The following is a 57,671-nucleotide window of genomic DNA, read 5'->3' as shown; positions in this document are numbered from 1 at the left end:
AATTAGTTTTGTGGCATGGATTATAATAGGTGTTTTCATATATTTTGTATATGCTAAAAAACATAGTAATGTTAGAAATAGAAATAGAAATAGAAATAGAAATAGAAATAAAGTATAGTCCATTGAAATAATACTTGTAATGGAAATGAAAACACGCTACTTATTCATATAAGAACAAGTAGCGTGTTTTTTCTATTTAATAATCCCATTTTCTAAAATTTTAATAGTTGGTGCCACTTTCACATTAGCTTTTGAAAAGGCACTCGGCCAATCATCTTCGACTTGTTTCCATTCTTTATATTGAAACGCTCTCGCATAATCACCAAATCCGAATGGATCAAGTTGCTGTTTTTGAATGTTGTGGATTAAATCGTTCAAATCTTTGTTTAGTTGTTTTGTAATAAGAGAAGTTAATTTCTTTCTATCTTTGTCTATATCCATATTGAATGTAAGTTCAGAGACAGCAATTTTCAAATCCATTTTAACATGAAATTTGAAGTGGTTATCGCTATAATCTGTATGGATATCACGATTCATGCTAAGAACATTTATTGTTACGAAATCGCCGCCATCGGTATCTTTTAAATCACTATTACTTTCAACTGAAGTAGAAGGGATTTTCAATGTAAGCGAAACCGGTGTATTCGCTTTCTTTTGTAACAAAAGAAGAAGGGCGCTTTCATAACGATTTAATGACATTTTATAAATTCCGCGAGAAGTTAATAGCGCGGAACCAGTAACGATAACATCCTTTTTACCTTTTTTTATTTCTGAAATAGCAGGTGTTATACCTTTATTAAACGTTTGCCTATGAAATTCATGAAATGGTGTGAAAACTGTCCGATTGTATAATTTATTTGTATTAATTAAATCTGTTAAATACTCGGGAAGGGCAGGTTTATCTTTAAAGTTATTATATATAACTGAAGAAACTGGACCGTCTACTGCAACCATGCGCATGTTTCCAGTGTTTTTAGGATCACGATACCAAACATCAAGGTAAGGCATAGCCCCTTCTTGTTTTAAAAAATTTGTGCTAAATAAAATGAGCTGTAACTTTTCTGTAGATACTAAACCGCCACTTGAGCTATTAAACGTTGCTTTTGCTTCTCGAGGTGTACGTACTTTCGCTTCATGTGTTTCGTACTTTTTTTCTACGTCTTCATTAAAAATAGGATTCACGTGGTACACAATTAATTTTCCTTTTGCTTTTGCGTCAAAGCCGTAAATTAATGAAATCGATTGTTTTTCTAAGTCTAGCCGGTCTCCACAGCCTGTTAATAAGGTTATGAGAAAGCAAAGTATAGTGAAATGAATAAAGCGCCTCATTTAAATTTTGCTCCTTTTCCAATGCTGATAAAGTGTCATGTATAAGAGAAATACGACTGGGAATAGAAAAACGATAAAATAACTGGCAGTTCCCCAAAATTCTCGCAACGCACTTATTTGGTAAGAGGAAGGGATATAAAAGAATAGAACGAAAATGCACCCGAATAATAAAATCCAAACAGGTAATGGACTCCCTTTTTTGTTAAGTAATTGATTGATTCCATCTGAAGCAGTGAAAATATAAGGAATACAAGAATCGAAAATAATGAAGAGATAAAATGATAAAAAGATAATTTCAAATCGTTCCAGAAATGAAAAGTGAAATGGTGTAACAAGAGAAAGAGTCGGCCATAAAAATTTCGTTATACCATCCGGGCTAAAATAAACGAAAGAAACGAACGTAACTTGTAGGTAAACAAATAAAGTAATCATATTTGCAATAACGATTCCTTTTTTTGCAGCTGATTTGTTAGTTAGATAGGGATAAAGGACGAATGCAAACTCGAATCCGAGAAACGCAATGATAGTTGATTTCACTGTGGTTACAACTGGTATCCATCCTTCCTTTAGAAAGGGAAGAAGATATATCCAATGACCATCTTTAAGAGGAATAAACAATAGTAATGGCATCCAAAGGGTAAAAATCACAGTGAAAACGGCAAAGCGACTAATAATAAGTACACCTTTACTTGCAAGCATAAGCATTGGAATAGAGAGCAAAATCATAATTAAAAACATAGGAGATCTAGGTAAAATCCAAATGTGAATAACATAAAGGAGGGAAAAAACTAAGGAGACTGCTGCAAGTACAGCATATAAAATCCAAAAAATCATTCCTATTCTTCCTAGCCACTTCCCAAGATAACGAGTCAGCACATGAAGTAAAGTATATCCAGGATGCTTTTCCATAATTTTTACAATACATAAACTGACTAAAGTAGTGATAGCGCATCCGATAATAATAGACATCCAGCCATCTGTATTCGCACCTTGTGCAACTTCACGCGGAAGTGTAAGGACACCGAATCCTACTTGAACACCACTAATCGTTAAAATGTATTGAAATAAACTAATCTCCCTCTTTGCACGCTTTGTCACTTATCTTCCTCCATTTCTTCCATATCACTTTGTCGATTTTCTTGTTTTAAGTTAAGAGATAGTGGGCGTTTCTTCATTATTTTCCATGGTAAACGTACAAGAATATCTTTTAAATCCGAAGCAAATAACGGAGAAAAAGGACTACCATAAGGAACACCGAGAGATTCCATAGAAAGTATATGAATAATAATGATCGCCATCCCAACCATAATTCCAATGACGCCAAATAAAGAGGCAATTATCATCATCGGAAAGCGAAGAATTCGAATTCCTGCTGACATTTCCAGGTTAGGAATGATAAAAGAAGCGACTGCAGTAATTGATACGACGATAACCATAACGTTACTAACAATACCAGCTTGAACGGCAGCTTGTCCAATTACAATTCCTCCTACGACGCCGATTGTTTGTCCAACAGGCCCAGGAAGCCGAATCGCTGCTTCTCGGAGCATTTCGAGAACTAATTCCATTAATAAAGCTTCTAATATGGGAGGAAAAGGAATTTTGGCTCGAGATTCTCCAATCGTTAACAACAATTTGAGCGGAATCACTTCATAATGGAAGGAAATCATAGCAATATAAAGAGCAGGAGCAAATATTGCAATAAATAGCCCAGTGAAACGAAGAAGTCGTATAAAAGATGGAATCATAGGTCTGAAGCTGTAATCATCTATCGTCTGAAAAAAGGATGAAAAGGTCATAGGTCCTATTAATACGCCTGGTGAGCGATCTACAACAACGGCAATTCGCCCATCAAGAATATGATGTGCTGTTGTGTCAGGGCGTTCAGTTATTGATAATTGCGGAAAGAGAGTAAAGGAATTATCTTCAACAAACCCCTCTAATTCACCAGTAGTAAGAATCGCATCAACTTTTACTGACTCGATACGGGATGCCATTTCTTTTACGACATTTTCGTTCGCAACATCTGCTAGATAAAGCAAAAAAACCTTTGAAGTAGCTCGTTCACCAACAGTGAATTCCTTTACTTTCAATTCGCGATTTGGAATATATCGACGAATAAGTGCAAGGCTGTCGCTCGCTACTTCATTAAATCCTTCGTGTGAGCTTTTTATGGAGCTCTCTGTTGTAGGTTCTTCAATGCTCCTTTTTGGTGCCGCTTGCGTATCAAGCTCTAAAGCGGATAGTTGTCCGTTTATAAATAAAATACTTTTGCCGTGTAAAAGAGATTGTTCAATGTCTGTCCACTGTTGAACTTTTTTAATATTTCCGATAGAAACAGAGGCTTCCCAAAAATCGTCTTCATTCCACTCTTTAAATAAGAGAGGACGAAGAATGTTTACGTTAATAACAGTTTTGTCTACAAGTCCTTCCATATATATAAGTGCAGCTTCCTGTCCGTTTTTTAATGGAAAAGTGCGTGTTATTAATTCTGGAATACCGCTAAACATTTTGGACAAGTGCTTTAAATTAAGGGAAAGGGAAGAAGAGATAGATTTATTTAATGCGTAATCAGCTTGCTCTTGGGTAGAAAAAGATTTTTCACCACGAATCCATTTATTAAAAGACCCCATTTGTTCGCTTACTCCTTGTTATGTTTTATCCCGATTGGTGAGGGCTGATAATCAGTGGGGGATGAAGAAAACCCCCCACTGATTAAAGTTTCACTTTATATGGGTTATTATGGATAGTTACAAGCTGACATATGCGTAGTTTAAATTTTATATTGTATATTTTTAACTTTAACGCTATAATTATAGTGTTAAAGATGGAATCGTGATATGACCTGTTATGACTCTATCGTTTTATTTATGAATAAATGGATTGGTATTTTAGCAAGATGTGCTAATAAACTACTCCACCATGATAATAACGTGCCGAAATGTGGTGCGTATATTTTCGTGGTGGAGTTTTTTTATTCTCAAAAAGGGGGAAAGACCATGAATAACAACATGGTTCATATTACAATTGACGGAAAAAAGTATACAGCGGAGCCCGGTTCAACGATATTGGGTGTTATTAATGAGAACGGGATTGAACATCCGCAAATTTGTTACGTGCCAGAAGTAGATCCTATTCAAACATGTGACACTTGTATTGTAGAAGTTGACGGAAAGTTAATGCGTTCTTGTTCGACGATAGCAACGGAAGGTATGAACATTGAACGTGCTTCTGTTCGCGCAAAAGAAGCACAAACAGAGGCGATGGATCGGTTACTAGAAAATCATTTATTATACTGTACAGTATGTGACAACAACAATGGGAACTGTAAACTGCATAATACAGCAGAATTAATGGAAATTGAACATCAAAAATATCCGTATGAACCGAAAGTAGATGTAAGTGAAGTTGATATGACGCATCCGTTTTATCGCTATGATCCTAATCAATGTATTGCATGCGGTCAATGCGTTGAGGTGTGTCAAAACTTACAAGTAAATGAAACGTTATCGATAGACTGGGAAGCGGAACGCCCACGAGTTATTTGGGATGAAGGAGTAAATATTAATGATTCTTCATGCGTTAGCTGTGGTCAATGTGTAACGATTTGTCCTTGTAACGCTTTAATGGAGAAAACGATGCTCGGTGAAGCTGGATTTATGACGGGATTAAAACCAGATATTCTTGAACCGATGGTAGATTTAATTAAAGAAGTTGAGCCTGGATATAGCGGTATTTTTGCGGTATCAGAAGTGGAAGCGGCCATGCGTGATACTCGTACGAAGAAAACGAAAACAGTATGTACATTTTGTGGTGTAGGTTGTTCGTTTGAAGTGTGGACGAAGGGGCGTAAAATTCTTAAAGTACAGCCATCTTCAGATGCACCAGTTAACGCAATTTCCACTTGTGTAAAAGGGAAATTTGGTTGGGATTTCGTAAATTCTAAAGAACGAATAACAAAACCTTTAATTCGTAAAAATGGAACGTTTGTTGAATCTACATGGGAAGAAGCACTGAATGTAGTTGCAAATAAATTAGGCGCTATTAAAGTAGAGTACGGTAAAGGTTCTATCGGATTTATTTCTTCCTCTAAAATTACAAATGAAGACAATTATGTAATTCAAAAATTAGCTCGACAAGTATTTGGAACGAATAATATTGATAACTGCTCACGTTATTGCCAATCACCAGCAACGGATGGTTTGTTCCGTACAATTGGTATGGGTGGTGATGCCGGAACGATTAAAGATATTGCACAATCTGGTCTTGTTATTATTGTAGGATGTAATCCGACAGAAGGTCATCCTGTTCTAGCTACACGTATTAAACGTGCACATAAATTACACGGACAAAAGTTAATTGTAGCTGATCTTCGTAAAACCGAAATGGCAGAGCGATCAGATGTCTTTATTAGTCCAAAACAAGGAACAGATCAAGTTTGGTTAATGGCTGTTACGAAATATATGATTGATCAAGGTTGGCATGATCAGGAATTCATTAATGAGAATGTAAACTTCTTTGAAGATTTCAAAGAAAGCCTAGAGGAATATACACTTGAATATGCAGAAGAAGTAACAGGCATTTCAAAAGAAACGCTTATTCAAATGGCTGAAATGATTCGTGATGCAGATGGTACATGTATCCTTTGGGGTATGGGGGTAACGCAAAATACAGGTGGTTCTGATACTTCCGCTGCAATTTCAAACTTACTTCTTGCAACAGGGAACTACCGTCGTCCAGGAGCAGGCGCATACCCACTTCGAGGCCACAATAACGTACAAGGTGCTTGTGATATGGGTACTTTACCAGGATGGCTTCCAGGATATCAGCACGTTACTAACGAAATGGAACGTGCGAAATTTGAAACTGCTTACGGAGTAAAAATTGATAGTGAACCAGGTCTTAATAATATCGAAATGCTTCACGCAATTGACGAAGGAAAAATGAAAGCAATGTATCTTGTCGGAGAAGATATGGCTCTTGTAGATTCTAATGCAAATCATGTACATGAAGTGTTATCGAGCCTTGATTTCTTCGTTGTGCAAGATGTTTTCCTTTCTAAAACTGCTCAATATGCAGATGTTGTATTACCAGCAGCGCCATCTCTTGAGAAAGAAGGTACTTTCACAAATACAGAGCGCCGTGTCCAAAGATTATATCAAGTTCTTCCTACGCTAGGAGATGCGAAACCAGACTGGTGGATCGTCCAGGAAGTTGCGAATAAACTAGGTGCAAACTGGAATTATAGCCACCCAAGTGAAATCTTTGCTGAGATGGCAAGTTTATCACCATTGTTCTCGCAAGCGAACTATGAAGTGCTTGAAGGATGGAACAGTTTCCATTGGGGAAGTTTTGATGGAACGAATACACCACTTCTGTTCCAAGACGGATTTAACTTCCCAGATAAAAAGGCTCGTTTTGCGATTGCTGACTGGGTACGTCCAGCTGAATTTCCAGCTGAGTTTGACCTTCACATTAACAACGGTCGTATGCTTGAGCATTTCCATGAAGGGAATATGACAAATAAATCAACAGGTATTCAAACGAAAGTACCTGGTGTTTTCGTTGAAATCTCTCCAGACCTTGCAAAAGAACGTGGCGTAAAAACAGGTTCGTTAGTTCGTCTTGTCTCTCCTTTTGGAGCATTAAAATTACGTGCACTCGTTACAGATCGTGTAAAAGCGAATGAGTTATATTTACCGATGAACTCTACAGATAACGAAACGGCAATTAATTTCTTAACAGGTCCTGCTGTGGATGTACGTACGAATACACCTGCGTATAAACAAACAAAAGTACGTATGGAAGTATTAGAAGTTGATGGCGAAAATCCGATGCCAAAAGCGAACCCACGCAATAAAAAACGTCACCCTCAAGCTGGAATTGAGGTACATCGTAAGTGGGCACGTCCAGGGTATGTGCATTTAACGGATAAGTAGGAGGAGAAAACTATGGCTGCACCTATAAAAATGATTCAAAAACAAGAATTAACTGAGGAAGAAATAAAACAGCAAAAGTTAGATGATTTAAAAGAGCTTCTAACTAATAATGAAGAAGCTCTAAATCAGATGTTTAATATAGTAGGGGAATTAAATGACATTGGAATGCTAGAAGCTGCAAATTCAATGCTAAAAGCGAAAGAACCAATTGCGAAAATTGTTCTAGGTCAAGTAACTCGTGAGCCTGTTACAAATTTAATTAATAATATGATGGGCGCTGCAGGTGCGTTAACTGAACTTGACCCAGAACTTACGAAAAAGCTTATAGGTAGTTTATTAGTCGGGCTAGAAGAAGGTAATGAACATCTAGAAAGTAATAAAAAAGTAGGGGTATTCGATCTTATGAAAGTATTGAAAGACCCAGATATTAACCGTGCTATCGGGTTTGGGCTTCATTTCTTAAAAGGTATGGGGAAAGGGTTAAAAGACGAATAAACTTCATGAAGTGAACCTTTCCGCCCAAATATTTGTAGGAAATAGTTTGGGCGGAAGGCTCATTTTGGTAAAATATATAATAGAGTAAAATGAGGCTTTTGGGAGGTATAATTGTATGTCAAAAAAAGTACATGAATTTAATGATATGATACGAAAACTTCGAAAGGAACTTTTCGGAAAAGGACCAGAACGAATTCATACTGTTTTTGCGGAAAATATGGCTATAGCGACTCTTTATGGAAACTTAACACCTACTGAAAAATTTATTTCAAGTACGATGGACGGTGCGGAAATGGTTCATATGGCTAGAACGAAAATGATTCAAGAAGTGTATGCTGCGAATTCACGTGAACATTTGGAGGAACTTGTTGGAGCGAAATTAGTGAATTTGTTTTCAGATATGAAAGTAGAAGAAGATATTGCAGTTTCTGTATTTGTTTTTGATAAAAATATAACGTGAGAGAAGGATACTGATCGTGAAACCGATACAGGTAGAAAGAGAAATCTTTCGTTATGAACAAGGAGCATTTAAACATATAGAGGACAGCATTGTAACAGAGTTTCCTGTCACCATTAAAATGAACGGACAGGAGTTTGTTACAATGGTTAGTACTCCAGAATATATAGAAGATATGGTAATAGGCTTCTTAGCGTCTGAAGGAATCATTCGGAAGTATGAAGACATTGATAGTGTATGGGTGCAGGAGAAAGAAGGATTTGTGCATGTAACAACGACAAAAGTAAATCCGTATTATGAACAAATGCAAAATAAACGCTATATTACGTCTTGTTGTGGTATGAGTAGGCAAGGGTTTGTTTTTGCAAATGATGCACTAAGTGCAAAAAAAATGAAGGGTGTCCATGTACAGGTTGCTGCCGATGATTGTTTTCGGTTAATGAAAGAAATGCAGCAATCTGCGGATACGTTTCATCATACTGGTGGGGTTCATAATGCAGCTTTATGTGATGTTAATGGTATTATTTTAAGCCGAATGGATATTGGTAGGCATAATGCACTAGACAAAATTTACGGTTATTGTTTAAGAAACGATATTTCTATAAAAGATAAAATCATTGTTTTTAGTGGTCGTATTTCTTCGGAAATATTATTGAAAGTTGCAAAAATCGGTTGTGAAATTATACTATCAAAATCAGCTCCAACTGAGTTAGCTTTGCAACTAGCGGAAGATTTAGGTATTACGACAATAGGATTTATTCGTAATCACTCCTTAAATGTATATACCCATCCAGAACGTGTTTTAAATATAAAATAAAAGTGAGGCAATGAAGATGAAATCAGTTACATTAGACAAGTTGCAACGTCCGTTAAAGGATTTACGTATTTCAGTTACTGATCGCTGTAATTTTCGCTGCCGATATTGTATGCCAGAAGAAATATTTGGTCCTGATTACTCGTTTTTGTCTAATGATAAAATTTTATCTTTTGATGAAATTGAAAGGATAACACGTATTTTCGTTTCTTTAGGTGTGAGAAAATTACGGATTACAGGCGGAGAACCGTTACTTCGAAGAGGGCTTCCAAAGCTTATTGAGCGCCTTAATAAAATTGATGGTGTAGAAGATATCGGTTTAACAACCAATGGATCGTTACTTAAAAAGTTTGCTCCTGATTTATATAAGGCGGGACTATCACGTGTAACAGTTAGCTTAGATTCCTTAGAAGAAGAGCGGTTTTTCTATTTAAATGGTAATAGGAGCAAAGTGCAAAGGGTTCTGGAAGGAATACAGGCTGCAGCTGAAGTTGGAATGAAAATTAAAATAAACATGGTCGTTCAAAAGGGAAAAAACGAACAGGACATTTTGCAGATGGCGCAATATTTTAAGGAAAATAAGCATATTCTTCGTTTTATTGAGTATATGGATGTTGGAAATTATAATGGTTGGGATTTAAAAGAGGTCGTCTCTAAACAAGAAATAGTAGATACGATTCATCAAGTTATGCCGTTAGAACGGATAGAAGCAAATTATTCTGGTGAAGTGGCTACTAGGTATCGTTATATAGGAAGCGATGAGGAAATAGGTATTATTTCATCAGTAACAGATTCTTTTTGCTCATCATGTACGAGAGCTCGTATTTCTGCAGAAGGAAAATTATATACTTGCTTATTTGCTTCTAAAGGAAATGATTTAAGAGAATTGCTTCGTTCTGAACATACAGATGAGGACATTACAGATGTAGTACGCGATATATGGAATAATAGGGAAGATCGTTATTCAGATGAACGCTTAAATCATACAAATAAGAAAACAATACCTAAAATTGAAATGTCACATATCGGTGGTTAATATATAAAGCTAGCGTCATAGTGAAAAATGGAAAATTTACAAGAGTTGTGGATTTTCTATTTTATAGTAAAAGTGATGATTGATATCTCTGTAAAAGATGTGCAGAGAAATTAAGCAGCATTCAAAAACCTTTATTTTGAGGAGGTTTTTTGAAGCTGCTTTTTTATTTGGAGAAAATGGAGGAATGGGTAATGGCATTTCATAAGCCGGAACAAATTGCTGAGCTTGTCATTGAGGCCGGTGTTCAAAAAGTAAGACAGACATTGCCAGCGATGCTTATTCTCGGTTTTTTAGGAGGAGCGTTTATTGCGATAGGTTTTTTACTTAACATTCGAGTTTTAGGGAATTTACCTGAGCGCTGGGGAAGTCTAGTGAATGTTTTAGGAGGAGCAGTATTTCCTGTTGGACTCATGCTCGTAGTATTAGCAGGAGGAGAATTAATTACGGGAAATATGATGTCACTGTCTATGGCGCTTTATGCAAAGAAAATTACATTGATAAGTGTACTGAATAACTGGGTTTGGATTACTCTCATGAACTTTATTGGGGCAATTTTCGTTGCGTATTGCTTTGGACATCTTGGCGGATTAACAGAGGGAGAGTATTTAAATAAAACGGTAGCGATAGCGGAAGGGAAGTTACATGAATCATTTGGGAGAACTTTGATTTTAGCAATTGGTTGTAATTGGCTCGTTTGTCTTGCTCTTTGGCTCGCTTACGGGACGAGTGATTTTGTCGGGAAAATCATCGGAATTTGGATTCCAATTATGGCATTTGTAGTGATTGGATTTCAGCAAGTAGTAGCAAATATGTTTGTCATTTCCGCTGTTATTTTTGCTGGTCATCTAACGTGGATGGATCTGGCTAAAAATTTTGTTCCTGTTTTTATCGGAAATGTAATTGGAGGAGCTGGGTTTGTTGGTTTTGCTTACTTTGCTTGTTATCAGAAACAACATTCTAATATGAAATAGAGTTCTTGAGAGGAAGGGGTATGTAATGGCTGATCGGTATTCACGACAACAGTTGTTCAAACCAATTGGGAATAAAGGACAAGAAAAAATTCGAAATAAACATGTGTTAATTGTAGGGGCAGGCGCATTAGGAAGTGCAAGTGCCGAAAGTTTCGTACGTGCAGGTGTTGGCAAGTTGACGATTATTGATCGTGACTACGTTGAATGGAGTAATTTACAAAGGCAACAATTGTACTCTGAACAAGATGCGAGAGAGAAAATACCGAAAGCAATTGCTGCAAAAAATCGGCTAGAACAGATTAATTCGGAAGTGCAAATACATGCTTTCGTAATGGATGCAACTTCAGAAAATATGGAAGGTCTATTAAAAAATGTAGATGTAATCATTGATGCAACAGATAATTTTGATATTCGATTTGTAATAAATGATTTATCACAAAAACATAATATTCCGTGGGTATATGGTTCTTGCGTTGGATCGTATGGTATGAGTTATATAATTATTCCGCAAGAGACACCGTGTTTACATTGTATGCTGAAAAATATCCCTGTTACAGGTGTGACGTGTGATACTGCTGGGATTATTAGCCCGACTGTTCAAATCGTCGCAGCATATCAAGTGGCAGAAGCGCTCAAAATTTTAGTGGAAAATTTCTCAGCAATTAGAAAAACATTTTTCATGTTTGATATATGGAGTAATCAAAATCATTTTATAAAATTAGGGAAAATAAAAACAGACGCTTGTCTCTCATGCGGTTTGAATCGAACTTATCCTTATTTATCATACGAAAATCAAACGAAGGTAGCTGTTTTGTGCGGAAGAAATACAGTTCAAATTAGACCAGTAGAAAATAGACAGTACAACTTTGATGATATAGAAAAAGTATTAAATAAACTAGGGAAAGTAGATCGGAATCCGTATTTACTATCTTGCCAACTAGATGAGTACCGCGTCGTTATTTTTCAAGATGGTCGTGTTTTCATTCATGGTACAAATGATATTTCGAAAGCGAAACAACTATATTATCGCGTATTCGGTTAATAGAGAGGGTGTCAACAATGGAAAGAAGAGTGCCAATTACGGTTGAAGAAGCTGTTCGTAAAGTGATGGGATTTGCTGATAAAGGCTTAAAGGAGCTATTACCAATTGAATTAGCTTATGGACGTATATTAGCAGAGGATTTAGTAGCTGACCATGATGTACCGTCATTTAATCGTTCGCCGTATGACGGATTTGCTATTCGAGCAGAAGATACTAATTTAGCAAGTTATGAAACGCCAATTGTATTTGAAGTAGTGGGTGAAATTGGTGCAGGATCGCTATTCCATGAGAAAGTAGGTCCATTTCAAGCAGTTCGAATTATGACAGGAGCACAAATTCCGAATGGGTGTGATGCGGTTGTTATGTTAGAGCTGACTCGTCAATATGAGAAGAATGGCAACAATTATATGGAAGTGAAGCGATCATTCAAAACGGGCGACAATATTTCTTTTCAAGGTGAAGATGCTCGTAAAGGAACAGTTCTTGCAAAGAAGGGATTGTACATTAATCCAGGTATTTCAGCTCTTCTTGCTACATTCGGTTATAGTGAAGTACCAGTTGCGAGAAAGCCTGTAATTGGACTGTTAGCGACTGGGAGTGAATTACTGGATGTCAATGATTCATTACAGCCAGGGAAAATTCGAAACAGTAATACGTACATGATATTGTCTCAAATTCGAAGAGCGGGCGGAAGAGTAAAATATTTTGGGAAGTTTAGTGATGATTTTAATACGTGTTTTACAGCTGTGAAAGAAGCGCTTGGCCAAGTAGATATGTTAATTACAACGGGCGGTGTATCAGTAGGAGATTATGATTATTTACCAGCTATTTACGAAAAGTTAGGTGCATCTGTTCTTTTTAATAAAGTTGCAATGCGACCAGGAAGTGTTACGACTGTAGCACAATTAAATGGCAAGTTATTATTTGGTTTATCAGGGAATCCATCAGCTTGTTACGTAGGGTTTGAATTATTCGTAAGACCGTGTATTCGGACGTATATGTTTAGTGAAAAAGTACATTTAAAAAGAGAAAAAGCGTTATTAGGAGAAGATTTTCTAAAACCGAATCCATTTACAAGATTTGTACGAGCAAAATTGCAATATGATGAGGGGAAATTAATCGCTTATCCATCAGGGTTTGATAAATCTAGCTCAGTTTCTTCATTGGCAGAATCCAACGCGTTTATCGTATTGCCGGGCGGGACAAGAGGATATAAAAAAGATATGTTTGTCGATGTTCTTTTATTAGAAGATAACGAAGGTAGTGAATGGCCTTGGACATTTCATAAAGTGAGAGGTGGTTTTAATGGGACAAGTGCTATTTGAGATTGTAGATAAACCGATTTTAGTTGAAGAAGTAACGAATAAAGTCGCAAGAAGGGAAGCAGGTGCGATTACAACATTTATTGGTACGGTGAGAGAATTAACAAAAGGAAAACGAACGCTACATTTAGAGTATGAAGCATATAAACCGATGGCAGTAAAACAACTTATGAGAATTGGTGAAGAAATTAGTGAAAGATGGCTGGATGCAAAAGTAGCAATTACGCACCGTGTAGGGCGGCTAGAAATAATGGATATTGCGGTAGTCATTGCAGTTTCATCACCGCATCGTAAAGTAGCTTATGAAGCGAATGAGTACGCGATTGAACGTATAAAACGAATCGTTCCAATTTGGAAAAAAGAATTTTGGGAAGATGGAACGATGTGGGTTGGAGATCAACTTGAAAACACACCTTATCCAGAAGGAAAACCAAAGAAGGAAGAATGAGAAAATGATTACAATTTTACTGTTTGCAAATTTGCGTGAGGAAGTTGGATTGGATCGATTAGTAATTTCAGAAAAGCAAGAAATGACAGTGCAGCAATTAAAAGAATGGCTCAAAGCCAGCTATTGTTTACAATCGCTGGATAAAGTGATGGTGGCTGTTAATGAAGAGTTTGTAATGAATGAAGAGATGATAAAAGCCGGAGATATAGTCGCATTAATCCCACCCGTTAGCGGGGGATAATAAGCTTTTTCACCAGATGAAGTGCCAAGAAAATGTTGTATATAAATTAGAATAAGAGAAGGGATGAGTTCTATGCTTACTCAAGAACAAATAATGAATGCATTAAAACATGTAGAGGATCCAGAGTTACACAAAAGTGTTGTAGAATTAAATATGGTTAGAAATATACAAATGAACAGAACAGAGGTTAAACTTGAAGTAGTACTAACAATCCAAGGTTGTCCGTTAAAAGCAAAAATTCAACAAGATATTGAAGAATCGCTTCACGCAATTGGTGCCTCTAAAGTGGAGGTAACATTTGGTTCTATGACACAAGAAGAACGTGCAGCTTTAACAGAGAAGTTAAAGCGAAATACTAGAACAGAAACTGGTATGCCGAGCATACTTCGCCCGGATTCAGGAGTACGTTTTATTACGGTAACGAGCGGAAAAGGCGGAGTTGGAAAATCAACGGTGACAATTAATCTTGCAACTGCACTAGCTCGTATGGGCAAAAAAGTGGGGATATTAGATGCAGATATATATGGTTTTAGTATTCCAGCTATGATGGAAACGAATAAGAAACCAACGATGATTGATCAAACGGCAATTCCAGTCATTAGTCACGGTGTTAAAATCATGTCGATGGGATTCTTTACAGAAGGAAATAACCCAGTGATGTGGCGCGGACCGATGCTAAATAAATGGATTCAAAATTTCCTTGCGAATACGCACTGGGGAGAATTAGATTATTTATTACTTGATTTACCACCAGGTACAGGAGATGTTGCGATTGATGTTGCAGCGATGATTCCGCAAGCGAAAGAAATAATTGTTACAACTCCGCACAATATAGCTTCATTCGTTGCTTCAAGAGTTGGTGTAATGGCAAAACATACGAAGCATGAGATTTTAGGTATTGTGGAAAATATGGCTTATTATGAAGAACAAGATGGATCGAAAAATTATCTCTTCGGAAAAGGTGGCGGCGAAATGCTTGCAGAACAATTGCAAACAGAAGTAATTGCCAAAATACCTTTTGCGAAACGTGAAGAAAATAATGGTTCATCTGTATATGATGAAGATTCTCTTGTTGGAGAAGTGTTTACATCGTTAGCTGAGGATATTATTTATAGAGGATAGAGGGGGAAGTTTAGTATGGCATGTAACATTGATCATTCTATTGAAGATGTGATGAATAAGCTTGAAAGTCAAAAGAATTTTTTACCTGAAGGGATCTTTAAAGAGTTAAAGAGTTTTTTGCAAGGTATTCATTCACAGAAATTATTAAATGATGTTTTTCACCTCCTAAAAAAGTATGATTTAGTCAGTGAGGAAGAACGAGAGACGAGAAATGCACAATTGTTGTACATTTTGAATTAAGTACTCTTTGGCTTTAGAATTTTTTCAGAAGGGGTGAATGTGATGGATATGAAAAAGATGATTGAAACGATAGAAGTAACTAGAGTGACTGAAGAGGAATTATCGATTTCGAATTTACATCCAAAGCTTGTGAAGTTGTATAGTCAAAAAGATAGTGCAGAGTATACGAAGCTATTAAAATATATTTTATCATTATCCGTACAGCTGAAGCTGAATCTTGTATTGAAATATTTTGGTGTACGTCCCATTGTTGCTGCAGACGAGCGGGTGCAATTTCAAGAGATATTTAAATGCTTAGCTAAGAAAGATGAGAATGGGGAATGGTTTCTAAATTTTGTTTCTTTATATGTAGGGCTAATTGTAGTTCTTCGTTTTGATGAGAAAGTGATTGAGAGCAATTTTTTTGATGATATGGTAGTGGATGAATGTAATGAAATATAAGATTCTACTCATAACATTTTTCTATATTAAATGCTTTAACTGCGATTTTAGTTGGTTATGTAAATATGAAGGTAACTAATTAAGAAAAAGGAATGAAACTAGTTGGATAAAAAGAGTTCTTCAGTTGTTTCCGTCGTTTTTTCGTGTTACTATTAATCGAATTTTTCATAAGGAGAGAAAGCGATGAAATGGATTTATTTTCTTATTATTAACGTTATAGCTTTTAGCCTTATGGGGCTTGATAAACGAAAAGCAAAGAAGAAACAGTGGAGAACGCCAGAAAGTACGTTGTTTTTATCGGCGGCAGCTGGAGGAGCAGTTGGAGCTTGGATCGGCATGTATATGTTTCATCATAAAACTCATAAAAAGAAATTTGTTTTCGGCATACCGTTACTTGTTGTAATAACGGTATGTTTATTATTCGTTGTATGAGAAATGTCGAAAGAAATGCAGATTGATTATTGGTAAAGTGAGCATGTGAGACCGTATAATGGAGAAAAAATGAGAAGAGGAGAAAAAGGAAGATGGGGAGTCAATCAGCAGAGCAAAAAAAAGGGATACTATACGCGGCTGGTGCTTACACGATGTGGGGAATCCTACCGATTTATTGGAAATGGGTTGAGGAAGTTCCAGCAGATGAAATATTAGCACACCGCATCGTTTGGGCATTTGTTTTTATGTTACTCGTATTAGGTGTTACGAAGAGGTTTCGTCAGTTTATTGGGGAATTTGTGAATCTTTTTAAACGACCTAAATTATTAATGTCATTAACAATAGCTTCAGTCTTGATTAGCGGAAACTGGTTTGTTTACATATGGGCCGTTAATCATAATCATGTTATTGAAGCGAGTCTTGGCTATTATATTAATCCGCTTATTAGTATTTTACTTGGTACAGTCGTTTTAAAGGAAAAGTTAAACTTCTGGCAATATGTTGCAGTTGGTTTAGCTGGAGTGGGGGTTATCATTTTAACAGTGCGTTTCGGATCTATTCCGTGGGTTTCTCTTTCACTTGCCTTTTCATTTGGATTATACGGATTAACGAAAAAACTGTTAAACTATGATGCTACAATTGGACTTACGATGGAAACGATGTTAGTGACACCGCTTGCAATCATTTACCTTGTTATGACAGGCGCCCATGGTTTCGGCTCATTTGGATCTATTTCAATGTTATCGACATTACTATTAATAGGAGCAGGTATTGTTACAGCTCTACCACTTTTTTATTTTGCAAAAGGAGCCCAACTTATTCCGCTTTATATGGTAGGTTTTTTACAATATATTGCACCAACAATTAGCTTAATTTTAGGTGTATTCGTATTTGGTGAACATTTCACATCTACTCATATGATTGCATTTTTCTGTATATGGGTTGCATTATTTGTATTCTCGGTAGCGAAGACTAAGTTTTTAGTGCAGAAACAACCGAAATTTATAAAAAATAAATCAGCAAAAGTATCATAATGCGTAGTATTTTCTACGCATTTTTCTTTATACTTATATTATATAGAATTTCCATTATAGTCAGTAAGGAGCTGAGAACATGGAAACAATTTTACATAATGATCCGCTTATGGCAGCTGTAATTTCATGGTTTTTAGCACAATTAACGAAAGTAGTCTTCAAATTAGTTAAAACAGGTGAATTTGATTTTGCAAAGTTTTTTGCTTCAGGTGGGATGCCAAGTTCTCATGCTTCAACAGTTACAGCGCTTGCTACAGGAGTTGGAGTAGTGGAAGGTGTGGAAAGCTCGATGTTTGCGGTTGCTACAATTTTTGCCATTATTGTTATGTATGATGCTTCAGGAGTAAGGCTTGCAGTAAGTAAACAAGCAAAAATATTGAATGACTTTTTTCACGGTAGAGAAACAGAATATAAGAAGTTAAATGAACTTGTTGGGCATACACCGTATGAAGTAGTAGTCGGTGCTTTATTAGGGATTATTGTCGGAGTAGGGTATTGTTTATGAGCAGAACATTTTATATGTTCTGCTTTTCTTTGTTTTTATACATATTCAGCTACCTTTTTGAATATCGTTATACGGATTTCGAAAGGGTGGGTGAGCAACTTGTTATTATATGAAAAAGTGCATGAAGAAATAGCGAGAAGAACAACTGCACTTCAAACAATGCAACGGCAAGATGGTACGTGGCGGTTTTGTTTTGAAGGAGCGCCACTAACAGATTGTCATATGATTTTTTTATTAAAATTATTAGGTAAAGATAAAGAGATAGAACCGTTTGTAAAAAGATTAGCATCACTCCAAACAAATGAAGGAACATGGAAATTGTATGAAGATGAAGTGGGTGGTAATTTATCTGCTACAATTCAATCTTATGCTGCCTTACTTGCATCGGAAAAATATACAAAAGAAGATGTGAATATGAAGCGAGCGGAAATGTTTATAAATGAGCGCGGTGGGGTAGCGCGTGCTCATTTTATGACGAAGTTTTTATTAGCTATTCATGGAGAATATGAATATCCTTCTCTCTTTCATTTGCCAACACCAATTATGTTTCTGCAGAATGATTCCCCTCTCAGTATTTTTGAACTGAGTAGCTCAGCACGTATTCATTTAATTCCGATGATGTTGTGTTTAAATAAAAGATTTCGAGTAGGGAAAAAGTTATTGCCAAATTTAAATCACATTGCAGGCGGGGGCGGAGAATGGTTTCGGGAGGATCGGTCTCCAGTTTTTCAAACGTTAGTAAGTGACGTGAAGAAAATTATAACGTATCCACTTTCTTTGCATCATAAAGGATATGAGGAAGTAGAACGTTTTATGAAAGAGCGTATTGATGAAAATGGAACATTATATAGCTACGCAACTGCCTCGTTTTATATGATTTATGCTTTACTTGCATTAGGACATTCTATTCAATCACCAATTATTCAAAAAGCTATAACGGGAATCACATCTTATATATGGAAGATGGAGAGAGGGAGCCATTTGCAAAACTCTCCATCAACTGTATGGGATACAGCTTTACTCAGTTATGCTTTGCAAGAAGCTCAAGTTCCGAAAGCAAGTAAAGTGATTCACAATGCATCAGCATATTTACTAAGAAAACAGCAAACGAAGAAAGTAGATTGGAGTGTACATGCACCGGATCTCTTCCCGGGTGGTTGGGGCTTTTCGGATGTGAATACGACGATTCCAGATATTGATGATACAACTGCTGCGTTAAGAGCATTGGCGCGAAGTAGAGGGAACGAAAATGTAGACACTGCTTGGAAGCGAGCGGTTAATTGGGTTAAAGGATTGCAAAATAATGATGGTGGTTGGGGGGCTTTTGAAAAAGGGGTAACGAGCCGTATATTAGCAAATTTACCAATCGAAAATGCAAGTGATATGATTACAGATCCTTCTACACCAGATATTACAGGAAGAGTATTAGAATTTTTCGGAACGTATACGCAAAATGAATTGCCCGAGAAACAAAAACAAAGTGCGATAAATTGGTTAATGAATGTACAAGAGGAAAATGGATCGTGGTATGGGAAATGGGGAATTTGTTATATATATGGTACGTGGGCAGTGTTGACTGGTTTACGGTCACTAGGAATACCATCTAGCGATCCATCAGTGAAACGAGCAGCTTTATGGCTTGAACATATACAGCATGAAGATGGTGGCTGGGGAGAATCTTGCCAAAGTAGTATGGAAAAAAGATTTGTTACTTTGCCATTTAGTACACCATCCCAAACAGCATGGGCGTTAGATGCCCTCATTTCTTACTATGATAAAGAAACGCCAGTCATTCGAAAAGGTATTTCATATTTGCTCTCCAACTCTTATATAAATGAAAAATATCCTACTGGAACAGGTTTACCAGGTGGGTTTTATATTCGTTATCATAGTTATGCTCATATATATCCATTGCTTACTTTGGCTCATTATGCAAAAAAATATAGAAAATAAACCGAGAGATGTCTCTCGGTTTATTTTGTTGGGTAGTAGGTCCCTTTTGAAAAGAATAAGGTTGTGATGTACCTTATTTTTCGGTTGATTGGCGCTTTTGACGTGCATCAGAGGCATTTGCACGTGCGTTTGCTTCTAAGTCATTGTGGTCAGCGAGTTCGCGAGAGAACTCAACATCAATGCCATCAGCTGCTTTGCTTTGTTTGAAATTCTTTTTGTTCATTCGACACAATCTCCTTGCGTTTATGCGACGTTGCAAAGTTAGTTTGACACAAATAGACTTTTTTATACAAAGAGGAATTGGAAAGTAAAAAGCCGAAATATACAGTATAAGTAATAGAAATGGGGGATAGGGATGGAGTTTTTAAACGGGAAAACAGCTGTTGTAACAGGAGCTGCACAGGGAATTGGAAAAGAGATTGCAAGGGTTTATGCAAAACTAGGGGCGAAAGTATTAATTAGCGATGTAAATGAAGAGAATCTACAAAAAACGACACGTGAGTTATCAGATGAAGGATATGAAGTGTGCTCATATCGATGTGATGTGAGTAATCCAAATGAAGCAAAGTCGTTAATTGAATATGCGGTTCAAAAATTTGGTACATTACATATTTTGGTGAATAATGCTGGAATTACAAGAGACGCAATGTTACATAAAATGGAGAAATCTGCTTGGGAACAAGTATTACAAGTGAATTTAACTGGAGTTTTTTATTGTATGCAACCCGCGCTTCTTTACATGAGACAACAAGGGTATGGACGCATTATTAATATATCTTCAATTAGTAGAGAAGGAAACATAGGTCAAGCAAATTATGCGGCTACAAAGGCAGGAGTTGTAGGATTAACGAAAACAGCAGCGAAAGAAGTTGGAAGTTTCGGTATTACTTGTAATGCGATTTGTCCGGGGTTTATGGATACAGATATGACCAAAACGATACCAGATAAAGTGAAAGAAAAGATGGTTGGCGCTATTCCAGTTGGTAGAATTGGAACACCAGAAGATATTGCGAACGCAGCAGCCTTTTTAGCATCAGAATACGCATCTTATATTACAGGTGAAGTATTAAATGTGAGCGGAGGACTGCAAGTTTAAAGGAATACATAATGAAAAGAACCTGACCAGGTAGGTCAGGTTCTTTTCATTAATTTAAGTTAAGCCAAACGCTCTTTACTTCTGTATAGTTATTTAATGCGTAAGATCCCATTTCACGGCCAAGACCAGATTGTTTAAATCCTCCAAATGGAGATGCTGCATCAAAGACGTTATAACAGTTTACCCATACTGTACCTGCACGTACTTTACTTGCAACATAGTGTGCTGTTTTAACATTTTCTGTCCACACACCAGCCGCTAAGCCGAATTGTGATTTATTTGCACGTTCAATTACTTCGTCAATATCGTTAAACGGTATTGCAGAAATAACTGGACCGAAAATTTCTTCTTTTGCGATCGTCATTTCATCATTTACGTCAGCGAATACTGTAGGAGAAACGAAGTAGCCTTGATCGAATGGATTACTTCCTCCGCAAAGTACTTCAGCGCCTTCTTCAATCCCTTTTTCAATGTAGCCCATTACACGTTTTTGTTGTTCGTCGGAAACGAGAGGGCCAATTGTTGTTTCAGGGTTAAGACCGACACCTTGATTTAGTTTTTTAGAATAGAGGACGAGATCAGCCATGACGTTATCATACATTTTCTTCGGAACAAATAAGCGTGATCCAGCAGAGCATACTTGTCCTTGGTTAAACATAACACCAGAAAGTGCACCAGGAATCGCGCGAGATAAATCAGCATCTGGCAATATGATATTTGGTGATTTACCGCCTAATTCAAGTGTAACGCGTTTTAATGTTTCGGATGCTTGTCGCATAATTTGTTTACCGACAGGAGTAGAACCGGTAAATGCAATTTTATCAACGAGTGGATGATTAACGAGAGCTTGTCCAGCTGATTCACCGAATCCAGGTACGATATTAATAACACCTTTCGGGAATCCAGCTTCTTCAATTAATTCAGCTAAGTATAGAGCAGATAGTGGAGTTTGTTCTGCAGGTTTTAAAACGATTGTACATCCTGTAGCAAGCGCTGCTCCCATTTTCCACATTGCCATAAGAAGCGGGAAGTTCCAAGGGATAATTTGACCAACTACACCAACAGCTTCATGGCGTGTATAGTTAAAGTAATCACCGGAAACAGGAATTGTTTGACCAACGATTTTCGTAGCCCATCCAGCGTAATAGCGCATATGCTCAATTGCAAGTGGTATGTCTGCTGCCATTGTTTCACGGATTGGCTTTCCGTTATCTAATGTTTCGAGCTGTGCAAGCTCTTCTTTATGTTCTTCCATTAAATCAGCTAACTTGTACATGAGACGGCTTCGCTCAGCGGTGCTCATACGAGACCAAGGACCTTCGTCAAAAGCCATACGAGCTGCGACTACAGCTTTATGAATATCTTCGCGACCAGCTTCAGAAACGACGGCAAGTGTTTCACCAGTTGCTGGGTTAGGTGTTTTAAATGTTTTACCGGAAGCGCTTTCAATGAAAGATCCATTCACATATAACTTTTTTGTACCTTGAAGAAATTTCTCTACCTTTTCATGAAGATTTACAGCTAGTTGACTCATTGTATAACCCCCTTGAAAATATAATGTAAACGCAGTACGAGACGGCGCTTATTCCGAAATCAAGGATGTGGAAACTAGATGGAAAGCCTCTAATTAAAATCATAATTAAGAAATACTGAAAATTCAAATTTCATTTGTGTTACAATTGTAAAAAATATGTAATGTAAGAGAATCTTCTATATGATTATAAAAAATCCTGCTTGTTTTTGCTTTCTAGTAGGAAAAACTAGAAGAACAATGGTACAATAATACATCGTGAGAGGAGGGGTAAAAATGAAAGATTATCATGATGATCCACGCTTTCGAATAGCCCATAGAGAAGCGTTAATTGGTCTTGGACTTGCTATTATTAATTTTATAATATGGTACGGATTTGCTTATGGGCTTGGTAGTAAAAATCCGAATGAATATACATATGTATTAGGTTTTCCCGCATGGTTTTTTTATAGCTGTATCGTTGGATTTATCGTTATGGTTATTTTACTTAGTTTAGTTGTTCGTTTTGTATTTCAAGATATTTCACTCGATGAGGAAGAAAAAAGTGAGGAATAATAGATGAATTGGTATGTAATCATTCCAATGATAATTTCGTTTATCGTTGTATTTTTAATTGGTGTATATGCTTCAAGACGTGTGCAAGCAACTGCTCATAATAAATTTTTACAAGAATATTTTCTTGGTGGGCGTGAGCTAGGCGGTTTATTATTAGCGATGACAATGATTGCTACGTACGGTAGTGCAAGTAGCTTTATTGGTGGCCCTGGTATTGCTTACAATATGGGTCTTGGATGGGTACTGTTATCTGCGATTCAAGTTGTAACAGGCTATATCGTTTTAACGGTTATCGGTAAAAAGTTTGCAATTATCGCTAGGAAGATGGAAGCAATTACTCTTATCGATTATTTAAAAGGGAGATACAATAATAAAGCAGTTGTTATACTTTCTGCGTTATGTATTATTATCTTTTTATTTTCAGCGACAGTAGCCCAGTGGGTCGGTGGTGGACGATTAATCGAGTCACTAACGGGTCTATCGTATACAACAGCACTATTTTTATTTACTTTTTCTGTACTTGTGTACGTATTAATTGGTGGATTTCGTGCAGTTGCTCTATCAGATACATTATTAGGAATCATTATGTTAGTTGGAACGACAATCATTTTAATTGCTACTGTCATTGCTGGTGGTGGAATTGAAAAGATTATGCAGGAACTTGTTCAAATTAATCCAAAGTTAATTACACCATTCGGAGCAGATGGCAGTTTAACGAAATCATATGTTACATCATTTTGGATTTTAATTGGAATTGGCGTTGTAGGTTTACCACAAATTAGCGTGCGTGCCATGTCTTATAAAAATTCAAAAGCTATGCACCAAGCTTTAATAATTGGAACAGTTGTCGTTGGTACAATTATGATTGGTATGCATTTAACTGGTGTATTTGCAAGAGTAGTACTTCCAGGTATAACGGTACCAGATAAAGTAATGCCGCTACTTGCGATGGAAGTGTTGCCACCTTGGTTAGCTGGAGTTTTTTTAGCTGCACCGATGGCAGCGATTATGTCTACAGTAAACTCTTTATTATTACTTGTAAGCTCGTCAATTATTAAAGATATATACGTAAATTACATAAATAAAGATGCAGCAGACAGTACGATAAAAAAAGGAAGTTTGTGGATTACTGGTATTGTAGGACTACTCGTTTATGCAGCGGCGATTAAACCACCAGATTTTTTAATATGGCTAAATTTATTTTCTTTCGGTGGATTAGAAGCAGCATTTATTTGGCCGATCGTATTAGGTTTATATTGGAGGAAAGGAAATGCAACAGGAGCGCTTGCGTCTATTTTAGTTGGAGTAGGCTCATATATATGTATTCATCTTTTCTATCCAAATCCGTTCGGTGTACATACAGTTGTCTTCCCGATTTGTTTTGCATTTATCGCTTACATCTTAGGAAGCATGATTGCTGTGAAGAAAAACAGTATAGTTTAGATGAAAACGTAGTCCTTACAGGACTGCGTTTTTTCGGATAAATTTGTTCTTTTTTATTCTGTAAGCCTGTGAATATTCATAAATTAATAACAATTGAGGGGATGGAGTTGAGGGCGATGAAAAAAGTATTATTTTTAGGAGACCCGGGAATTGATGACTCTTTGGCAATTATGTATGGATTGTTACATCCTGATATTGATATTGTTGGTGTAGTAACGGGGTATGGAAATGTAACGCAAGAAAAGGCGACAAGTAATGCGGCATATTTATTGCAACTGGCAGGGCGGGAAGATATACCTATTATTAATGGTGCGAAAATCCCTTTATCTGGAGATATTACAACGTATTATCCAGAAATTCATGGGGCGGAAGGTTTAGGACCAATTCGACCGCCAAAAAATCTTTCTCCAAATATAAGGCCGTTTTGTGAGTTTTTTGACATTCTTGAAAAATATAAAGGAGAATTAATTATAGTTGATGCCGGGAGGTCAACGACACTTGCGACAGCATTTATTTTAGAAAAACCATTGATGAAGTATGTGAAAGAATATTATATAATGGGCGGTGCTTTTTTAATGCCTGGAAATGTTACACCAGTCGCAGAAGCGAATTTTCATGGTGATCCTATTGCATCACAATTAGTAATGCAAAATGCCAAGAATGTGACGTTGGTGCCGCTTAATGTTACATCTGAAGCTATAATTACGCCAGAGATGGTAAAGTACATTACGAAACATTCTAAAACGAGTTTTAATAAATTAATTGAACCGATTTTTACGTATTATTATAAAGCTTATAGAAAGTTAAATCCGAAAATAACAGGAAGTCCGGTACATGATGTTGTTACAATGATGGTCGCGGCGAATCCTTCAATATTGGATTATGTGTATCGTCGTGTAGATGTAGATACAGTGGGGATTGCAAAAGGAGAAAGTATTGCAGATTTCCGTCCTCAACCTGATGCAAAAGCCTTAAAAAATTGGGTGCGAATTGGTTGGTCATTACATTATAAAAAATTCCTTGAGGATTTTGTGAAAATCATGACATAGACATAATGGGAGTATACAAGTTAAAATAATGGAGATGGTTATTCAAATAACCATCTCCATTATTTTGTTCTTTTAAAGATAAAGAGAAAGAGTTACACAATAGGAGAGGAATTTTACTTGAAAAAAACTATAGTATGCGCAGTGATTGTGGGTATTTTCGTTTTGCTAATATCGGGTAATTTTTTAGTGAAAAAAGTTTGGAGTTCAAATAATGATGATGCACAGTATATCGCATCCTTTATTGAAGAACATAAAGATGAAAAAAATAGTGCGCTTTTAGTAAAGAGAAATGATAAAGTTGTTTATTCTGTAAATCCGAATGTTGTATTGCCAGTTGCTAGTACGATGAAATTAATTGTAGCGCTTGAATATACGAAACAAGTTACGGAAGGGAAAATTGATTCTTCTAGTTTCGTTTCCATTAATGATGTGAATCGGTATTATGTACCGAATACAGATGGTGGTGCGCAAGATAGATGGCAAAGGTACTTGGAAAAGAAAGGAAAGATAACTGAAGGAGCGGTTTCTTTAGAAGAAGTAGCAAAAGGAATGGTTAAATTTAGTTCAAATGCAAATGCTGAGTACTTAATGGAAGTGTTAGGATTAGATAATATTAATCGGAATTTACAAAGTTTATCACTTCCTGCACATCAACCACTATTTCCAATCGTTTCATCTTTATATATCCCGGGATATTTGCATAAAGAATTACATGTTCCAAAATATAAAATAGAGAAAAAGTTAAAAGAAATGTCTCAAGAGCAATATCGTGAATATGCAATGATTATTCATGAACGCTTAAAGAAGAAGGGACCATTATTACAGAAGGAAATTCCGCTTTATTTAGAGGAACGTTACGACAAAATTTGGTCAGATAGATTACCAGCAGCTTCTGCAAATGATTATATGGTATTACTTCAAAAGGCAAACCATAAAGGTGGCTTGACAGAAGCTGAAGAAAAAGTGTGGGCAAATATCGTTGAAACAGACATGAGTGCCAAGAAATACCGTAAAACATTTAGACATGCTGGGCAAAAGAATGGTTATACACCATGGACGGTTACAAAAGCAGTTTACGCTATGGATAAACGTGGAAACTGTACGGAGATTGTGTTTTTGGCGAATAATTTAAATGAAGACGATAGTGCAGAAATACGGAAACATTTAGCAAACTTACATTTCCAAGTGTTGCAAAGTGATAAGTATGATGCGACTTTTATTAAATAAACTCGGTGCAGAGAGCACCGAGTTTATTTTTATGTACAAGCACTTTTTTTCTATCTCTGGGTATGATGGTTAGTAATACTTAGGTGAGAGGGGAAAAGGTGATGAAACAAAGTAAAGAAGAGTTTATAAAGAGCGAAGGCGCTGATTTCCCTGGGAAAACATACGTGAATTGCGTATTACAACATGTATTTGAGTTTCAACGAAATTATTTATTGAAAGACATGTTTCAAGTGCATAAAGCGCATATTATGATGCTGACGGAAGAAAATTTATTGGAAAAAGAAGAAGCTAAAGTTATATTAAACGCACTAAAAAAGATAGAGGGAATTCCAAAAGATCAATTGCTCTATACAGAGCAGCATGAAGATCTCTTTTTTTTAGTGGAGCATTTAATTTTTCAAGAAGCGAAATGCGATTTTGTAAGTAATATGCATATTGGTAGAAGTAGAAATGATATGGGTGTAACGATGTATCGCATGAGTTTAAGGCGATACGTACTACGATTAATGGAACATCATTTGTTATTGCAAGAAAGTATGCTGCAACTTGCCGATGATCATAAGGAAACGATTATGACAGCTTATACACATACACAACCAGCGCAGCCAACAACATTTGGTCATTATACGTTAGCAATTTATGATACGATGCAAAGAGATTTAGAACGAATGAAAAAAACGTACCAGCTTTTAAATCAGTCTCCAATGGGGGCGGCTGCACTCTCTACAACAAGTTTCCCGATTAAACGAGAACGAGTTGCTCATCTACTTGGATTTGCAAATGTAATTGAGAACTCATATGATGCTGTTGCCGGAGCGGATTATTTATTAGAAGTTAGCTCGCTACTTATGGTAATGATGACGAATACGAGTAGATGGATTCATGACTTTTTGTTGTTAGCAACGAAAGAATATGACGGTATTACTGTTGCAAAGCCATATGTACAAATCAGTAGTATTATGCCGCAAAAACGAAATCCGGTTTCCATTGAGCATGCTCGTGCAATTACGAGTAGTGCTTTAGGAGAAGCATTTACAGTGTTTCAAATGATTCATAATACACCATTTGGTGATATTGTCGATACGGAAGATGACTTGCAGCCATATTTATATAAAGGGATTGAAAAGACTATTCGTGTTTTTTCTATTATGAATGCAGTCATTCGAACGATGAAAGTAGAGGAAGAAACGTTGAAAAATCGTTCCTATAAACATGCAATTACGATTACAGATTTCGCAGATGTGTTAACGAAAAACTATGAAATTCCATTTCGGCATGCTCATCATGCAGCAAGTACTATTGCAAGTATGTCATTGGAGCAGAAAAAGGAGCTTTATGAATTGCATTTGAAAGACGTAAATATATACTTACAAGAAAAGTTTAATATAAATCTATTAGAAAAAGAGTGGAAAGAAATTATATCGCCAGAAGCTTTTATTCAAAAAAGAAATGTATACGGTGGACCGAGTAAAAAAGAAATGGAACGCATGATCAAAAATCGAAAAGAGTCATTTCGAAAAGAAGAAGATGTATTTGAAAAGGAAAGACAGAGAATTTTACAAGCTGAAAATACTTTAAATACATTAGCTTTGAATATTATTGAATCGTAAAAGAGGGATTTAATGAATTAATCGCCAATACTTAATTAAAATATAAATAGAGAGAAGAGATTGTCGATGATTCAATTACATGTATATGAAGAGATTTTTCATTTTAAAGAAGATGTTACACCATTTCTAGAAAAGAATGAGCAGGAAAACAATCTCATATTAGGTGTATTACAAATGGTCCAAGAACCGATATTTATGGGGATAGCGAAACAAGGAGAAGAAATTGCGGTTGTATTTCTGCAAACAGAAGAGAAGAAACAAATCATTGTTGCAACTTCTGAAATTGCGGGAGTAACTATTGAGGAACTTGCAAAAGAATTAACGAAAATATATCCGGATATTCCTGGATTGATCGGTAATAAGAAAATTGTACAGAAATTAGCGAAAGAGATTGCAGTATTAGAAAATAAAAAAACCCATGTTGCAATGGAGCAAGGTGTGTATGAGTTGAACAGAGTAAAGAAGAAGTGTAATGCGAATGGACTTTTTCGAGCGGTAAATAATGATGAATTACCATTAATAGAACAGTGGATATATCAATTTTGTGAAGATGTAAAGCTTCCTACTACGAAAGAAGAAGTAAAACAAACTGCATATACATTAATAACTACAAATCGACTGTTTGGTTTGGAAGTGGATGGGAAACTCGTTTCTGTAGCTGCAAAAACGAGACCAACTAAAAATAATATAACAGTTAATTTTGTATATACGCCGAAAGAAGAAAGGAAAAAGGGATACGCATCTAATTGCGTAGCGGCACTTAGTCAACGTATGTTAGATGAAGGTTACAAAACAACGACATTATATACGGACCTGGCAAATCCGACATCGAATAAAATTTATCAAGAAATTGGTTATGAGCAAATTGCGGAGTCTGTGCTTATATTTTTAGAGAAGTAGAACAAAAAGGCGTGCTAAAATAGCACGCCTTTTTGTTATTCATCAATTCTAATAACCTTGCCTTGAGGGAAGTCTTCGGTTTCTAGTAAGTTACGAATAGCTTTCGCAACGTATTCAGGTGATAATAGCTTTCCTTCTTCTTTTAATGCGATGAATCGATCTAAATTTGTGAAGTCTTCTTTATTTGTTTTCCGAATTTGTGCTTGCATATTTGTATCAACAACACCAGGTGCAAAAGCGACGATTTTTACTGGAAATTCTTTTACTGCTTCTTCCGTTGCCACGCACTGTGTAAACATATTTACGCCAGCTTTCGTTGTACAATAAGCGCCCCATCCGAAGTAAGGATTTTTTCCTGCACCAGATGAGATGTTTATAACACGTTTATCTACTTTCCATTCTTTCGTATGTTTCATGAAAGTAGAGGTGAGAATCATAGGTGCAAGTAAATTAATGTGAACGTTCGTAATGAATTGTTCACTTTCTGCTTTTTCAATTGGCTTCATAGGAGCAACCGTACCCGCATTATTAATTAAATGAATAGAAGATACACTGTCTTCTTGAATAGATGAAATGATTTTGTTAAAGTTCGTTTCTAAATTATGTACATCTTGAAGATCTAAGGAGTGGAAAACACAATTGCTATTATATTGTTCTGCGAGTTTCGTAAGCTCTTTATTTTCTCTTCTAGAAATAGAGATGACAGTTGTATTTTTTTCTAACAATTGTGTGGCAATAGCCTCACCTAAACCTTGTGAAGTTCCTGTTATAATAACGTAGCGCATAGTTTTATAAACCCCTCTCATATGTGCGGAATTTTGTTGGACAACGTACATTGTATAGTTTGTCTACATTTTATAGTATAGAGCACTTTTTACTATAATTGAAATGAGATGATTGTGTGCCTTTTATAAATCGGTTTACGACAACAGTACCTGGTGCCGTCACGTTTACTGGGAATACGCTGGGACTTAGCCCTACATCACCTGCACCAGGTAATATTTTTGGTACACTTGCTGTGTTTACGACAGTAAATACAGCGTTGCAAGTACCAGGATTCCCAGCGGGGACAACAGATGAGTGGCAATTGAATTCTTCAAGTGCAATTTTAAATCTTCCAGCGGGAAGCAGTGTGTTATATGCAGAATTAGTTTGGGCTGGTACTTTCCGGACTGATACGGAAGATGTTTTACCATTTTTAAATGATAACATTACATTTACAACGCCAGCAGGGACGTTTTCTGTTACGCCAGATCCTGCTACCGCGCAGCAAGGTTCAGTAGGAAACCAGTTTTATTATGCTCGCTCTGCCAATGTAACGAATCTTGTTAGTGCAGGTGGAGCAGGCACATATACTACAGGTGCCGTGCCAGCTGCAAGAACTTCAGCTGACCCAACAATTAGCCGTTCAGCGGGCTGGACGCTTGAGGTTGTGTATCAAAATGCAAGTTTACCACTTCGAAATTTGTCAGTATATGCAGGTCAAGAAATTATTGATGCTTCATCACCACCAGTTGATGCTACTATTTCCGGATTTGCTACGCCAGCTACAGGAGCTGTAACAGGAAGGGTACTTGTAACTGCTCAAGAAGGTGATTCTAACATTTCTGGAGATCAACTTCGCTTTGGACCGAATGCGAGTGCTACAGTTGCATTATTCGGGCCGAGAAATCCTGCAAATAATTTCTTCCAGTCTCAAATTTGTAATGACAGCGGAAATTTAGATACGAGCGGTACATTTGGAGATTTAAATCAGCCGTTAGGGGTAGCTTTGGCTGTCCGAAGACAGGGGTGGGATATTACGAATGTAGATGCCTCCGCATCTTTAGTAAACAATCAAACGTCAGCAACTGTTCGATTTGTTACAAATGGAGATGGATACGCTGCAGCTGGTTTTGGTGTTCAAATTGATGCAACAGGTCCAATTATTAATCCTGTTAAATCGGTCAATAGAACAGTCGCAGGGGTAGGGGATACTCTCACTTATACGATTACGGTCCCAAATACAGGAACAGGAAGTGCAGAAAACGTTGTATTACGTGATAGTATTCCGAGCGGAACGACGTTTGTTGCAGGTAGTGTAACGATAGGGGGGGTAACGCAGCCGAATGCAAACCCTGCTAATGGAATTAATTTAGGAACAATCCCAAATAACACGCAAAGAGTTGTTACATTTCAAGTACGAATAACATCGTTTCCGAACCCAAACCCTATTCCAAATCGGGCAATGGTGTCATATCAATTCCGTCCTTTTGTCGGTAGTTCTCCTATTACAAGTACATCTTCTTCAAATACAGTACAAACGACAGTGAACCAAGCAACTATAAGTATGCAAAAATCTGTAGATCTACAGACTGCGACACTTAATGATTTATTAACATACACAGTTAATGTTACAAATAATGGGAATGTCGCTGCGAACAATGTAATTTTTGTTGATAGTATTCCTGCAGGAACAACATTTGTCGCAAACAGCGTTACGGTAAATGGAGTAGCACGTCCAGGAGCAAATCCAGCAAGTAGTATTAATCTAGGAAGTATTAATGCCTCGCAAACGACTGTAGTGCGATTTCAAGTTCGAGTAACATCTAATCCTCTTGTCAACCCAATTCCGAACCGTGCGAGTGCAACATTTACCTTTACTCCAGTGCCTGGTCAACAACCAGTTTCAGGGCAAGCGACAAGTAATACTGTAGTTACGACAATTAATATAGCTGATATAACAACGAGAAAAACAGTGGATAAAGCTTTTGTAACGGTTAACGACGTTCTTACGTACACGGTAACAATTCAAAATACAGGAAATGTACTTGCAACGAACGTTATTTTTCAAGATCCAATCCCAATTGGAACGACATTTATAGCAAATAGTGTGACTGTGGATGGGGTTTCACAACCTGGGGTAAATCCAGCGACTGGGTTTACAGTAGCAAATATATCTCCCGGCGGAAGTAGGACAGTGACTTTTCAAGTACGAGTGACATCAACGCCATCAGGAGGCACAATTGCGAATCGCGGAAATGTAACTGCTAATTTCGTCGTTATTCCAAATCAGCCACCAATAACGATTAATAGACAAACGAATACAGTTGTGACACAAGTTAATACAGGCGGTTTAAATGTAATAAAAGAAGTGAATACAACGCAAGCAGCAGTAGGAGACACTTTAACATACACAATTGCCGTTCAAAATACAGGAAACGTCCCGTTAACTAATGTATTTTTCCAAGACGCTATTTCTTCCGCTGTTTCATTTGTTGCAAATTCTGTAACAATTAATGGAGTACCGCAAAGTGGATTGAATCCGAATACAGGATTTTCTCTTCCGAATATTCCTGCGGCTCAAACGGTTGTAGTCACATTTGATGTATTAATTGTACAGGATCCAGAAAATGAAGATATTTTAAATCAAGCAAATGTAACAGCAAGTTTTCAAGTGAACCCGAGTGAACCCCCCGTAACAATCAATGTTCCGAGTAACCTTGTGAATACAACTGTACAATCAGGGAACTTTGAAGTTGTGAAATCAGTAAATACGGATGTTGCAACGGTAGGAGATATTTTAGTATATACAATCGAAGTCATAAACGCGGGTAGTGTACCAGCTACAAATGTATTTTTCCAAGATTCAATTCCACAAGGTACATTATTTATTGAAAACAGTGTCTTTGTGAATGGGATCTTACAAGAAGGGGCAGATCCAGAATTCGGATTCCCATTAAATAATTTGCCCGCTGGTGCGAGTGTAATTGTTACATTTGAAGTATTAATTGATGAAGTTCCACTTGGAAATAATGTTGTAAACAGTGCGAATGTTACAGGGGATTTCCTTGTAAATCCAACAGAGCCACCAATTACTGTAACAGAACCAAGTAATACTGTTATGACGGTTGTAAATTCTTCAGGGTTAAATGTAATAAAAAGTGTAAGCGCTACTGAAGCTGGTGTAGGAGATACGCTAACGTATACAGTACGTATACAAAATAGTGGGACAGTAGCAGCAACCAATGTATCGTTCCTTGATCCAATTCCATCTGGAACAACGTTTGTAGCGAATAGTGTAACAATAAACGGGATATCTCAACCTGGTTTAAATCCAACAACTGGATTTCCACTTGCTAATATTCCAGTAGGAGGGATGGTAACAGTTACTTTTCAAGTGACAATTACGAGTGTACCACCAAATAGAGTTCTTCCGAATAATGCGAATGTAACTGCTGATTTCCAAGTAAGTCCTCTCCAGCCACCAATTACAATTGTAACGATTAGTAATATTGTTGTGACGCGAGTGAATGTAGGGTCACTTAATGTAATGAAGAGTGTAAATACACTACAAGCCGGTGTAGGAGATACGTTAACGTATACGATTCTTATTCAAAATACAGGAACTGTTCCTGCAACAAATATTATTTTTCAAGATCCAATTCCGTCTGGTACTGTCTTTGTGGCAAATAGTGTGACGATAAATGGAGTCGTACAGCAAGGCGCGGATCCTATGCTAGGTTTCCCAGTACCAAATATTCCGGTCGGGCAAACGGCTACGATTACGTTTCAAGTTACAGTGACGAGTGTACCGAGCGGTGGAAATATAAGAAACCAATCTAACGTTACTGCAAGTTTTCTTATAAATCCAGAAAATCCTCCAGTAACAACTGTTACAAATAGTAATTTTGTAGTGACGCAAGTAAACACAGCACAGTTAAATATACAAAAATCTTCATCTGTACAACAAGCAGCACTTGGAGAAACTTACACGTATTCTGTTGTCATTCGAAATAACGGTACAGTAACAGCGACGAATGTCTCTTTCCTTGATCCAATTGCTTTAGAAACAACTTTTGTAGCAAATAGTGTAACGATAAATGGAACGCCACAACCTGGATTTGACCCAAATGTTGGTTTCCCGCTTCCTAATATTGCAGCTGGAACATCATTGACAGTAACGTTCCAAGTTACGGTAGTTGCACCGTCTACACGTGGAGCGGTATTAAATACAGCATCTGCTACAGCCACTTTCTTATTAAATCCTTTACAGCCACCTGTAACAACAACGAATTCAAGTAATACAACGGTAGTTACAATACCGTTACCTCCTCCTGGTGAAGTAACTGCAACAAAAACAGTTGATGTTGCAACTGGGGCCGTTGGGGATGTATTAACGTATACTGTGCTCATTTCAAACGTAGGAATTATCCCTGTTACAGATGTGTTCTTCCAAGATGTCATACCAGAAGGAACGACGTTTGTTGACAATAGTGTAACGATAGGTGGAGTGCAGCAACTTGGTGTAAATCCAGAAATAGGATTTACAGTTACTCCATTATTAATCGCTGGTGGAAGTATTGAGGTCACATTCCAAGTGTTGATTACAGAAATTCCAGATAATGAAGTCATATTAAATGATGCAGATGTTACATTTACTTCACAACCGAATCCGCAGGAACCACCGATTACAGAAACGATATTAACGAATTTAGTCGTTACGACAATTAATATAGCGTCTATTTTTCCGTTAAAACTAGTAGATAAAGAAGTAGCCACTGTAGGAGAAATATTAACGTATGATGTATTGATATTTAATTTCGGAACAGTGCCAGCGACCAATGTTCAATTTATCGATACGACTTCTGCTGGTGTAGCATTTGTACCAGGAAGTGTGAGCATAAACGGGGTACCAGCACCAGGATTAGATCCTTTCATTGGTTTTACAGTTCCAAATATACCTGTCGATGATTTTGTACTTGTCACATATCAGGAAGTGGTTACAAGCATACCAGAAGGTGGAACGATTGTTAATTTTGTAGACGTTACAGCTACATTTGCTGTAAGTGAAACAGAACCGCCTATTACGGAAACAACGACAAGTAATACGACATTAACAGAAATCAATGAGCCTGGTTTGAATGTTTTAAAATCAGTGAGTCAGCCGGTTGTTGCAGTAGGCGATACAATCACATATACAACAGTAGTTCAAAATACAGGAACAGTGCCAGCAACGAATGTTCAATATAGTGATGTATTACCTTCCTCTATAGCATTCGTGCCGAACACTGTAACGATAGACGGTGTGTTACAACCTGGATTCAATCCGAATAATGGATTCCCGCTTCCAGATATAAACCCAGGTGAAAGTGTAGAAGTCATCTTCCAAGTAACCGTTGTTAGTGCGCCATCAAACGGAACAATTGCCAATACGGCAAATGTAACTGGAAGTTTTGTATTAGTACCAGGAGAACCACCAGTTATAGTAACAGAGCCGAGCAATACAACACTTACAACTGTAAATAGAGGGCAATTTAATGTTATTAAACAAGTAAATAGGGTTGCTACTCTCGTTGGAGATATATTAACGTATACGGTTCAAATAACAAATACTGGAACAGTAACAGCTAATGCTGTTCAGTTTGTTGATACCATTTCAGCAGGGGCGTCATTTGTACCAAATAGTGTAACGATAAATGGAGCCTCGCAACCAAACTTAAATCCGATTACTGGATTTGGAGTTGGAGATATCCCAGTTGGTGAAACAGTTATAGTGACGTTTCAAGCGACAGTTACAAACATCCCGTCATCAGGAACAATTACGAACGTTGCAAATATAACAGGAAGCTTTACTTTAGTGCCAGGAGAACCACCAGTTGTAGTAACAGAGCCGAGTAATACGACGATAACTAGAGTGAATAGAGGACGATTCAGCGTTATAAAATCTGTAAATAAAGAAGCGACACGATTAGGAGATACGTTAACGTATAGTGTGCAAGTTACAAATACGGGAACGGTAACAGCAACGAATGTTCAGTTTATCGATGTTCCATCACCTAGTTTAGAATTCGTTCCTGGAAGTGTACAAATAAATGGGATTCCGCAAGTAGGTTTAGATCCATTTGTAGGCTTTGCATTGCCTGATCTTGCAGTAGGGGATAGTGTATTAATTACATTTGAAGTAAATGTAATCGCAGTTCCGCCTTCTAGTAGCATTATGAATACAGCAAGAGTAACGGGTGATTTCGAATTGATTCCAGGAGAACCTCCGTCTACAATTACAAATTCAAGTAATACGACGGTTACGCCGGTAAATAGAGGCAGCTTAGATATGCTAAAAGAAGTAGACCATTCAGTTGTTGGTGTAGGAGAAACGGTAACGTATACTGTTCGTATATTAAATACTGGTACTGCTGATGCAATGAATGTTCAATTTATCGATGTGCTATCTCAGGAAGCTGATTTCGTTCCAAATAGTGTAACGATAAATGGGGTTCCGCAACCGGGGTTAAATCCGCAGATTGGATTTACGATACCTGATATACCAGTTGGTGAGACGGCACTTGTAACATATGAAGCTACGATTACAAGTTTTCCGGATGGTGGTACAGTAGTGAACGTTGCTGGGGCGTTAGCAGAATATATTTTAGTACCAGGGGAGCCGCCAGTTACAGTGATGGATACAAGCAATACAGTTATAGTGACGGTAAATACTGCAATCTTATTTGTTGCAAAAGGAGCAAACTTTGAAGTAGCAATGATAGGGGATGTTGTCACTTACGGAATCGCTGTTATAAATGATAGTACAGTTCCTGTGACCAATATTGTGTTAACAGATATCATTGATCCGAATACGCTATTTATAAATGGTACGGTAACGGTAAATGATGTACCTCTTCCATTTGCTAATCCGAATACTGGTATTCCGTTAGGTGATTTTCAGCCAAATGATGCAGCAATTATTAATTTCCAAGTTGTAATAATAGGAGGGCAAGTAAATAATTTAGTTACAAATACTGCTACAGCGAATGGGCTTGCAACTGTAAATCCGAATGAGCCGCCAGTAGTAGTTGAAGGTGATAGTAATACAGTTGTTATCCCGTTTATTCCTCAAAATGTCTCAACGACAGTCGTAAAAACGACAGATTTACAGGTAGCAACAATTGGAGATGTCATTACGTTTACGACAGTCATCACAAATACGGGTGATACTGTAATGCAAAATATTCGTTTTCAAGATATGTTAGATAGTAGTGTTCGATTTGTTCCTGGAAGTGTAACGGTTGATAATACGCCAGTGCCGAATGTAAGCCCGGCAGTAGGGTTTCTTATCGGAAGTTTAAATCCTGGTGAAGCAAGGACAGTTTCGTTCCAAGTAGCAGTACAGAGCGCGCCAAATGGTTCAGGAAATTATATAAATCAAGCGAGTATTCGTTTTGAACATCAAGTAGGCACAGTATTGCCACCTGTTACACAAATAGTAGAAAGTAACATAGTTGTCATTCCATTTGTTCCAACGATTGAACAAATTTGCGAAACAAACTTTAATTGCTTAGATAAGATTCCATTTCAATGTTCTCCGTGTAATCATTTGCATGGACATAAAAAATAAAAACAGAAAGAGCATCCTGAAAAATAATTGGATGCTCTTTCTGTTTTAATCATATAGATTCATTTTCGGGCGAGGTGAAAAATTCGTCGATTTTGTCGGAAAGTAGTAATGGAATAGCTCCTTTTATAACAGAAATGTCCCAGTCCCACCATGCAAGATTCTCTAGTTTGTCAATTGTTTCTTGCGGGAAACGATATCGAATAAATTTTGCTGGATTACCAGCCACAATTGCATATGGAGGGACGTCTTTTGTAACAACACTTTTTGCACCAATAATGGCACCGTTACCAATTGTAACACCAGATAAAATGCAGGATTGATAACCAATCCATACATCATTGCCAACTACGATATCACCTTTTGAAGAAGGGTGACCAGTAATATGTGCTCCTTCATCAAAAAGTGCATTAAATGGATAAGTTGTTATCCAGTCTGCGCGATGTTCACCGCCAAGTATGAAAACGACTTCTTCTGCTAATGAACAAAACTTACCTATTTTTAATTTTGTTTCATCGTTCCAAGAAAAAATGGTTGGCCCTACTTTACTATAAGTATAATCACCAATATCATATTTATTATATTCAGGTTTTTGATTTAAATATAACATGCTTCTTCAGCCTCCTTTCTCAATTAAGTGATACGTATGGAATATTATATGCAAGATGTAGTAATGTGAACTGTATTAATAGGTGAAATGAACAAAAGGGAGTGGGATGTATGCGATACGAAATGGGTTTATATAATAAACCGTTTCAGTCAATTCGATCAGGGAAAAAAGTATATGAAGTACGCCTATACGATAAAAAACGTCAACTAATAAACAAAGACGATGAAATCGTATTTACGAATCTTAAGACAACAGAAATGATGACGGTAAAAGTAACGGAAATAAAGCGATACGAGAGCTTTAAAGCTATATATGAACAAATCGATAAAAAATTATTGGATTGTGAAAATGATAGTTTAGAGGAAATGTTAGAAAGTACATACAAAATATATACGAAAGAACAAGAAAAAGAGTGGGGAACAGTTGCGATTCGTATTGAGGTAATAAAATGATAAGAAATCGCGGAGCCGCTATCATTGTACAGGAAGGAAAAATCGCTCTTATAAAACGTATTCGAGAAGAGGAAAGATATTATGTTTTTCCTGGCGGAGGGATTGAGGAAGGTGAAACGCCTGAAGAGGCAACGAAAAGAGAGGTATACGAAGAATTAGGGGTACATATACAAGTGGAGCACCTTATTGCAAAGGTAAAATATAAAGGAAATGAATATTATTATGCTGCCTATATTACAGGCGGAGTGTTCGGAAGCGGAACAGCTGAGGAATTTCAGCTGGAAGGTAGGGGAAATTATATTCCGTTATGGCTACCGATAAACGAGTTGGAAAAAGTGAATATAAAACCTTATGAAGTGGTCAGAAATATATTTAATCATTATAAAATATAACGTCTGACAACATACAAAAAAAACCATTGACATAGTCTTCTGATTTAAGTATTGTATTCGAGTATGTTTATAATCAGGAGGTTTATATGAGCAATCAAACTACTACACATCATGTGAAAATGACAACAGCGGATCCATCTGGAATTGGTCTATTTGGATTAGCGATGGTAACACTTGTAGCATCATCTCAAAAGTTAGGCTTAACAGATGGCGTTTCACTTGTATTACCGTGGGCAATCTTTTTAGGAGGATTTGCACAAATCTTTGCTTGCATTCATGATGCAAAGCATAACAATACATTCGGTACAACAGCATTCGGTGCGTACGGTCTATTTTGGCTAGGTGTTGGAATGACTTGGTTAATTCAACTTGGAGTATTTGGCGAAAAATTAGCACAAGCTGCAGATTCAAAACAGCTTGGTGTAGCCTTTATCGGATATTTGATTTTCACAATCTTTATGACAATTGGTGCAATGGAAACACATAAAGTATTATTTATGATTTTCGTCCTTATTGATTTCTTATTTATCGGTCTTTCATTAAGTACTTTAGGTGTTATGCCGCATGCAATGCATAATTTAGCAGCATATTCTGAACTTCTTATTTCATTATTATCTTTCTACGGTTCAGCAGCAGCAGTGTTAAATACACACTTCGGAAAAGTTGTTTTACCAGTAGGAAAGCCTTTTGGTATTTTTAAAAAATAATAAAAAAGCACAGATGATTGTATAGTCATCTGTGCTTTTTTATTTATTCCGCTCTTTGTGGGTTGTCTGAAAAAGCCTGATTGGTGAGGACTCATTAAACTTTCACTTTATCCCGCTATTTGCCGGGCAGTAAGCCCCCCCGCCTCAAAATTCAGCGGAAACAAAGAAGTTAGGTGGGGGATGAATACCCTCACTGATTAAAGTTTCACCTTATTTGAAATAAGTAATGTGAAATGTAAATAAAAGTAGAAAAAATCAATTGAAATTGATTCTCATTATTAATATAATGAGAATGAGAATCATTTATTGTTAGAGGGGGATGCCAAAGTGGCAAAAATTTTAATAGCTTATGCAAGTATGTCAGGAAATACAGAGAGTATTGCTGATTTAATTAAAGTTAGTTTAGATGCTTTTGATCATGAAGTAGTATTGCAAGAAATGGAAGGCATGGACGCTGAAGAATTATTAGCTTATGATGGAATCATTTTAGGATCTTATACGTGGGGCGATGGTGAATTACCATTTGAAGCGGAAGATTTTCATGATGACTTAGAAAATATAGATTTAGCTGGGAAAAAGGTAGCGGTATTCGGATCGGGTGATACAGCGTATGAACTGTTTTGTGAAGCGGTAACGATATTTGAAGAACGTCTTGTGGAACGCGGTGCAGAGCTTGTACAAGAAGGGCTGAAAATTGAATTAGCTCCAGAAGATGAAGAGGATGTTGAAAAATGCAGTAATTTTGCAATTGCATTTGCTGAGAAGTTCTAAGAATGGGAGTGTCAACGTGGAGACAATGTTAAGTGCAACTGCTATTACAAAGTTAAGAGATGGAAAACTGTTGTTAGCTACTACATATAATGGCTTATTTGTTGAACAAGACGGAGAATGGAAACGAATTTTAAATGGTTTTCAAAAACGAATTAGGGATTTACATAGCGAAGATAATGTAGTTTATGGTGTAGGTGACGAAGGGATTTTTATTCGCAGTATGAATGGTGGAGAGAACTGGACAATTCAGCGTTTTCCAACAAAAGCAACGAGTTGGAATGTATGTAGCAATGTACAAGGAACTGTTGTTGCTCATGGAGAAAAAACGCTGTATCTTTCTAATAATTTCGGTTTGACATGGGAAACTATTCATCCGTTTCTTGAGTATGGCAGTGCGGCACCGTCTATTCGATCATTATTTTTATATAAACATTACTTATTTATTGGTACGAAAATACATGCTAAATATGGTGGTGTTTGGCTCTTTGATTTGAAGACACGTAAATTAAAGAGGATTAAAATTGCGATGAATCAAATGATCTCCGCGTTGACTTTACACAATTCTTATTTAGTAGCGGCAAGTGGATCGTGCAAGGGAGTTAGCGGAAATATTTCTTATTGTAAAATAGATGAAAGTATTGCAAGTGAAAAAATATATTGGCATACATGTCAAAGTGAGCAGAAAGCAAGTAGTTATTTAGACTTAAGTGTAGATCAACATGTTTTATATACAACTTCAACGCAAAATAAGGCGGGGATTAGTAGTGTGTGCCGTGTGCTTCTTGAAGAAGGTATTGTTACAGTATGTGATTCAGTTAAAGGGCACGGATGGCGCATTGTTAATCAAAAAGATGGTTATGTAGTAGCCGGATCAGGTGAATTAAAAGCAATGCAGTGGGAACAAAAAATAATTTAAGAAAAAAACTTTACTTTTATTATATTGATATGATATAGTATATTTAAACCATTTTACTTTTAATAATATAGAGATTTAAATGAGCTGTAACTTCCGAGGAGGATAGCAATGTTAAATCTCCTCAGGGGTTGCAGTTTTTTAATATCTGGCTTATTATTGTAAGGTGGTTGAAAATGAATATGTACATATAGGTACATTGTAGGAGGATTTTTTTCATGCAAAACGGTAAAGTAAAATGGTTTAACTCAGAAAAAGGTTTCGGTTTCATCGAAGTTGAAGGCGGAGAAGACGTATTCGTTCATTTCTCAGCTATCCAAGGCGAAGGCTTCAAAACTTTAGAAGAAGGTCAAGAAGTTACTTTCGAAGTAGAACAAGGTAACCGTGGACCTCAAGCTACTAACGTAAACAAGAAGTAATTTTTGAAAAAAGAAGGGCTCGCCCTTCTTTTTTTTTGCATTTTTATAGATGTCCTCCTACTTACATATCATAACAAGACTGAATTTTCATTTATTTATTCGGAGTATTTTTGTATAAAGTACATGAATAAATAAATACTGAAAATAAAGTGTTTGTGTGAAAAGGAATTTAGAAAGAGGTAAATAAATTGAAAAACGCTACACATTTCATTGTGTTTGATATTGAAAGGAATTTCAGACCGTATAAATCAGAAGATCCATCAGAAATAGTTGATATCGGAGCTGTAAAAATAGAAATAGGTACAATGAAGATAATTGAAGAATTTTCGGAGTTAGTAAAACCAAGTGCACGATTAACTCGTCATACAACAAAATTAACCGGTATTACGAAAAAAGATTTAATGGGTGTAGAAAAATTCCCTCAAATTATAGAGAAATTTATTCAGTTCATCGGCGAAGGTTCTATATTTGTTTCATGGGGAAAAGAAGATTATCGTTTTCTATCTCATGATTGTACATTATATGGTGTTGAATGCCCAAGTATAGAAAAAGAAAATAGAATTGATTTGCAAAAATTTGTTTTCCAAGCATATGAGGAATTGTTTGAACATACGCCAAGTTTACAATTTGCGGTAGAACAGCTCGCTTTAACGTGGGAAGGAAAACAGCACCGTGCTTTAGCAGATGCTGAAAATACAGCAAATATACTTCTTAAAGTATATAGCGAGAGAGATATCAATAAGCGATACAAAAGACATGGTGAACTTGAACTTGTAAAAAACGGAAAACTAACAGAAAAAGCGAAAAAAAAGATGCGAAAATGGGTGTTTAAAGAACTAAAGAAAAATACAGAACGCCCTTTTGAATGGAGTACATTTGAAAGTGGTGACACGTGGGAAAGTATAACGGAAAGATATTATATAAGTGAAAATACAGTAGAACTCCTGAAAAAACATTTTCGTACAGCAGTGAGAAAAGCGGAACGGCAGATTAGGTATTTGGCTGAGATGGAGGAGAATACAGAGGTTAAATGAATTTCTCCTCCCCCTCTAACTACATACATGTAATAACAGCGTATTGATATTAAATAGGCATCAACTTGTTGTTGTGATTGTGCATTATAATTGCTTTGGGATTGTTAAGACGTAATAAGAGTTTTAAACCGTATTAATAAAATAAAAATATATATAAAGAAAAGAGTGTAGTTTAATGGAAACAATCTTTAACATTTTAACTGTTTTAGTTTTTGGGATAATATTTACCACACAATTAGCATTAACTACACTTTCTTTCATAGTAAAGAAGAATTGGAAAAAACTTAATATCTCTTTAAGTTGTGGTGTATTAAAGTTTAAAATAGAAGAGTAAGATTGAGTTTTGTACAAGGGAGGTGTGATAGTGGTAGACTTGGATATTAAAGATGTCACAGTAAAGATGGAATTAAACGGTGTCTTTTGGAATGAGGATCGGATTGCTGAAATGAAGGTGACTACAAAAGAAGAGCATTCTGTTATTCTTCGTCTAGTAGTTGATTTAGAAAGTAAAACTATTAGGGCGACGAGTGCGGAAATAGTGAATGGATTCTGCCCTCTGTGCAAACAGAAAAGGGACGAATGTAGTGAACTTAATGACTTGCAAAACAAAATGGAAATTTTAGAAGAAGCCTACGATTGGGTGAGAGAACATCCGGAATATCGTTTTCAATTATCTTTTTACGAGTACAATAAATTTGAGGTAGTAAAGTGAAATTTGCATCTTAACAACTTATAGAAGGTCTTGGTCAACTAGAAATATTGAAGTAGATATTTCTAATGGAAATAAGCTTGTATAACAAGGAAGGGATATATTTGATTCTGCAACAAATGTCATCTTGCATCAAAAAAATTTGAAAATAAACATGTTTTATTATAAAGCAGAAAAATCGATTCTTAGTAGAATCGGTTTTTAATATAAACAAAAGAGCGCTTATTATAAGCGCCCAGTAACAACAGTTATATGGAAGTATTTATCCCGTAAAAGCCCGATTGGTGAGGGTTAATAATTAGTGGGGGATGAACAAAACCCCACTGATTAAAGTTTCATTTTATTCAATACCGCTCGGATCAAACGAATACTGCTGCTTATTCTCAATCCGCTCAATCACATCTTGCAGCTCATCTGGCTTCAGAAACTCAATAGGAGAGAAGCCTTTTTCAAATGTAAGTGTGTCTGCTTCAATCATAAGTACATATCGATCATTTACCTTCGCAATATGTATTTGATCCCCGAAATCAGCAAGCAGGGCCTTCACAGAGATATGATCTGCTTTTAGTTTTAATTCGACTTCAGGAGCATGCTCGACGATTTGAGCAGTTGCTTCCATTACTTCTTCGGTTGAAAATTGTTCCATAATTTCGCGTTTCGGACTGGCAGCCCATACTTCCATCGCTTGGTCGAATTGTTCGCGTTCTTCTGTACCTTCTTCAAATACATCTTCAATTTGGTCGTATACCATGTCCATTACTTGTGTTTTCATAATTTCAGGCATAGAGCGTTCGTATTCGACGAATTTTAAGAAGTCTTCAAAGTAGCGGGCATGTGATGCTTGGTGTATTTTTAGTTCGCCTACTTCAACCATACCTTCTTCAGGCATGTACGGATATTGGATAGATTTCATATTCTTTGTTGTGATGGCCATTTCAACGTTACGAATCAGTGTTGATTCATCAGAAATAGAAGCAACCTTTGGTTCAAAGTCGCATTTCATTACGAATACGAATGGATCATCAAAGTATTTGCGTAGTTTTGCCTGAGCAATTAAAAATACACCACCACGTACAGCGCTTGTGTCAAGATATGTATAAACGAGAGGTTCGCTCATATCTTTAAAGTTTTCTTTTGTTTCTGCAAAGCGAATACGATTAAAAAGGTTGTAATGAGGGTTTGAATCAAGTTCGTGCCCTTCTTCTACAATAAAGCGACCAATTTTTGTTGGGGCTTGTTCTGTTTTTGCATGACGTTCTACTTTTCGCTTCGATATTTTTAATAACTCACCATTCAAAAATTCTTTTAAGGAACTATCTTCATATTCTTCAGCGTCTAAAGTTTGAAAATGTTTGTAGCGTTTATCAACTGCTTCACCTTTTCCTTCTACTTGTACAACATAAAAGGAAAGATAATTTATTTCAAAATCCATATTTATCACCTTGTTTCATTTCATTAACTCTTATCAGTATAGAGATGGAAAAAACTTTCGTCAATTTATATAAGGAAGGGGAAGCCCCTTCCTTTATATAATCTTTATTTTCTCGATTAAAACCCGTCTTCTAATGCTGCGAATGGAATGTTTAGTCTGTTTTCTACTGTGCGTAAACGTTGGTTTAAGCGGTTGAGTCTACGTGTATGGCGCTCAACTGTATTTTCTAGTTGACGTACTCTTTGTTCAAGCGCATTTACGCGTCTTTCTAATTGACGATTTCCAGTGCCAGGAAAAGAGATTGGAAGTTGGAATTGTCTATTTTGGTCATATGGATTCGTGTGCTCTGCTTGATCTATATAAGATTGATATTGTGTTTGTAAGTCATACTGTGGTTGTTGGTACACATATTGATTATATGGATCATATGGATTGTAGGGATACATAATAACATCCTCCATTTCTTTAAAATAGGTTGAATTCACCATAATGTATGTGCAAAAGCGGAGCGGTGGCACGGCAAATACCTATTTATGTTGACGGGATTTCTCTTTATCCCGCTATTTGCTGGGCAGTAAGACCCCCATTTCAAAATTCAGCGGAAATAAAGAGGGTCGGGATGCCCGTAAAACCTTCACTGATTACAGTTTCACTTTATAAAAAATAACTTGAGGGTTTTTGATTTGTATTTCTTTTGCTTAATGGTATATACTGGATAAAAGAGAGAGTTTACATAAAAGTTACAATTCTATCAAACTCAAACTTTTATGTAAATATGTATAGACATTTATAAAAGAAAAGAGTAATTTATATAGAGTGAAAAATAACTTGTAACATTTTATAAACATATTGTAAAATGATTGTAACAAAACATACATAGAAATGAAATAAATACATAATAGTGATGTTGGGGAAAGGGAGAGAGTATATTGTTCCGTAAAGTAAAGGGTATTTTAGTTGGGGTGTTATGTGTAGCTATAATGAGTGGCTGTGGTGCAAAAGTAAGTGATGTTGCATTGGTAAGTGATATTGGTGGACACACTGTAGAGGCTAAAGCAGAAGTGCAGGATACTATTAGTTTAGTTGATGGTCGAACTGGTACTGAAGTGAAAAAATTAGATTTATCTAGTTTAGGCTATTTTGAAGATGAAGCGAAATTTAAAAAGTCTGTAACAAAGGTTGTTGGTGAGGTTGGAAAAAGCGTCGATAAAAAAATGGTTCCTTCACGTATAGCACCTGATGGAAGTTGGCAAGAAGGAAAACCTTCTTATGAATTAATGGAAAAAGAATTAGTAGATAAATTGTTAAATGTTGGTATGTGGGATGCTACGTATCAGTTGCCGATCGTGGAGAAAAAACCAGTCGCAACATTAAGTGATGCGCAAGGAAATGGTACGGTAATTGGTAGATATGAAACGAACTTAGGTGGTTCAACAGGTGGCCGTATTGAGAATATTCGTTTGTCAGCAGCGAGCATAAATGGAGTTGTGTTAGCAAAAGGAGACCGTTTCTCTTTTAATTCATTAATCGGTGATACAACACCAGATAAAGGATATCAATTAGGGAAAGAAATAGTTGATGGTAAATTAGTAGATGGATATGGCGGTGGTGTTTGTCAAACATCTTCAACTTTATACAATGCAGCAGATCAAGCTGGCCTGAAAATGGTGGAGAGAACTACACATTCTAAAACGGTAGGCTATGTTCCACAAGGAAGAGATGCTACAATTGCATATCCATATTTAGATTTAGTATTTGAAAATACGAATGATGCACCTGTGAAGCTTTATATGGGCATTCAGGGTGGAAAGCTAGTTGCTGAAGTACATAAAATGAGATAAGAGTTAAAAAGCCATCTTTTCTAAAAGTTAGAAAAGATGGCTTTTTATTATGAAAATAAAAATGTATGTGAATTCTGACTTTTCTTATTTACATAGGATGATTTTAGTTGTATCCTTCATAGTAACGGTTATATGTAATGGGAAAATATAGGGATAAGGAGATGAAGTTATTCATGGTACAAATTCATCCGAAAACACGTATTGGTCATGTTGAATTTAAAGTGAAAGATTTAGAGCGTCAAATTGCTTTTTATGAGAATGTTGTAGGATTAGAGGTAATTAAGCAAGAGGGGAATAAAGCATATTTATCTGGAAAAGGTGGAAAGAACGCGTTACTTGTTCTTGAAAGGTTAGAGGACGGGGTACTGCAAGAACCGCGTACGACTGGTATATATCATGTAGCCTTTTTAGTTCCGACTCGTGAAGCTTTTGCTTCTGCGCTATTTGGGGTTCTTCGTAATAAGAATGTAATTGACAGCCCGGATGAGCAAGAAGGGCGTTATACATATTCAAATGAAATTTTACCAATTTCAAGGTTTAATAGTGCAAGTGATCATACATATAGCGAAGCTTTTTATTTGCAAGATTTAGAGGGGAATGGTATTGAAATTTATGCAGACCGTCCGCGCGAACGATGGGGAGAAGGGCCAGGAGGAAGTACACCACTTGATTTAAAAGAATTGGCAACACTGGTTGATTATGAGTTTGATGGTTTGCCTGCTAATACTGTCGTTGGGCACGTACATTTACGAATAGCTGATGTAGAGAAATCACATAAATTTTATGTGGAAACAGTAGGTTTTGAAGTACAACAGCGTGAAGAGGATTGCTTATTTATTTCAGCAGGGGGATATCATCACCATATTGGTGCAAATACGTGGAACGGAGTAAACAACCCACACCCACCAGTACATGCAACTGGACTAAAGGTGTATACGATTGTACTACCGTATAAAGAAGCGTTAGATGAAGTGAAAGAAAGATTAATAGAAAAACAACATGAAATAAATGAAACTACAAATGGGTTTGTGGTGGTAGATCCAAGTGGTATTACAGTGCAGTTTGAAATAGAAGCAGTGTAAAATAAGCGAGAAAGTGTATAATCACTTTCTCGCTTATTTGTGATCATTCATAGCTCAATCCAATATCTTCTTACTACATTCCCATCTTCCTCAGTGAAATCATCATCACGAAGCCCACCGTTATGTAAAATCGTTTTTTCAGAAGCGGTATTCACTGCGTCGCAAACGACAAGTACTTTCGTGATGTCTAATTCCTTCGTTTTTTCTAATGATAATGCTAGTAACTTCGTAGCATAACCTTTTCTTCTTTCAGAAGGGCGAATGCCATAACCAATATGACCGCCAGCGTTAAATAAATGTTTGGTTAAACTATGACGTATATTAACAGCTTCCACAATTTTATTTTCATCTGTAACAAGCCAATATGTAGAGTCTGGTACCCAAGTTTCAGGGATATTTATTCCGTTATGCGCATCGAGAAGTTCTTGAACCATAGCTGGGAAGTTGGCAGGATTTTTTGAGATAACCCACGGGATCATTGTTTCGCCGCTATCTTTCCATTCGTTATAGAAATCTAAGTATTCTTCTTGTAAATCAGTAGTAGGTGTAAGTAACGAGACGTTCATTGTTAGTAAGCTCCTTTATTTATGTATTTTTTATAAAAAATTATGAAACAAAATGAAAGCGTTTTCTTAAATTTCTCAACCTAATTTCATGCAATCCACCTTTGGTTTTTTAGAAAATTAGTGAAGGTTTAAAATCAGGAGTTATTTATTTTATGTTAATATTTAAAATATTAACATAAAACAGTCGGAGTATTAAGTGTATTTTAGTGGTATTCTTTCATGGTGATAAATGGATGTTTGTGATAATTTTTGTTTTATCTATCTATAATGAATGAAAGGGGGAAGTGCCCGTGAGTGTAGATTTTGATTTTATTATACGAATCGGTGTTGCTGGCTTGTTAGGAGCAATGATTGGTATTGAAAGAGAAATTCGATCGAAAGAAGCTGGATTAAAGACTCATTTCCTCGTAGCGGTAGGAAGTGCGTTAATAATGGTTGTTTCGAAATATGCCTTTTCAGATATTGTGTATGAAGAGCATACGTCTCTAGACCCAAGTCGGATTGCAGCACAAGTCGTTAGTGGAGTTGGTTTTTTAGGTGCAGGCACAATTATTATTCAAAAGCAGGCGGTGAAAGGATTAACGACCGCGGCTGGTTTATGGGCTACTGCCGGTATAGGATTAGCAATTGGAGCGGGAATGTATGTAGTAGGCATTGGAGCGACGATTCTCGTTTTAATTGGTTTAGAAATTGTAAGTCGTATTTTTAAGGTGCAATTTCTATTTCCACAAAATATAACAGTGCAAATGTTTGTAAATAAACATGAAGCGATACAACAAATATTAGAAACACTACAAGTGAAAGGCATCCCAATACTCTCATATGAGGTGGAAGCTTCACAGCAAGGTACAGAAACTGTTTATAAGGTAGGAATGCAGCTGAAAAATATATCGTCAGAAGAAAAGAATGAGTTTATTCAGCATATGCAAACATTACCGGAAGTTACGTTTATAAAGTTAAAATCATAGTGTTGAAAACGAGGATAGATGTAGCAGAAATTTTGCTATTATCTATCTTTTTTGATATAAAATGCACGGAAAGTCAAGCGTTAATTTTACATGGAATGGATACATGTGTGAACGTTACCTTATTTTTTCTCAATACAGGACAAAAAGTGAAAATAGTAAAATAATGGAGCGGGACACTAAAAATGTAAGGTAGGGGAGAGCATGAAAGGCTATTCAAAGAAAATGTTAGTAGGGGTAAGTTTTGCTAGTTTAATGTTAGGGAGTTTTCAAGGGGTCAGTTTGGCAGAAGATACTAAGGGAGAGCAAGTTTCTTATCGAAATGTGCTCAAAATGGAGCCAGTCGGTGTACAACTACCAGTACAAGAATTAGCTCATTCATCGAAAGTGCTCGAAAGCAAGTCTTTTGAGAAAAGGTTACAATTTGCCCATTTATCACAAAGACCACCTGAGGTGAAAAAAGAAAGTAAGCAATTAGCTGTAGCGAAAACTTATACAATTGCTGAATTAAATCAATTAAGCAATCAGCAGTTAGTAGATTTACTTGTAACAATTGATTGGGAGCAAATTACGGGGCTATTTCAGTTTAATACAGACAGTCTAGCATTCTATCAAAATGATAGTAGGATGCAGGCGATTATTGATAAATTGAAGCAGCAAGGACAAGCCTATACGAAGGATGATTCAAAAGGGATTGAGACATTAGTGGAGGTATTGCGTTCAGGATTTTATTTAGGATTTTATAATTCGGAACTTAGTAAATTAAATGAACGGAGTTATCATGATAAATGCTTACCTGCATTAAAAGCGATAGCTAACAATTCAAATTTCAAGCTGGGTACATTAGAGCAAAATAGAGTGGTATCATCATACGGAAAGTTAATAGGAAACGCTTCGAGTGATGTGGAAACGATAACATCAGCTGCAAAAATTTTCAAACAATATAATGATAATTTTTCTACATTAGTAGATAATCTTTCAGCTGGAAATGCTATTTACGATATTATGCAAGGTGTTGATTACGACATTCAATCGTATTTGTACGATACGAGGAAAGCACCGAAAGATACAGTATGGTATCAGAAAATAGATAGTTATATTAATGAACTAAGTCGTTTTGCATTAATGGGAACGATTACAGCAAAAAACGGTTGGCTTATTAATAATGGCATTTATTATACAGGTAGACTCGGTACATTCCATAGTACAGGAACGAAAGGGTTACAAGTTGTAACAGATGCGATGAAAATTTATCCGTATTTAGGGGAGCAATATTTCGTAGCTGCTGAGCAAATCGCAACGAATTATGGCGGAAAAGATGCAAATGGTAAAGTGGTGAATTTAGATCAAATAAGAGAAGATGGAAAGAAAAAATATTTGCCAAAAACGTATACGTTTGATGATGGGGCAATTGTTTTAAAAGCTGGAGATAAAGTGACAGAAGAAAAAGTAAAACGTTTATATTGGGCGGCAAAAGAAGTGAAGGCACAATTCCATCGTACGGTTGAAAGTGATCAACCTTTAGAAAATGGAAATCCTGATGATGTACTAACGATGGTTATTTATAATAGCCCAGCAGAATATCAATTTAATCGTCAATTGTACGGTTATGAAACGAATAACGGTGGTCTTTATATAGAAGGAACAGGTACGTTCTTTACTTATGAGCGTACGCCAGAAGAAAGTATTTATAGTTTAGAAGAATTATTCCGGCACGAGTTCACGCATTATTTACAAGGTAGATATGAAGTACCAGGGTTATGGGGACAAGGAAAAATATATGAAAATGAAAGATTATCTTGGTTTGAAGAAGGAAATGCTGAATTTTTTGCAGGGGCAACGAGAACGGATAATGTTGTACCGAGAAAGAGTATTATAGGAGGATTATCTTCAAATCCAGCAGAGCGTTATACGGCAGAGCGAACGTTAAATGCAAAGTATGGAACGTGGGATTTCTATAATTATTCCTTTGCTTTACAATCGTATATGTACAATAAGAGATATGATATGTTCGATAAAATACATGATCTTATTAGGAAAAATGATGTAACAGCATATGATGCATATCGCTCTACATTAAGTAAAGATGCGAATTTAAATAAAGAATATCAAGACTATATGCAAATGCTAGTTGATAATCGTGAGAAGTATAATGTGCCATTAGTATCAGACGATTATTTAGCGAATCATGCATCGAAGCCAGTTTCAGATATTGCAGCAGAAATAACAGCGGAAGCAAAATTGAAAAATGTATCAGTGAAGAAAAATAAATCACAGTTCTTTAATACATTCACACTACAAGGAACATATACAGGAACTGCAGCAAAAGGAGAATACGAAGATTGGAAAACAATTACACAAAACGTTAATGATACGTTAAAACGTTTAAGTGTAAAGGAATGGACAGGCTATAAAACAGTAACAGCATACTTCGTAAATTATCGCGTGAATGCATCAGGACAATTTGAATATGATGTTGTGTTCCACGGTATTAATACAGAAGAAGGTGCAGAGAATAAAGCACCAGTTGCAGTTATAAATGGTCCGTATAGTGGAAATGTAAATGAAGCAATTTCATTTAAAAGCGACGGATCAAAAGATGAAGACGGGAAAATTACTTTGTATAGATGGGAGTTTGGTGATGGAGCAGTAAGTAATGAGCAAAATCCAACTCACGTATATACAAAAGAAGGAACGTATACGACGAAATTAACGGTAACAGACGATAAAGGAGCAACTAATACTGCTACAGCGACTGTAACTGTTCAAAAGAAAGAAGATAACAGTGTAGAAAAAGAACCGAATAACTCATTCCAAACAGCAAACAAACTGCAGTTAAATCAAGTTTTACGTGCTAGTTTAGGAAATGGCGATACAAGTGACTTCTTTGAAATTAATGTGGAGAATGCTAAAAACCTTCAAATTAACGTAACGAATGAAAATAATATCGGAATGAACTGGGTACTTTATTCTGCAGCAGATTTAAATAATTATGTTACGTATGCTCAGCAACAAGGGAATAAACTAGTAGGTAGTTACTACACGTATCCAGGGAAGTATTATTTACATGTGTATCAGTATGGTGGTGGAACAGGGAATTATACGGTGGAAGTGAAGTAGTAAAAAGGGAGTTGTCTTTTTCAATGAATGGCACAAGGTCTGTACTTTAATGAAAAAACAACTGCAGGAAATGTCCCTAATGATAATAACAAATTAAGTATCGCGAGATATTATATTTACATTAAACAAATCTAATCAGTAAATGAGATGAAATCGATGAACTAGTATTTCATCACGATGTAAGAAAAGTTATAAATATTAAGTGTTTTTAATTGAATTAAACTAAAGGATCAGAGTATATCTGTAACAATAGATATACTCTGATCCTTTTATGTAATTAACTAAATAGAAAATTGTTATCACGTTAGCAAGGGATACTAATAGAAAAACGTGTCCCTTTACCTAATTCACTCTCTATCTCTATATCTCCGTTTAATTCTCTAATAATACTATAAGCAATCATAGTACCAAGCCCAGTTCCTTTTTCTGTTGTTGAATAGAATGGCAAAGCAATTCGTTTTATTTGTTGAGATGACATCCCAATTCCTGAATCAATAATATCAATTATGATATTTTCTTTTACTTTTTGTATATTTATTTGTAATAATCCACCATTTTTCATAGCCTCAATTCCGTTTTGGATGATGTTGTTTAGACAGAGTTTGAATTTTTCGGGGTCCCCATTTATATAAAAGGAATCTGTACTATTTTGTTTGATTTCAACTTTGTATGACAGAGCGAGTGGTGAAATAGTATCTTTCACCTGATTTAAAATGTGATTAATATCTATTTTCTCTTTTAGGGTGTTCTGTGGTTTGGTTAAAGATAAATAGTTATTAATAGTAGATTGTATTTGCTGCATTTCAATTAACATGATTTCTAAGTATTGCTCCTGAGATAGCTTAGAGGCATGTTTTTCATTTAATAATTGAGTGAATCCATGTACCGTGGTTAGTGGGTTGTGGATTTCGTGTGCAATTGACGCTGCTAGTTCGCTAGCTATATAAAATTTTTCAGCCCGTTGCAGTTTTTCTTTCATTTTATATTTCTCAATCATTTCCTCTATAAAATAAACTGATAATAATACTGTGAAAATATTAATGACTATATAATTTAATAAAAATTCTATGAGAGTAGAGTCTATTTTACCTCCTGTATGTATTTGAGTTACAATACCGCAAATAGAAAGTGAAGCTGTACATACTAAAATAAGAAGTAAGCTTAATAATATCTTTTTTTCTTTAAAATACATAGGTAATAAGTAACGAAAGAGCATTGTTATACCCAAAATAATAGTGAAGATAATAAATGATGGAAGAACGCCATTTCCTCCTAAGTAAAACCGGTAAGAAAGATATAAAATTCCTATAAAAACAATGTTTTTTGTATTTCCATATAGAAAAACTAATATAATAGGAATAAAACGTAAATCATAAATAAATCCCACATGTAAATGAAAAGGAAAAGTCATACAAAAAATAATAGCAATGGAGGAAAGGATAGAAAATAACATATTATTACATGTTATTTTTTCTTTAAACTCTAGCCAGAGTACGTGATAGCTAAGGATACAAATTATTATAATAAAGGTATTTAATAAAAGAGTAGAAATTCCCATAGTTTTGCATCTCCGATAGTTTGTAAGTAGAATTATGTATGAGTTGGACAAAGATGTTTAGTATTAGTAGACTTTTTATCTAAAAAGGAAGGGTACTTGAAAAGTGCTGTTATATTACTCGTATTAAAATCGATAAGGAAAATAGAAAAAATAATAGATAAAAAATCTATTTAAATTCATGTGCATATGAAATTATAAACTAACTTTTGTATAGGTAAAATTGGGATTGAGTTACTGATAAAATAAGGTTCTTTAAGTATGAATATTCTGTGAAAGTGATATGTGTGGTGACTCCTGTTTTGTAGCCTTCGTTATATTAACATGGAATATATCAAATTACAAAGTGAAATTTTAGAAAAATTTTATTAGTACATTTTATCTGAAATAGAAATGCTATTTATTTGAGTATTTTGGTACTTCCTCGTATAAAACTTTGTTAGAAAAAGATTTTAAAATTTATAAGTTTTTTATGAAGTGTAATATTATAGCTTTATCTATGTGGCTTTCTCAATAACTATTAAGGCGGAAAGTTAAAATATATAGGTTTATAGATATGAATTATTACATAAAAACGCACTTAAAAAAGGATGTATGATGGTAATAGAATACAAACATCAAGGGGGAACTTAAAATGAAGTTAAATAAACTAGTGCTTAGTTGTGGAGTAGTTTCAGCATTAACACTTGGTGTGTTAGGGAATAATACTTATGCTGAAGAAGTACACAAAACGAATGATCCAATTCATGTAGTTGAACATGTTTCTGCAGACTTATTATTAACCCAAACAATGGATTATAGTGGCGAGGCTGTAACTTCTTTCGTATATGATGGGAGTACTGACTTAAGCTTTTCTATGAAAAATAATGGTCAAAATACAATGGGATATAGTGTAAAAGGTCCAAATACAGAGCTAATTGTTGGTGGTTATATAAAACCTGGAGAACAACAAATTAATGTTACAAATGTACGGAATGCTTTATCTCCATTGCCGAATGGAACATATAAAATTTACGTTTCAAATGATGATGGTTCTAAGGGGCAATTCCAAGTTTCAGTAAGATCTACGAATTAAATTTAAAACGCTTTGTTTTTAAGTTAATTTAATCTTTACTTATTGGAAAGAAGCTAAAGTGAATTGAGAATTACCGATAAAAATGAAAACGAGCACCCTATCTAATTGTGAGAGGGTGTTCGTTTTTTGCTATTAAACAGAAAATAATTATAAATATATTTTGATATTCCCATTGCTAACCTACTAGATTGTGTCAACTAGAGAATGTCTACTATAAAACATATTAAAATAAAGATGATGTAACATTCCGCTAAATTATATGGGGAAATAGAAAAACCACCCTTATATGAGTGGTTTTAGTAATTATTTTTAGGTTATACATTTAAAATTAGGCTAAGTTATAGAAATAATAAACATTTAATCCGTTGTTATTATTTTGGTTCTGGATAATGATTGTAGTATGAGATTCTAATAAATTCTTGATAGACATTTGTTAATTTTGCATCTCTAAGAGCATCGTTGAATTTTTGCATACGTACACTCCCTTGAGCGTAGCCTCCACCTGGAGTATAAGGGTTTCTTGCTTCAAAGTCATCCAAAAATACTTTTAATTTTTTATAGTCTTGAGATTGATAGAAAGCCACGGCCTCTTCAGGAGTGACATCAAAGTAAGAGGATGACGTTGAGTTATAAGAAGCTGCTTGAGCAGTAGGTGCCTCTAGCATAGTTGCAGCTCCACCGAACATAGTAAGCGCCATAGAAGATACAATAATTTTTTTAAACATAATAAAACCTCCATGTAGAATATTGGATTAATAGTAATCCTGTAATCATTATAGTTACACTGAAAATAATTATCAAATGCAATATTGCATAATGTATCCCGCTATTTTGGGGCAGTAAGACTCACGCCCAAAAATTCAATGAAAGCAAAGAAGTTAGATGGGAATCGGGAGGATTAAAGTTTCACTTTATTCTTTGAACGAGAAGTCACCTTTATATTTAAATGGAGGAGTGTAATAGATTAGAAGAGGTGTATAAGTTACTCAGGTTAACAAGAAAATGAAGAGGATATTTTTAATAGGGGAAAGCTTAATAACTGGAGTAAAGGAATTGCTATTTATATATTTAACATACATATTTGTCTTTTAAATTGTAGGCGTGTTTTAGAATTTGTATATAGTAAATTCGTTAAAAAACTTGATAAATAATAAAATGTGTAAATTTTTTGACTATTTTATTAAAATTATTTAATATTTGTAATTTATTGTTTTATAATGATAAATGGGTCGATCGTGAATGTTTTAGATATTGCGATATATACTCGGATTAATTTATTCTAGGGAGGTTACAAAATTGGGTAAGAGAGTCATTATAAGAGTTTTTACATTATTATCAGTACTGGCATTATTCCTTAATGTATTTTTACCTAGGGCTAGTGCAGAGGTTATGACGCATGAGAAATATTCAATGGACTGGAGTTATAGTAATAGTCTAGGTAAGTACATTCGCACTGAAATGATTAAAAATTCAAGTGGTCAAATTGCTTATTGCTTAACCCTTGGATTAAAATCACCAAATGGTGAAAATCTTCCTGAAATGGGGAAAACAGATAATGTAGTATATAGAGTCTTATTAAATGGTTTCCCGCAAAAAAGTGCTGAACAGCTGGGAGTAGCTAATAAAAATGAAGCGCATTATGCAACGCAACTTGCGGTTTGGAATGCATTAGGTCAACTCGATGTAAATGAATTAAAACATGAGAATAAAAATGTTGAAAAAGCAGCTAAGGCTATTATTAGTAATGCTAATAATAGTGAAGAGACTCAAGATGTTTTTATGAATGTGATTCCTGCTGAAAAGCAAAAAGCAGAATTAAAGGGTGAATTCTTCGAAACAAATCTATATTCAGTACAAACAAATGCTAAGAGTGGTTCTTATAAGGTAGTAGCGAAAAATGCACCTAATGGAGTTAGAATTGTAAGTGAAAATGGAGAAGTGAAAGATCAGCTTTCAGTTGGAGAAAAATTTCGTATCCAAATTCCTAAGAATACAAAAACGGGTGAATTTAATTTAAGTGTAGCTGCTAATTTAACTAAAGTTCAAGCAATTGCTTACCGTGGTACGGATACTGTTCAGAATGCTACAGTACTATTAGAGAGAAATGAAGAAAAGCTTAGTAGTGATCTTGCAGTAAATTGGGAAGCAGCTGGTTCTTTAAAAATTAAAAAGGTTGGAGAAAATGGAGAAGTTTTAGCTGGTGCAGTATTTGAGGTCTTTAATGTAAATAATGAATCAGTCGGAAAAATCACGACTGGTGCTGATGGTATGGCAGAATTAAACAACTTACCAATTGGTACTTACACATTAAAAGAAATTAAAGCACCAACAGGCTATGTTTCAGATGATAAACCACAAACTATTGAAGTTAAGACAGGAGAAACAGGAGCTGTCCAAATAGTAAATAACAAAGTAAAAGGTAGCA

52 protein-coding genes (2 of these 52 running past the window's edge) are annotated in these 57,671 nt (G+C 35.9%); 40 read left to right on the top strand and 12 right to left on the bottom strand.

Annotated features, from left to right (window positions below; all coding sequences use genetic code 11):
- Nucleotides 1–118, top strand: partial view of an APC family permease gene (locus tag ACTFO4_RS20175; protein WP_242259306.1) — the end only. It extends 1,289 nt beyond the left edge of the window; the window shows 118 of its 1,407 coding nt (coding positions 1,290–1,407); the start codon falls outside the window, past its left edge; the stop codon is at nucleotides 116–118.
- A gap of 74 nt (nucleotides 119–192) precedes the next feature.
- Here ACTFO4_RS20175 and gerSC read toward each other — a convergent pair whose 3' ends face one another.
- Genes gerSC through gerSA form a run of 3 tightly spaced genes read right to left on the bottom strand, consistent with a single transcriptional unit; the run spans nucleotide 193 to nucleotide 3,962 of the window.
- The gene (gerSC, locus tag ACTFO4_RS20170; protein WP_061457572.1) at nucleotides 193–1,329 is read right to left on the bottom strand and encodes a spore germination protein GerSC; all 1,137 of its coding nucleotides are present in this window, start codon (nucleotides 1,327–1,329) and stop codon (nucleotides 193–195) included.
- Nucleotides 1,330–2,427 carry an endospore germination permease gene (locus tag ACTFO4_RS20165; RefSeq protein ID WP_017673153.1) on the bottom strand — a complete coding sequence of 366 codons (1,098 nt, stop codon included), beginning with the start codon at nucleotides 2,425–2,427 and terminating at the stop codon, nucleotides 1,330–1,332.
- Nucleotides 2,424–3,962 carry a spore germination protein GerSA gene (gerSA, locus tag ACTFO4_RS20160; RefSeq protein ID WP_061457569.1) on the bottom strand — a complete coding sequence of 513 codons (1,539 nt, stop codon included), beginning with the start codon at nucleotides 3,960–3,962 and terminating at the stop codon, nucleotides 2,424–2,426. The genes ACTFO4_RS20165 and gerSA overlap by 4 nt, the downstream gene beginning before the upstream one ends.
- Before the next feature lie 366 nt (nucleotides 3,963–4,328).
- Between gerSA and fdhF the strand changes: the two genes are divergently transcribed.
- The 17 genes from fdhF (at nucleotide 4,329) to ACTFO4_RS20075 (ending at nucleotide 19,821) form a co-directional block, all read left to right on the top strand.
- The gene (fdhF, locus tag ACTFO4_RS20155; RefSeq protein ID WP_440014116.1) at nucleotides 4,329–7,268 is read left to right on the top strand and encodes a formate dehydrogenase subunit alpha; all 2,940 of its coding nucleotides are present in this window, start codon (nucleotides 4,329–4,331) and stop codon (nucleotides 7,266–7,268) included.
- Nucleotides 7,269–7,280: 12 nt separating this feature from the next.
- On the top strand, nucleotides 7,281–7,763 hold the full coding sequence (locus tag ACTFO4_RS20150) for a DUF1641 domain-containing protein (protein WP_000729897.1): 483 nt from the start codon (nucleotides 7,281–7,283) through the stop codon (nucleotides 7,761–7,763).
- Between the two features lie 115 nt (nucleotides 7,764–7,878).
- On the top strand, nucleotides 7,879–8,223 hold the full coding sequence (locus tag ACTFO4_RS20145) for a DUF2294 domain-containing protein (RefSeq protein ID WP_000039582.1): 345 nt from the start codon (nucleotides 7,879–7,881) through the stop codon (nucleotides 8,221–8,223).
- Nucleotides 8,224–8,239: 16 nt separating this feature from the next.
- On the top strand, nucleotides 8,240–9,037 hold the full coding sequence (gene fdhD, locus ACTFO4_RS20140) for a formate dehydrogenase accessory sulfurtransferase FdhD (RefSeq protein WP_017673152.1): 798 nt from the start codon (nucleotides 8,240–8,242) through the stop codon (nucleotides 9,035–9,037).
- 16 nt (nucleotides 9,038–9,053) lie between these two features.
- Entirely contained in the window at nucleotides 9,054–10,070 is a 1,017-nt protein-coding gene (moaA, locus tag ACTFO4_RS20135) for a GTP 3',8-cyclase MoaA (RefSeq protein WP_000844124.1), read from the top strand.
- 191 nt (nucleotides 10,071–10,261) lie between these two features.
- The gene (locus tag ACTFO4_RS20130; RefSeq protein WP_000863998.1) at nucleotides 10,262–11,041 is read left to right on the top strand and encodes a formate/nitrite transporter family protein; all 780 of its coding nucleotides are present in this window, start codon (nucleotides 10,262–10,264) and stop codon (nucleotides 11,039–11,041) included.
- A 25-nt stretch (nucleotides 11,042–11,066) separates the two neighbouring features.
- Entirely contained in the window at nucleotides 11,067–12,083 is a 1,017-nt protein-coding gene (locus ACTFO4_RS20125; protein ID WP_061457567.1) for a molybdopterin-synthase adenylyltransferase MoeB, read from the top strand.
- Nucleotides 12,084–12,100: 17 nt separating this feature from the next.
- Nucleotides 12,101–13,408: a molybdopterin molybdotransferase MoeA gene (locus ACTFO4_RS20120; RefSeq protein WP_061457565.1), complete on the top strand. Its 1,308-nt coding sequence runs from the start codon at nucleotides 12,101–12,103 to the stop codon at nucleotides 13,406–13,408.
- A complete protein-coding gene (moaE, locus tag ACTFO4_RS20115; protein WP_000531881.1) occupies nucleotides 13,389–13,853 on the top strand; it encodes a molybdopterin synthase catalytic subunit MoaE in 465 nt (154 codons plus the stop codon). Before ACTFO4_RS20120 ends, moaE begins: the two co-directional genes overlap by 20 nt.
- Nucleotides 13,854–13,857: 4 nt before the next feature.
- Nucleotides 13,858–14,094 carry a molybdopterin converting factor subunit 1 gene (moaD, locus tag ACTFO4_RS20110; protein WP_017673150.1) on the top strand — a complete coding sequence of 79 codons (237 nt, stop codon included), beginning with the start codon at nucleotides 13,858–13,860 and terminating at the stop codon, nucleotides 14,092–14,094.
- Between the two features lie 72 nt (nucleotides 14,095–14,166).
- Entirely contained in the window at nucleotides 14,167–15,216 is a 1,050-nt protein-coding gene (locus tag ACTFO4_RS20105; RefSeq protein ID WP_017673149.1) for a P-loop NTPase, read from the top strand.
- 15 nt (nucleotides 15,217–15,231) lie between these two features.
- Nucleotides 15,232–15,456, top strand: a complete 225-nt coding sequence (locus ACTFO4_RS20100) for a hypothetical protein (RefSeq protein WP_000752375.1) — start codon at nucleotides 15,232–15,234, stop codon at nucleotides 15,454–15,456.
- A 42-nt stretch (nucleotides 15,457–15,498) separates the two neighbouring features.
- Complete coding sequence (locus ACTFO4_RS20095; RefSeq protein ID WP_000367305.1) at nucleotides 15,499–15,897, top strand: hypothetical protein; 399 nt, start codon at nucleotides 15,499–15,501, stop codon at nucleotides 15,895–15,897.
- A 183-nt stretch (nucleotides 15,898–16,080) separates the two neighbouring features.
- Nucleotides 16,081–16,329 carry a DUF1294 domain-containing protein gene (locus tag ACTFO4_RS20090; protein WP_000871349.1) on the top strand — a complete coding sequence of 83 codons (249 nt, stop codon included), beginning with the start codon at nucleotides 16,081–16,083 and terminating at the stop codon, nucleotides 16,327–16,329.
- 92 nt (nucleotides 16,330–16,421) lie between these two features.
- Nucleotides 16,422–17,363 carry an EamA family transporter RarD gene (gene rarD / locus ACTFO4_RS20085; RefSeq protein WP_000535539.1) on the top strand — a complete coding sequence of 314 codons (942 nt, stop codon included), beginning with the start codon at nucleotides 16,422–16,424 and terminating at the stop codon, nucleotides 17,361–17,363.
- A gap of 79 nt (nucleotides 17,364–17,442) precedes the next feature.
- Entirely contained in the window at nucleotides 17,443–17,868 is a 426-nt protein-coding gene (locus tag ACTFO4_RS20080) for a divergent PAP2 family protein (protein ID WP_000447820.1), read from the top strand.
- A 99-nt stretch (nucleotides 17,869–17,967) separates the two neighbouring features.
- Nucleotides 17,968–19,821, top strand: a complete 1,854-nt coding sequence (locus ACTFO4_RS20075) for a terpene cyclase/mutase family protein (protein WP_440014120.1) — start codon at nucleotides 17,968–17,970, stop codon at nucleotides 19,819–19,821.
- 73 nt (nucleotides 19,822–19,894) lie between these two features.
- Here ACTFO4_RS20075 and ACTFO4_RS20070 read toward each other — a convergent pair whose 3' ends face one another.
- The gene (locus ACTFO4_RS20070) at nucleotides 19,895–20,044 is read right to left on the bottom strand and encodes a YfhD family protein (RefSeq protein WP_440014122.1); all 150 of its coding nucleotides are present in this window, start codon (nucleotides 20,042–20,044) and stop codon (nucleotides 19,895–19,897) included.
- A gap of 132 nt (nucleotides 20,045–20,176) precedes the next feature.
- Between ACTFO4_RS20070 and fabG the strand changes: the two genes are divergently transcribed.
- Nucleotides 20,177–20,917, top strand: coding sequence for a 3-oxoacyl-ACP reductase FabG (fabG, locus tag ACTFO4_RS20065; protein WP_000395037.1), 741 nt, complete (start codon nucleotides 20,177–20,179; stop codon nucleotides 20,915–20,917).
- Between the two features lie 49 nt (nucleotides 20,918–20,966).
- Here the strand turns inward: fabG and dhaS are convergent, their stop codons facing one another.
- Complete coding sequence (gene dhaS / locus ACTFO4_RS20060; RefSeq protein WP_440014123.1) at nucleotides 20,967–22,451, bottom strand: aldehyde dehydrogenase DhaS; 1,485 nt, start codon at nucleotides 22,449–22,451, stop codon at nucleotides 20,967–20,969.
- Nucleotides 22,452–22,724: 273 nt separating this feature from the next.
- Here dhaS and ACTFO4_RS20055 point away from each other — a divergent pair, with 273 nt between their 5' ends.
- The 6 genes from ACTFO4_RS20055 (at nucleotide 22,725) to ACTFO4_RS20030 (ending at nucleotide 29,232) form a co-directional block, all read left to right on the top strand.
- Nucleotides 22,725–23,003 (top strand): YhdT family protein, encoded by a 279-nt coding sequence (locus ACTFO4_RS20055; protein WP_000656239.1) that lies wholly within the window; start codon nucleotides 22,725–22,727, stop codon nucleotides 23,001–23,003.
- Between the two features lie 3 nt (nucleotides 23,004–23,006).
- Complete coding sequence (panF, locus tag ACTFO4_RS20050) at nucleotides 23,007–24,446, top strand: sodium/pantothenate symporter (protein ID WP_001104818.1); 1,440 nt, start codon at nucleotides 23,007–23,009, stop codon at nucleotides 24,444–24,446.
- Between the two features lie 101 nt (nucleotides 24,447–24,547).
- Nucleotides 24,548–25,495 carry a nucleoside hydrolase gene (locus ACTFO4_RS20045; RefSeq protein ID WP_009879443.1) on the top strand — a complete coding sequence of 316 codons (948 nt, stop codon included), beginning with the start codon at nucleotides 24,548–24,550 and terminating at the stop codon, nucleotides 25,493–25,495.
- A gap of 117 nt (nucleotides 25,496–25,612) precedes the next feature.
- Entirely contained in the window at nucleotides 25,613–26,722 is a 1,110-nt protein-coding gene (locus tag ACTFO4_RS20040; RefSeq protein ID WP_000751369.1) for a serine hydrolase, read from the top strand.
- Between the two features lie 101 nt (nucleotides 26,723–26,823).
- Nucleotides 26,824–28,332, top strand: coding sequence for an argininosuccinate lyase (argH, locus tag ACTFO4_RS20035; RefSeq protein ID WP_061457561.1), 1,509 nt, complete (start codon nucleotides 26,824–26,826; stop codon nucleotides 28,330–28,332).
- A gap of 66 nt (nucleotides 28,333–28,398) precedes the next feature.
- A complete protein-coding gene (locus ACTFO4_RS20030) occupies nucleotides 28,399–29,232 on the top strand; it encodes a GNAT family N-acetyltransferase (protein ID WP_078420783.1) in 834 nt (277 codons plus the stop codon).
- 35 nt (nucleotides 29,233–29,267) lie between these two features.
- Here ACTFO4_RS20030 and ACTFO4_RS20025 read toward each other — a convergent pair whose 3' ends face one another.
- Entirely contained in the window at nucleotides 29,268–30,017 is a 750-nt protein-coding gene (locus tag ACTFO4_RS20025) for a (S)-benzoin forming benzil reductase (RefSeq protein ID WP_001271064.1), read from the bottom strand.
- A 116-nt stretch (nucleotides 30,018–30,133) separates the two neighbouring features.
- Between ACTFO4_RS20025 and ACTFO4_RS20020 the strand changes: the two genes are divergently transcribed.
- Nucleotides 30,134–37,606 carry a DUF7507 domain-containing protein gene (locus ACTFO4_RS20020; protein WP_326234622.1) on the top strand — a complete coding sequence of 2,491 codons (7,473 nt, stop codon included), beginning with the start codon at nucleotides 30,134–30,136 and terminating at the stop codon, nucleotides 37,604–37,606.
- Nucleotides 37,607–37,655: 49 nt separating this feature from the next.
- Here the strand turns inward: ACTFO4_RS20020 and ACTFO4_RS20015 are convergent, their stop codons facing one another.
- The gene (locus tag ACTFO4_RS20015) at nucleotides 37,656–38,213 is read right to left on the bottom strand and encodes a CatB-related O-acetyltransferase (protein ID WP_000966303.1); all 558 of its coding nucleotides are present in this window, start codon (nucleotides 38,211–38,213) and stop codon (nucleotides 37,656–37,658) included.
- Nucleotides 38,214–38,323: 110 nt separating this feature from the next.
- Between ACTFO4_RS20015 and ACTFO4_RS20010 the strand changes: the two genes are divergently transcribed.
- From ACTFO4_RS20010 to ACTFO4_RS19975, 8 genes are all read left to right on the top strand, one after another.
- Nucleotides 38,324–38,665 (top strand): ASCH domain-containing protein, encoded by a 342-nt coding sequence (locus ACTFO4_RS20010; protein WP_001268367.1) that lies wholly within the window; start codon nucleotides 38,324–38,326, stop codon nucleotides 38,663–38,665.
- Nucleotides 38,662–39,057: an NUDIX hydrolase gene (locus ACTFO4_RS20005; protein WP_000620822.1), complete on the top strand. Its 396-nt coding sequence runs from the start codon at nucleotides 38,662–38,664 to the stop codon at nucleotides 39,055–39,057. Before ACTFO4_RS20010 ends, ACTFO4_RS20005 begins: the two co-directional genes overlap by 4 nt.
- Nucleotides 39,058–39,143: 86 nt before the next feature.
- Complete coding sequence (locus tag ACTFO4_RS20000) at nucleotides 39,144–39,764, top strand: acetate uptake transporter (protein ID WP_000070938.1); 621 nt, start codon at nucleotides 39,144–39,146, stop codon at nucleotides 39,762–39,764.
- A gap of 327 nt (nucleotides 39,765–40,091) precedes the next feature.
- Entirely contained in the window at nucleotides 40,092–40,535 is a 444-nt protein-coding gene (locus tag ACTFO4_RS19995) for a flavodoxin (protein WP_001062752.1), read from the top strand.
- 16 nt (nucleotides 40,536–40,551) lie between these two features.
- Nucleotides 40,552–41,451 carry a WD40/YVTN/BNR-like repeat-containing protein gene (locus tag ACTFO4_RS19990; protein WP_000449496.1) on the top strand — a complete coding sequence of 300 codons (900 nt, stop codon included), beginning with the start codon at nucleotides 40,552–40,554 and terminating at the stop codon, nucleotides 41,449–41,451.
- 215 nt (nucleotides 41,452–41,666) lie between these two features.
- Nucleotides 41,667–41,867, top strand: a complete 201-nt coding sequence (cspB, locus tag ACTFO4_RS19985; RefSeq protein ID WP_001179150.1) for a cold shock-like protein CspB — start codon at nucleotides 41,667–41,669, stop codon at nucleotides 41,865–41,867.
- 188 nt (nucleotides 41,868–42,055) lie between these two features.
- Complete coding sequence (locus ACTFO4_RS19980) at nucleotides 42,056–42,901, top strand: exonuclease (RefSeq protein ID WP_000786417.1); 846 nt, start codon at nucleotides 42,056–42,058, stop codon at nucleotides 42,899–42,901.
- 364 nt (nucleotides 42,902–43,265) lie between these two features.
- The gene (locus ACTFO4_RS19975) at nucleotides 43,266–43,613 is read left to right on the top strand and encodes a hypothetical protein (protein ID WP_000227983.1); all 348 of its coding nucleotides are present in this window, start codon (nucleotides 43,266–43,268) and stop codon (nucleotides 43,611–43,613) included.
- A gap of 337 nt (nucleotides 43,614–43,950) precedes the next feature.
- On the opposite strand, the gene ACTFO4_RS19970 is transcribed toward ACTFO4_RS19975, so the two are convergent.
- Nucleotides 43,951–45,042 carry a DUF3900 domain-containing protein gene (locus ACTFO4_RS19970; RefSeq protein WP_000345046.1) on the bottom strand — a complete coding sequence of 364 codons (1,092 nt, stop codon included), beginning with the start codon at nucleotides 45,040–45,042 and terminating at the stop codon, nucleotides 43,951–43,953.
- A 116-nt stretch (nucleotides 45,043–45,158) separates the two neighbouring features.
- Entirely contained in the window at nucleotides 45,159–45,488 is a 330-nt protein-coding gene (locus tag ACTFO4_RS19965; RefSeq protein WP_017673144.1) for a hypothetical protein, read from the bottom strand.
- 483 nt (nucleotides 45,489–45,971) lie between these two features.
- On the opposite strand from ACTFO4_RS19965, the gene ACTFO4_RS19960 reads away from it, so the two are divergent.
- Together ACTFO4_RS19960 and ACTFO4_RS19955 are read left to right on the top strand one after the other, a co-directional pair.
- Nucleotides 45,972–46,883 carry a VanW family protein gene (locus ACTFO4_RS19960; protein ID WP_000488973.1) on the top strand — a complete coding sequence of 304 codons (912 nt, stop codon included), beginning with the start codon at nucleotides 45,972–45,974 and terminating at the stop codon, nucleotides 46,881–46,883.
- 173 nt (nucleotides 46,884–47,056) lie between these two features.
- On the top strand, nucleotides 47,057–47,965 hold the full coding sequence (locus tag ACTFO4_RS19955) for a VOC family protein (protein WP_017673143.1): 909 nt from the start codon (nucleotides 47,057–47,059) through the stop codon (nucleotides 47,963–47,965).
- A 47-nt stretch (nucleotides 47,966–48,012) separates the two neighbouring features.
- Here the strand turns inward: ACTFO4_RS19955 and ACTFO4_RS19950 are convergent, their stop codons facing one another.
- Nucleotides 48,013–48,531, bottom strand: a complete 519-nt coding sequence (locus ACTFO4_RS19950; RefSeq protein WP_061457558.1) for a GNAT family N-acetyltransferase — start codon at nucleotides 48,529–48,531, stop codon at nucleotides 48,013–48,015.
- Between the two features lie 290 nt (nucleotides 48,532–48,821).
- On the opposite strand from ACTFO4_RS19950, the gene ACTFO4_RS19945 reads away from it, so the two are divergent.
- Both ACTFO4_RS19945 and colA read left to right on the top strand, forming a co-directional pair.
- Nucleotides 48,822–49,499, top strand: a complete 678-nt coding sequence (locus tag ACTFO4_RS19945; protein ID WP_000109728.1) for an MgtC/SapB family protein — start codon at nucleotides 48,822–48,824, stop codon at nucleotides 49,497–49,499.
- Nucleotides 49,500–49,700: 201 nt separating this feature from the next.
- Nucleotides 49,701–52,616 carry a collagenase ColA gene (gene colA, locus ACTFO4_RS19940; RefSeq protein ID WP_098772035.1) on the top strand — a complete coding sequence of 972 codons (2,916 nt, stop codon included), beginning with the start codon at nucleotides 49,701–49,703 and terminating at the stop codon, nucleotides 52,614–52,616.
- A gap of 304 nt (nucleotides 52,617–52,920) precedes the next feature.
- On the opposite strand, the gene ACTFO4_RS19935 is transcribed toward colA, so the two are convergent.
- Nucleotides 52,921–54,174 carry an ATP-binding protein gene (locus ACTFO4_RS19935; RefSeq protein WP_098772034.1) on the bottom strand — a complete coding sequence of 418 codons (1,254 nt, stop codon included), beginning with the start codon at nucleotides 54,172–54,174 and terminating at the stop codon, nucleotides 52,921–52,923.
- 631 nt (nucleotides 54,175–54,805) lie between these two features.
- Between ACTFO4_RS19935 and ACTFO4_RS19930 the strand changes: the two genes are divergently transcribed.
- On the top strand, nucleotides 54,806–55,246 hold the full coding sequence (locus tag ACTFO4_RS19930) for a hypothetical protein (protein ID WP_098772033.1): 441 nt from the start codon (nucleotides 54,806–54,808) through the stop codon (nucleotides 55,244–55,246).
- A 371-nt stretch (nucleotides 55,247–55,617) separates the two neighbouring features.
- On the opposite strand, the gene ACTFO4_RS19925 is transcribed toward ACTFO4_RS19930, so the two are convergent.
- Nucleotides 55,618–55,971 (bottom strand): hypothetical protein, encoded by a 354-nt coding sequence (locus ACTFO4_RS19925; RefSeq protein ID WP_000473483.1) that lies wholly within the window; start codon nucleotides 55,969–55,971, stop codon nucleotides 55,618–55,620.
- 571 nt (nucleotides 55,972–56,542) lie between these two features.
- On the opposite strand from ACTFO4_RS19925, the gene ACTFO4_RS19920 reads away from it, so the two are divergent.
- A protein-coding gene (locus ACTFO4_RS19920; protein ID WP_326234624.1) for a SpaA isopeptide-forming pilin-related protein crosses the window boundary here: on the top strand, nucleotides 56,543–57,671 show its beginning. It continues 1,784 nt past the right edge of the window; 1,129 of the gene's 2,913 nt are visible here — the first part of the coding sequence; the start codon lies at nucleotides 56,543–56,545; the stop codon falls past the right edge of the window.

The sequence above is a fragment of the Bacillus cereus group sp. MYBKT14-1 genome, assembly GCF_051915185.1.
Classification (GTDB): Bacteria; Bacillota; Bacilli; order Bacillales; family Bacillaceae_G; genus Bacillus_A; species Bacillus_A cereus.
Note: the sequence above shows the minus strand (reverse complement) of the source record. Positions and strands in the feature narration are given on the sequence as shown.

Bases quoted from the DNA above. Each gene is read 5' to 3' on its own strand.
- gerSC (WP_061457572.1), bottom strand. From the start codon at position 1,329: ATGAGGCGCTTTATTCATTTCACTATACTTTGCTTTCTCATAACCTTA.
- gerSA (WP_061457569.1), bottom strand. From the start codon at position 3,962: ATGGGGTCTTTTAATAAATGGATTCGTGGTGAAAAATCTTTTTCTACC.
- fdhF (WP_440014116.1), top strand. From the start codon at position 4,329: ATGAATAACAACATGGTTCATATTACAATTGACGGAAAAAAGTATACA.
- ACTFO4_RS20150 (WP_000729897.1), top strand. From the start codon at position 7,281: ATGGCTGCACCTATAAAAATGATTCAAAAACAAGAATTAACTGAGGAA.
- ACTFO4_RS20145 (WP_000039582.1), top strand. From the start codon at position 7,879: ATGTCAAAAAAAGTACATGAATTTAATGATATGATACGAAAACTTCGA.
- moaA (WP_000844124.1), top strand. From the start codon at position 9,054: ATGAAATCAGTTACATTAGACAAGTTGCAACGTCCGTTAAAGGATTTA.
- ACTFO4_RS20130 (WP_000863998.1), top strand. From the start codon at position 10,262: ATGGCATTTCATAAGCCGGAACAAATTGCTGAGCTTGTCATTGAGGCC.
- ACTFO4_RS20125 (WP_061457567.1), top strand. From the start codon at position 11,067: ATGGCTGATCGGTATTCACGACAACAGTTGTTCAAACCAATTGGGAAT.
- ACTFO4_RS20120 (WP_061457565.1), top strand. From the start codon at position 12,101: ATGGAAAGAAGAGTGCCAATTACGGTTGAAGAAGCTGTTCGTAAAGTG.
- moaE (WP_000531881.1), top strand. From the start codon at position 13,389: ATGGGACAAGTGCTATTTGAGATTGTAGATAAACCGATTTTAGTTGAA.
- moaD (WP_017673150.1), top strand. From the start codon at position 13,858: ATGATTACAATTTTACTGTTTGCAAATTTGCGTGAGGAAGTTGGATTG.
- ACTFO4_RS20105 (WP_017673149.1), top strand. From the start codon at position 14,167: ATGCTTACTCAAGAACAAATAATGAATGCATTAAAACATGTAGAGGAT.
- ACTFO4_RS20100 (WP_000752375.1), top strand. From the start codon at position 15,232: ATGGCATGTAACATTGATCATTCTATTGAAGATGTGATGAATAAGCTT.
- ACTFO4_RS20095 (WP_000367305.1), top strand. From the start codon at position 15,499: ATGGATATGAAAAAGATGATTGAAACGATAGAAGTAACTAGAGTGACT.
- ACTFO4_RS20090 (WP_000871349.1), top strand. From the start codon at position 16,081: ATGAAATGGATTTATTTTCTTATTATTAACGTTATAGCTTTTAGCCTT.
- rarD (WP_000535539.1), top strand. From the start codon at position 16,422: ATGGGGAGTCAATCAGCAGAGCAAAAAAAAGGGATACTATACGCGGCT.
- ACTFO4_RS20080 (WP_000447820.1), top strand. From the start codon at position 17,443: ATGGAAACAATTTTACATAATGATCCGCTTATGGCAGCTGTAATTTCA.
- ACTFO4_RS20070 (WP_440014122.1), bottom strand. From the start codon at position 20,044: ATGAACAAAAAGAATTTCAAACAAAGCAAAGCAGCTGATGGCATTGAT.
- fabG (WP_000395037.1), top strand. From the start codon at position 20,177: ATGGAGTTTTTAAACGGGAAAACAGCTGTTGTAACAGGAGCTGCACAG.
- dhaS (WP_440014123.1), bottom strand. From the start codon at position 22,451: ATGAGTCAACTAGCTGTAAATCTTCATGAAAAGGTAGAGAAATTTCTT.
- ACTFO4_RS20055 (WP_000656239.1), top strand. From the start codon at position 22,725: ATGAAAGATTATCATGATGATCCACGCTTTCGAATAGCCCATAGAGAA.
- panF (WP_001104818.1), top strand. From the start codon at position 23,007: ATGAATTGGTATGTAATCATTCCAATGATAATTTCGTTTATCGTTGTA.
- ACTFO4_RS20045 (WP_009879443.1), top strand. From the start codon at position 24,548: ATGGAGTTGAGGGCGATGAAAAAAGTATTATTTTTAGGAGACCCGGGA.
- argH (WP_061457561.1), top strand. From the start codon at position 26,824: ATGAAACAAAGTAAAGAAGAGTTTATAAAGAGCGAAGGCGCTGATTTC.
- ACTFO4_RS20030 (WP_078420783.1), top strand. From the start codon at position 28,399: ATGATTCAATTACATGTATATGAAGAGATTTTTCATTTTAAAGAAGAT.
- ACTFO4_RS20025 (WP_001271064.1), bottom strand. From the start codon at position 30,017: ATGCGCTACGTTATTATAACAGGAACTTCACAAGGTTTAGGTGAGGCT.
- ACTFO4_RS20015 (WP_000966303.1), bottom strand. From the start codon at position 38,213: ATGTTATATTTAAATCAAAAACCTGAATATAATAAATATGATATTGGT.
- ACTFO4_RS20010 (WP_001268367.1), top strand. From the start codon at position 38,324: ATGCGATACGAAATGGGTTTATATAATAAACCGTTTCAGTCAATTCGA.
- ACTFO4_RS20005 (WP_000620822.1), top strand. From the start codon at position 38,662: ATGATAAGAAATCGCGGAGCCGCTATCATTGTACAGGAAGGAAAAATC.
- ACTFO4_RS20000 (WP_000070938.1), top strand. From the start codon at position 39,144: ATGAGCAATCAAACTACTACACATCATGTGAAAATGACAACAGCGGAT.
- cspB (WP_001179150.1), top strand. From the start codon at position 41,667: ATGCAAAACGGTAAAGTAAAATGGTTTAACTCAGAAAAAGGTTTCGGT.
- ACTFO4_RS19970 (WP_000345046.1), bottom strand. From the start codon at position 45,042: ATGGATTTTGAAATAAATTATCTTTCCTTTTATGTTGTACAAGTAGAA.
- ACTFO4_RS19965 (WP_017673144.1), bottom strand. From the start codon at position 45,488: ATGTATCCCTACAATCCATATGATCCATATAATCAATATGTGTACCAA.
- ACTFO4_RS19955 (WP_017673143.1), top strand. From the start codon at position 47,057: ATGGTACAAATTCATCCGAAAACACGTATTGGTCATGTTGAATTTAAA.
- ACTFO4_RS19950 (WP_061457558.1), bottom strand. From the start codon at position 48,531: ATGAACGTCTCGTTACTTACACCTACTACTGATTTACAAGAAGAATAC.
- colA (WP_098772035.1), top strand. From the start codon at position 49,701: ATGAAAGGCTATTCAAAGAAAATGTTAGTAGGGGTAAGTTTTGCTAGT.
- ACTFO4_RS19935 (WP_098772034.1), bottom strand. From the start codon at position 54,174: ATGGGAATTTCTACTCTTTTATTAAATACCTTTATTATAATAATTTGT.
- ACTFO4_RS19930 (WP_098772033.1), top strand. From the start codon at position 54,806: ATGAAGTTAAATAAACTAGTGCTTAGTTGTGGAGTAGTTTCAGCATTA.
- ACTFO4_RS19925 (WP_000473483.1), bottom strand. From the start codon at position 55,971: ATGTTTAAAAAAATTATTGTATCTTCTATGGCGCTTACTATGTTCGGT.